This window comes from Stenotrophomonas sp. STEN054 (assembly GCF_056854535.1).
Genome location: NZ_JBXFWG010000014.1, coordinates 1 through 54842 on the forward strand (window position 1 = coordinate 1; position 54842 = coordinate 54842).

The window sequence follows — 54842 nt, forward strand, 5'->3', positions numbered from 1 at the left end:
CCCCCCGGCGGGGCCGCCGGCGCGCCCCCCCGCGGCCCCCCCGCCGCGCGCCGGGCCCCCCCGCTACCGCAACGTCATCCACGCATGGCGTGGATTTACTGGCGGCGTACCGACTGCACCACCGACAGGCGGCGCAGGCGTCGCATGACTTCGGCCAGGTGGTTGCGGTCGCGCACCTGGATGTTGAACGCCAGCACGGCGGCGTTGAAGTCGCGGTCCAGGTAATCCACGCGTTCGATGTTGGAGTGGCTCTGCGCGATGGCCGCAGCCAGCTGTGCCAGCACGCCGGTGCCGTTCTCCACTTCCACCACCAGCGAAGTGTTGTAATCGCCGGACACAGTGGTGTCCCAGCCGATCGGCACCCAGCGTTCGGGTGACTTGCGCAGCTCGGCCAGGTTCGGGCAATCCACGCGATGCACCACGATGCCCTTGCCGGCGGTGTGGTAACCCATGATCTCGTCGCCGGGAATCGGCTGGCAGCACCCGGCGAAGGTGACCACGCCCCGTTCGCTGCCGTTGATGAGGATTTTTTCCTGCGAATATTGGCGGGAATTCGCACCGCCACGCAGCTCGGCATAGGCCATCAGCGCCTGCGCGGCCTGCGTCGGCATCCAGTTGCCCAGCGCCACTTCGGCCAACAGGGCCTCCAGGCGCGGGAAACGGTGTTCGGCCAGGAACGCATCCAGGCGCCCCTTGGGCAGGCGTTCCAGCGAGGAATCCATCGCTTCCAGCGCGCGGTCCAGCATGCGGTGGCCCAGCTGCACGGCATCTTCGTGCTCCAGCTGCTTGAGCTGGTGGCGGATGGCGGTGCGCGCCTTGCTGGTGACCACGAATTCCAGCCACTGCGGCTTGGGCGTGGCCGAACGCGCGGTGATGATTTCCACCGACTGACCCGAAACCAGCTTGGTACGCAGCGGCACCAGCTTCTTGTCCACGCGCGAGGCCACGGCCATGTTGCCGACGTCGGTATGCACCGCGTAGGCGAAATCGAGCGCGGTCGAGTTGCGCGGCAGGGCCAGGATCTTGCCCTTCGGGGTGAACAGGTAGACCTCGTCCGGGAACAGGTCGACCTTCACGTTGTCGAGGAATTCCAGCGAGGAACCGGCGGCGCGCTGCGAATCGATCAGTTCGACGATCCAGGCATGGGCGCGACTCTGCGCGCTGTTGGGCGAATCGCCACCGAACTTGTAGGTCCAGTGAGCAGCCACGCCGCGCTCGGCGATCAGGTCCATTTCCTCGGTGCGGATCTGCACCTCGATGGGCGAACCGTAGGGCCCGAACAGCACGGTGTGCAGCGACTGGTAACCGTTGGCCTTGGGAATGGCGATGAAATCGCGGAAGCGGCCATCCAGCGGCTTGAAGGTGGCATGCACCGAACCCAGCGCGTGGTAGCAGCTGGGCACGCTGCGCACGACCAGGCGGAAGCCGAACACGTCCATCACCTGGTCGAAGGATTTGTTCTCGTCGTGCATCTTGTTGTAGATGCTCCACGGCGTCTTGATGCGGCTGACCAGGCGGTGTTCGATGCCTTCCTTGGCCAGCCGCTGCGACAGCTGCACTTCCACCTGCGCCATCGCCTCGCGGCGTACCACCGGCTGGCTGCGGATGTGTTTTTCCAGGATGGCGTGGCGCCACGGGTACAGCGCCTTGAAGCCCAGGTTCTGCAGCTCGCTCTTGACCAGACTCATGCCCAGGCGCTGGGCGATGGGCGCATAGATCTCCAGCGTTTCGCGGGCGATGCGGCTGCGCGCTTCACGACTCTGCGCGCCCAGGGTGCGCATGTTGTGCAGGCGGTCGGCCAGCTTGATCATGATCACGCGGAGGTCGCGCGACATCGCAAGCAGCATCTTGCGGAAGCTCTCGGCGGCCGCTTCCTGGCGGTCGCGGAACTTCAGCTTGTCCAGCTTGGTCACGCCGTCGACCAGCTCGGCCACGGCCTCGCCGAACTCCGAGGCCAGCTCTTCGCGGGTCAGCGGGGTGTCTTCGATGGTGTCGTGCAGGATCGCAGCGATCAGCGCCTCCACGTCCAGGCCGAGCTCGGCCAGCACCTGGGCCACGGCCACCGGATGGGTGATGTAGGGCTCGCCCGACTTGCGCGTCTGCCCAGCATGCGCCGACGCACCGACTTCCCAGGCACGGCGCAGCAGCGGCAGCTGTTCCGGCGGCAGGTAATGGGCGGCGCGTTCGAGCTGGAGGACGTAATCAGGTACGGCCGCGGCGGTGGGCGCGGCTACCTTGGCAGTGGGGCCTGGGTTCATGCCAGAAGCCTATGCCAGCGCGCCGATTACGGCAAACCCTGAATGCGAAACAGCCCGCACGGAGCGGGCTGTTCAGCGGTCAAGCAACGGCATTGATCGATGCGATCAATCGTCGTTCTTGGACATGTCTTCGTCGGCGACCACTTCAGCGGCGGCCCACTCCAGCGCTTCACGCTCGGCACGCTCGCGCTCGGACTTCTCGACTTCGTCGATCAGCGCGTTGTCGATCTTGCGGGCGGCGATTTCGCGCAGTGCCAGCACGGTCGGCTTGTCTTCGGTGTCGTTGTCCAGGGTGGCCTGCACGCCGTTGGCGAGCTGACGGGCACGCTTGGAGGCCATCATGACCAGCTCGAAACGGTTGTTAACGACTTCCAGGCAATCTTCTACGGTGATGCGGGCCATACGGGCTCCCGGCGACCGGTCGGCCGCTCAGTCGAATGAGGGAAAGGGGACGGAGTGTACTGGCAGGGGCTGGGCAAAATCAAGCCAACCCCTACTCGATTCTTTTGGAATCAGTCAGTTGCGCCGGCATCGGGGGTCAGCAGGGCCTGGATCAGGCCGGCGTGGCGGACCTTCTGGACCTCCCGGCGCAGCCGGCTGGCGGTGAAGATGGCGCACAGCTCGTCCACGGCGGTGTCGAACACCTCGTTGACGATGACGTAGTCGAACTCGTTGAAGTGCAGCATTTCATCGCGGGCGGCGCCCAGGCGTTGGGCGATGACCGCCTCGCTGTCCTGGCCGCGCTTGCGCATGCGGTCCTGCAGGGCCTGCTTGGACGGCGGCAGGATGAACACCGTCACCGTGCCCGGCACCAGCTGGCGCACCTGCTGGGCGCCCTGCCAGTCGATCTCCAGCAGCACGTCATGGCCGGCGGCCAGCTGCGGTTCCACCGACTGGCGGGCGGTGCCCTTCCAGTCGCCGTGCACCCAGGCATGCTCGAAGAAATCGCCGTCGGCGATCATTTCCTCGAACGTCTCGGCGCTGACGAAGTGGTAGTGCTCGCCGTTCACCTCACCCGGGCGCATGGCGCGCGAGGTGAAGGAAATGGACAGGGCGATCTGCGGGTCGCGCGCCAGGGTGGCGTTGACGATGCTGCTCTTGCCGGCACCCGAGGGGGCGGCAACGATGTACAGCGTGCCGCGCGCAACGGCGGCCGACGGGGTGGACGGGGTACTCATGCGCGGAACCCAAATTGTTGATTTCGCAAAATTTATCCTCGATGTTCCAGAACCGGCGCGGAGGATCGCGCCAGCACGGCGGGAGCTGCGCGGAACATCCTGGAACCAGGCCCGGCAGATGGCTCCCCGGGGTGCGGGCACGCAACTTTAACAGAGCGGCTTGCAATCGCTGATCTGGCCGCGGAGCCAGCGGACCAGAATGTACGCCATTGACGCACGTACGCCAGTGGCGTACTCACACAAAAAAACGTTGCCCAACGTCATCCAAAACGGGAAGTGAGCCATGGACAACCATCTTCTTGCCGAACTCATGGGCAGCGTTACCGAAGCCAACGGGATCCTGAAGGGTGGGCGCAGCCTGTCGCGCGAGCGCCATGTCAGCCCGATGGAAGTTCGGGGAAGCAATCTGGAGAATCGGGCCGGAGAAGGCGCCAAAGAAGTACGCAGGTTGTTGAAGGAGGCCTGCATCGCCGGGATGTGACAACTCCTCAAACAGAACTGCAATGCATCATAAGGGCTCAAGCCGTGCTGCCGTTCGAGCCGGGAAAGATAGACAGCGTGCCACCGGCGCCGCCCTGCCCCGTCCTGCCGGTTCCAATAGCAGCGCGCGGCGTCGACCGCCGCGCGTCGACCGGCATCCAGGCGGCCCCCCAGCCGGTCGCAGAAAGCCAAGGCCAGCGCCGCCTGGGCGCGTGCGTCATTTTCCAGCCCGGCGACATCCAGAACCTCATCCAGCAGGTCCACAGCGCGACGTATCGCCAGATGAGGGTCGTTCGCGTCATCGATGCGTGGCTACCTGCACTCAACCCAATGAAGAAGGGCGCCCGAAGGCGCCCCGCTGCACATCACTCGATGTTCTGCACCTGCTCGCGGATCTGGTCGATCAGCACCTTCAGCTCCACCGCGGCATTGGACGTGCGGCTGTCCACCGACTTCGAGCCCAGCGTATTGGCTTCACGGTTGAACTCCTGCAGCAGGAAGTCCAGGCGGCGGCCGACCGGCTCGCGCTGCTTCAGCACGCGGCGGATCTCGACGATGTGGCTGCCCAGGCGGTCCAGCTCCTCGTCCACGTCCAGCTTCTGCAGCCACATCACCAGCTCCTGCTCGGCACGGCCGGGGTCGACCGGGTGCGGCAGGTCGGCCAGGCGGGCGGCCAGCTTGGCGCGCTGTCCGTCGCGAATGGCCGGAATCAGCGTGCGCACGTCAGTAGCGATGCGCTCGATGCCGTCCACGCGCTCGGAGATCGCTGCGGCCAGCTTGTCACCCTCGCGTTCACGGGCAGCAACGAAGCCGTCCAGCGCCTGGTCCAGCAGCGACAGCGCCTCGGCCTGCAGGGCCGCCGCGTCGGTGGCCTCGCCCTGGGTCACGCCCGGCAGCTGCAGCAGCTCGGTGAAGCTGACCTGCAGGTTGGGGAAATCGGAGGTCAGGCGGTGCGCGAGCTGGCCAAGCTGGCCCAGCAGCGCTTCGTTCACCTGCAGGCTGGCCGCACCTTCCGGCGCACGCAGGCGCATGACCAGGTCCAGCTTGCCGCGGCTCAGGCGGGCGGCGATGCGCTCGCGCAGCTGCGGTTCAAGCGCACGCAGTTCCTCGGGCAGGCGGGTGCCCACTTCCAGGAACCGGTGGTTGACCGAGCGCAGCTCGCAGCCCAGCGTGCCCCACGGGGTGACGCGCTCGCCGCCGGCATAGGCGGTCATGCTTCGAATCATGGAATGTGTCCGGTGCGTGCAAAGGGGGAATGGTACCCTAGCGCCCTCACCTGAGCCCCCCTGCCCGCCCCGTCAAGGTCGCGGGCATGGCGGCGTACTCCCCTGCCCTTACGGAACCCGCACCATGTCCGATTCCCGCCCCAGTGGCCGCCAGCCCGACCAGCTCCGCCCGGTCGTCATCCAACGCGGCTTCACCCGCCATGCCGAGGGTTCGGTGCTGGTGTGCTTCGGTGAAACCCGCGTGCTGTGCACCGCCAGCGTGGAAAACCGCGTACCGGGCTTCCTGCGTGGCAAGGGCGAAGGCTGGGTGACCGCCGAATACGGCATGCTGCCGCGCGCCACCCACACCCGCAGCGACCGTGAAGCGGCGCGTGGCAAGCAGGGCGGCCGCACCCTGGAAATCCAGCGCCTGATCGGCCGCAGCCTGCGCGCCTGCGTCGACCGCAACGCCCTGGGCGAACGCACCATCACCCTGGACTGCGACGTGCTGCAGGCCGACGGCGGCACCCGCACCGCCGCCATCACCGGCGCCTACGTGGCCCTGGTCGATGCGGTGAACGTGCTGATGAAGCGTGGCGACATCAAGCGCAACCCGATCCTCGGCGCAGTGGCGGCCGTGTCGGTGGGCGTGTACCGCGGCACCCCGGTGCTGGACCTGGACTACGCCGAAGACAGCGACTGCGACACCGACATGAACGTGGTGATGAACGACGGTGGCGGCTTCATCGAGCTGCAGGGCACCGCCGAAGGCCACGCCTTCCGCCGCGATGAACTGGACGCGCTGCTGGGCCTGGCCGAAAAGGGCGTGGGCGAGCTGCTGGCCGCACAGCAGGCGGCGCTGTCGGCATGAACCGGCGGATCGCCCTGACCACCCTGGTAGTGGCCGACTACGACGAAGCCATTGCCTGGTACACCGGCAAGCTCGGCTTCGCCCTGTTGGACGACATCGACCAGGGCAGCAAGCGCTGGGTGGTGGTCGGGCCGACCGATGGCAGCGCTGCCGCCCTGCTGCTGGCCCGCGCCAGCAACGAGGAACAGCGCAGCCGCATCGGCAACCAGACCGGTGGCCGCGTCGGCTTCTTCCTCAACACCGATGACTTCCACCGCGACCACGCGGCGATGGTCGCCGCCGGCGTCGAGTTCCTGGAAGCGCCGCGCGAAGAAGCCTATGCCACCGTCGCGGTGTTCCGCGATCTGTACGGCAACACCTGGGACCTGTTGGAGCCCCGCTGATGAAGACGCTCGTGCTTGCCAGCCACAACGCCGGCAAACTGGTGGAAATGCAGGAGATCCTCGCCGACCTGCCGCTGCAGATCACTTCGGCTGCCGAGCTGGGTCTGGGTGACGTGGAGGAAACCGGCCTGACCTTCGTCGAGAACGCGCTGCTGAAGGCACGCGCGGCCTGCGAGGCCACCGGCCTGCCGGCACTGGCCGATGATTCGGGCCTGATCGTCGATGCGCTCGGCGGAGCGCCCGGTCTGTACAGCGCGCGCTACGCCGGCCATCCGACCAATGCCGCGGCCAACAACGCCAAGCTGCTGGAGGCGATGGCCGACATTCCCGATGGCCAGCGCACGGCCCGCTTCTATGCGGTCATCGTGCTGCTGCGCCACGCCACCGACCCGCAGCCGCTGATCTGCGAAGGCCGCTGGGAAGGCCAGATCATCCGCGAACTGCGCGGCACGAACGGCTTCGGCTACAACCCGTTGTTCCTTGATACCACCCACGGCCTGACCGCCGCGGAGATGGAGCCGGCGCTGAAGAACGCCATCAGCCACCGCGCCACCGCCCTGCAGCAGCTCAAGCAGCAGCTGGCCCGCTGGCTCTGACGCCCCTCTGATTACCCCAGGGAAGCCGGCCAGCGGCCGGCACTACCGATGACGCCCATGCCGCACGACCACGACCACTGCAACCACCTGCCCGGCGAAGCCTGTTCCGCCGACCACGCACACGACACCGCGCCGCGCCTGGTGCCGCCGCCGCTGTCGCTGTACGTGCACCTGCCGTGGTGCGTGCGCAAATGCCCATACTGCGATTTCAACTCGCACCAGACCAAGGGCGAGCTGCCGTTCGAGGCCTACGTCGACGCCCTGCTGCGCGACCTCGACCAGGACCTGCCACTGGTCTGGGGCCGGGTGGTGCACAGCGTGTTCTTCGGTGGCGGTACGCCCAGCCTGTTCCCGCCGGAAGCGATCGACCGCTTCCTGCAGCAGGCCAGCGCGCGCCTGCGCTTTGCGCCCAATGCCGAGATCACCCTGGAAACCAACCCGGGCACCGCCGAGCACGGTCGCTTCGACCGCTACCGCGCGGCCGGCGTGAACCGCCTCAGCTTCGGCATCCAGAGCTTCGACGATGCCGCACTGAAGCGCCTGGGCCGCATCCACGACAGTGGCGAAGCCGAGCGCGCGGTGAAGATGGCGCAGGACGCGGGCTACGACAATTTCAACATCGACCTGATGTACGCGCTGCCGGAACAGACCCTGGCCGGTGCCGAAGCCGACCTGGAACGCGCCTTCGCGCTGCAGCCGGCACACATCTCGCACTACCAGCTGACCCTGGAACCGAACACCGTGTTCTTTGCGCGGCCGCCGCAGGGCATCCCCGACGAGGACAACGCCTGGGACATGCAGGAGCACTGCCAGGCGCTGCTGGCGCAGGCCGGTTTCGGCCAGTACGAAGTGAGTGCCTATGCCCGCCCCGGCCGGCAGAGCGCACACAACCTGAACTACTGGCGCTTCGGCGATTACCTGGGCATCGGCGCCGGCGCGCACGGCAAGATCAGCTCCGGTGCCGAGGAACACGTGCTGCGGCGCTGGAAGCTCAAGCATCCGCAGGCCTACATGGACAGCGCCGGCAGCCCGGCCTCGTTCGGGGGCGACGAAGTGATCGCCGCCGACCGCCTGCCCTTCGAGTACATGCTGAACCTGCTGCGCCTGCACGAGGGCTTCGGCCTGCGCGATTTCGAATCGCGCACCGGCCTGCCGCGCAGCGTGCTGGACGCACCGCTGGCCGAAGCCGTGAAACGCGGCTGGCTGGAGGTGGCCGGCGACCACGTGCAGCCGACCGAACTGGGCCGCCGCTTCACCAACGACGTGGTGAGTCTGTTCCTGTAGCGCCGGGCCATGCCCGGCGGATGCGGCCGCTGGCCGGCCTTCGCTGCGTTTGAACGGGCGCCCACCGCAGAAATTGCTCAAGTAGCGCCCGCGGCTGCCGACACGGTAGATTCCCATGTCGATTCGCGGGAATCCCGGAACTGCACCCGATGTCTGCCGCTTTCCCCTTTGCCACCCCTGACAGCGCGCGCCTGGCCGCCGCAGACCTGCCCCCACGCGTGCGCGAGCTGCTGGGTGAACTGCTGGTGCTGTGCCGCCATGTGCTGACCGCGCCGCTGATCCTTACCGTGGAAGCGGCCGAACAGGCGTTGCTGCACGATGCCGACCACGCACGCAATCCGCAGATGCAGGCCGAGCTGCTGGCGCAGCGTGGCCAGCTGCATGCGTTTGCCGGCAGCTTCTGCGACCGCATGCTCGATGCGCTGGCCGACAGCCTGGTGCAGCTGCGCGCGCCGCAGGACACCGCGCCGCCGAGCGCGCCCGCCCGCCCGCCGGGCCTGCTGGGCCTGTCGCTGGTGGATGACCACGAAGTGGACCGCAACCTGGTGCTGACCGAGATGGTGCGCCGGGAAAACCAGCGTTCGGGCAATGCCCTGAACCTGCTCGGCCAGCGCCTGGCAGTGTTGGCCGCCGCCCCGGCATTCGACAACGACACCCTTCCGCTGGCGCCGCAGGCGCTGTGCACCCTGGTGCGGCGCCTGGCCGAACAGGATGGGCTGAGCGCGGAACTGCAGCTGGCGCTCTATCGCAGCTTCGAACGCCAGCTGCTGGAACGCCTCGGCGATGTCCTGGAGCGCTCCAACAACCTGCTGGCCCAGCACGGCGTGCTGCCGGGCCTGGTCTACACCCCGTACCTGGCGCGCTCATCCAGCACCCGCCGCATCATCACCCAGTCCGTCGGCGGTGGCCGCGCCACGCAGCCTGCACCGCGTTCGGCCGAGCCGTTGACCGGCTGGGGCAGCTCCGGCCGCGCGGGTTCGTGGTCGGCGCTGATGCAGAACGCCTTCGCCGACACCGTTCCACCGGGTGCGGCCAACCCGGAACTGACCACGCCCCCGGCCAACCTGCTGCACGACCTGCTGCAGCAGGCCCGGCATGCCGCACCGATGGCCATCGAACCGCCCTCGGTGCCCAGCGGCCTGGTGGATGCGGTGCTGGCGCGCCTGCAGGCCCAGGCCGGCGCCGCCACCAGCATCACCGACCTGCAGAGCGCGGTGACCGCGCAGCTGCGCAGTGAGCACGGCGCACAGGCCCAGCTGGCCAGCCACGATCGCGACCACCTCGACCTGCTGCGCCTGCTGCTGCAGCAGGTCCAGCAGCAACAGCGTCCCGACCCCGTGCCGGCCGCCCTGCTGGCCCGCCTGCAGGTGCCGCTGGCGCGCGCGGCGATGGCCGACCCCGCCTTCTTCGTACGCGACGAACATCCCGCGCGCGAACTGCTCAACACCATCGCCGAAGCCGGTGCCAACTGGCTGGGCGACGACGACGTGGACCCGCAGCTGATGCAGCGCCTGGCGCAGAGCGTGCAGGGACTGCTGGGCCAGGACGCGCGCACGCCCGAAGCATTCGCTGCGGCCAACGAGGAAATCCAGCAGCACCAGCGCGCCGCCGCGCATCGCGCCGAGCTGGCCGAACGCCGCCATGTGGAAGCAGCGCGCGGCAAGGAGCGGTTGGCCCTGGCCCGCCGCGAAGCCAGCGCGCAGATCGACCAGCACTGCCAGGCACAGGAGCCGCCCCGCTTCGTGCAGACCCTGCTGCGCGAGGCCTGGGCTGACGCCCTGACCCTGACCCGGCTGCGCCACGGCGATGACTCGGCGCAGTGGCAGGAACGCCTGCAGCAGACCGAACGCATTGCCGCAGTCACCGCCGCGCCCGCCGAGGCCGACAGCGTGCCCGACGCGCCGCTGGCCGCGGAAGTGGAAGCGGCCCTGCTGCAGGTCGGCTACCACCCCGAGGAAGCCTCGGCGGTGGCCCGCCGCCTGGCCACGCCCGGCGGCGAGGACGAGCACACCTCGCGCACCGAACTCAGTGCACGCCTGAAGGCGCGCGCGCGCCTGGGCGAGCATGCGACGGGCAGCACCAGCACCCACGACGCCGCACCGCGCAGCGCGGCCGAGCAGGCCTGCCATGAGCAGCTGACCAACCTGCCCTTCGGCAGCTGGTTCGACCTCGCCGGCGAAGATGGCAGCGTGCGCCGCCAGCGCCTGTCCTGGTACAGCCTGCTGACCGGGCACGTGCTGTTCGTCAATCCGCGCGGGCAGAAAAGCAGCGAGACCGACCTGGATACGCTGGCCCGGCAGATGGCCGCAGGCCGGGCGCAGTTGGTCACCGAAGAAAAAGGCCGCCTTGTCGACCGCGCCTGGCAGGCCAGCCTGTCCGCCCTGCGCACGTTGGCCGGTGGTCGCCGCCAGGAGCCTGACGCATGAGCCAGCTACCGCCGCAGGACACCCGCCGCGCGCCGCGCCGCCAGGTGTCCGACCTGGTCCCGGTCACCGACCAGATGCGCGCGAGCGTGGTCGGCCGGCTGGGCAATGTTTCCGAAACCGGCATGCTGATGCTGGCGAGCCAGCCGCTGCGCGACGACGCGCTGTACCAGCTGCGCTTCCCGCTGCCACTGGGCGACGGCCGCAGCGCGGCCATCGATGTGGGCGTGCACCTGCTGTGGAGCGAGCCGGCGCATGCCCCGGGGCAGAGCTGGGCCGGTTTCCGTTTCCTCACCCTGTCGCGCGAACATCGGCAGCTGTTGCGTGCATGGATCGGCGAGGACAGCGACGAGGCGCCGGTTTCGACAGGCTGAGTGCCGGTTCCTGCACAGCGGTTTTTTGCGGTATGCGGCAGAATCTAGGGCCGTTTCCCGTGTCGAGCCACCGCAATGATCCAGCAAGACCCTGGCGCCCTGTATTCCGACCACCTGGCCGTGCTGTGCCGACGCGCCGAACAGGCGCTGGCCGGCGGCGGCTTCGACCACCTGGTGGTGCCCAGCGGCACCCTGCACTACCAGATGTTCGACGATCGCGATTACCCGTACGCGGTGAACCCGCAGTTCAAGGCGTGGCTGCCGCTCACCCGCGTGCCCAACAGCTGGGTGGTATTCACCCCGGGCAAGCGCCCAGCGGTGATCTTCCACCAGCCGTTCGATTACTGGCACGTGGTGCCGGATGCCCCCAGCGGCTGGTGGGTGGAGCACTTCGACATCCACATCATCCGCAAGCCGGAAGAGGCGCTGGCGCTGCTGCCGGCTGATCCGTCGCGCTGCGCGATCCTCGGCGAGCCGCAGAGCGCGCTGGGTGCCTACGTGCCAAACAACCCGGCGCCGGTGGTGAACCATCTGGAATGGCACCGCGCCTACAAGACGCCGTATGAAATCGCACTGATGCGCCAGGCGCAGGTGCTGGGCGTGCGCGGCCATCGTGCTGCAGAGACGGCGTTCCACAATGGCGCCGATGAATTCAACATCCACATGGCCTACTGCCAGGCCGTGGGCCAGGATGCCAACGAGCTGCCGTACGGCAACATCGTTGCGCTGAACGAACACGCCGCGGTGCTGCATTACACCGAACTGGGCCGCACCGCACCGCAGCCGCTGCGCAGCTTCCTGATCGATGCTGGCGCCAGCGCGCATGGCTACGCCAGCGACATCACCCGTACCTACGCGGCCAAGGGCCATGACGAATTCGCGGCGATGATCGAGGCCGTGGATGCCGCCCAGCAGCAGATGTGCGCGGCGGTGCGTGCGGGCTTCGACTACAAGCAGCTGCACGTGGATGCGCATCTTTCGCTGATGGGCGTGCTGAAGGACTTCGGCGTCATCAAGGTCTCGCCGCAGACCGCGCTGGAAACCGGCGTCAGCGCCGCATTTTTCCCGCACGGCATCGGCCACCTGATCGGCCTGCAGGTGCACGACGTGGCCGGTTTCGCGGCCAGCGAGGAAGGCGGCCGCATCGAGCGCCCGGCCGGCCATCCCTACCTGCGCCTGACCCGCGTGCTGGAACCGGGCATGGTGGTGACCATCGAACCGGGCCTGTACTTCATCGACATGCTGCTGGACGAAGTGAAGGCTGCCGGCCATGGCGATGCGGTGAACTGGGACCGCGTGGACTTCTTCCGCCCGTATGGCGGCATCCGCATCGAAGACGAAGTGCTGTGCACCGAGGACGAAGCGGAGAACCTGACACGCCCGGAGTTTGCGGCAGCCAAGGGCTGAGCCCCTCCTGGCTGGGCGCTGGGTGCGGCAGGATTACTGAGGTCTGGCCGGGCGGATGGGCTGCGCAGGGGACGCTGCAAGTACGTCCATGTAAGCTCGGTCGCCGCATCCATGCGGCTCAAGCCCCTGCGCAACCCATCCGCCCGGCCACGGACAGTTTCCGTGCGCGCCAGCCACGGAAAAGAAAAAGAAAATCAAATGCGGGTCGCTCGCTGCGCTCGCTCTGTGTCGACCAAGGTCGACACCTACCCGTAGATCCACGCCATGCGTGGATGATTCATTCGATATCCAATAGATGTACCGACCAACGGTCGGCACCCACCACCAGCAGGTTCCCACAGCCGCGTGAACCTGTCGAAGGCGGGGCACTGTGGGTTTGCGGGGTGTGAGCCGCATGGATGCGGCGACCAAGCCCCCATGGATGGGTTTACGGCGTCCCCGCACACCCACAGTGCCTTGCCATCCCACGGAATGCCCGCTTTTGACGTTGAAGTTGACGCTGCCGTTGCAGTGAGCAGGTGCAGGGCTGCAAGCCCTGCTACCCCAAAACCCTCAACCCGCCATCACCGCTTCAATCTCATCCGCACTGCGCGCCAGCCCCTCGGTCAGCACGCGGTGGCCGTCATCGGTGATCAACACGTCATCCTCGGTACGGATGCCGATCCCGCGCCAGCGCGGCTCCACCGTCGTATCGTCCGCACCGATGTACAGGCCCGGCTCGATGGTGAAGGCCATGCCCGGCTCCAGCAGTCGCGAATCGCCGGCCAGGCGGTAATCGCCCACGTCGTGCACGTCCAGGCCGATCCAGTGACCGGTCTTGTGCCGGTAGAAGCGCTGGTACAGGCCCTCGGCCAGGTTCTTTTCCAGCGTGCCCTTCAGCAGGCCCAGCCGCAACAAGCCTTCGGTAAGGGTCTGCACTGCCGCCAGGTGACCGGTCTCGTAGGCCACGCCCGGCTTCGCCTGTGCAAGCGCTGCCGCCTGCGCCTCGCCTACCAGGTCATGCAGCGCGCGCTGCTCGGCACTGAAGCGGCCATTCACCGGGAACGTGCGGGTAATGTCGCTGGCGTAGCCACGATACTCGGCACCGGCATCGATCAGCACCAGCTCGCCATCGCGCGAACGCGCGTTGTTGTCCCGGTAATGCAGGATGCAGCCGTTGCGGCCGGCACCGACGATGCTGCTGTAGGCCGGCACCGCATCACTGGCACGGAACACGCGCTCCAGTTCGGCCTGCAGCTCGTACTCATGGATGCCCGCCTTCGCCGCCCGCATTGCGGCCAGGTGCGCACGCACGCTGATCTGCGCGGCGTGGTGCATCAGCGCCACTTCCGCACCGGATTTGAACAGGCGCTGCTCGTGCAGCAGGTGGCCCAGCTCGAGGAACTCATGCGGCGGCTGCGCGCCGTGGCGCACCTGCGAACGCACGCGGTTGACCCAGCCGATCAGCTTCAGGTCGAAGTCCGCGTCGCGGCCGAAGTGGTAATAGACGCGCGAACGCCCTTCCAGCAGGCCCGGCAGGATGTCGTCCAGGTCGTCGATCGGGTACGCATCGTCCATGCCGTACTGCGCCACCGCACCGTCCTGGCCGGCGCGACCGCCGTCCCAGGCTTCGCGCTCGGCGTCGCGCTCGCGGCAGAACAGGAGGGCCTCGCCATGGCGGCGTCCCGGAATCAGCACCAGCACCGCTTCCGGTTCCGGGAAGCCGCTCAGATACTGGAAGTCCGAGTCCTGCCGGTACGGGTAATGGGTATCCAGGCTGCGCACCTTCTCCGATGCGGCCGGCAGCACCAGGATCGCGTCGTCGCCGGCCATGTCCATCAGCTGGCGCCGGCGACGCTTGTACTCTCCGGCCGCGATGCCGGTGCGCTGCTTGATATCCATCAGTTCAGGCGCTGGCGGTGGCGCGCGGCCAGCACAACGTCACCGTGCAGCAGGAGCACCGCTACGCGGATGAACTCCTCGATCTCGGACAGGGCTTCGTCGTCGTCCTCGCCACCGGCCTCGAAATCCTCGCTGGAGGCACGAGCCAGGCTCGCCATGTCGGTCAGCGCTTCCTCGCCCTCTTCGGACAGGGTCGGGCGGCGGCCGCCGCTGCCCAGGCCGAAGCCACCGAGGAAGCTGCGGGTCCAGGCGAACATCGCGTCGGCCTGCGCGGCCACGTCGTCGTTGTCGGTCAGAAGCAGTTCGAAGGCGAAGTCGCGGTCTTCCAGCTGCTTGATCGTGGCTTCCAGCAGCTGCGCCAGCGCACTGCCCTCAGGTACCGGGGCCAGGTTGTCGTCGGCCAGCACGCGTGCCGGCCAGTCATTGCCGGGGGCGCCGCCTGCAGCCAGCCAGCCGCACAGGCCGCCATGCAGCTCGGCAGCGGTGGCGCCCAGGCCCAGTTCCTGGCTGGCGCGGGAAACGTCGTCGACGGAGGGAAGTTCGGTCATCGTGCGGCTCGTTCGTAAGGGAAACCCGGGGTGCGCACGCGCGCGCCCGTGAGCCCGGTAGTGTAGCAACCCGACCGGGTCCTCCCCGTGGCAGCCCGGCCCTGCTGCGGCAACGCTTGACCGCCCTTGCCCGGCTTGCCTATCGTGCGGCATGGAACCCGCCGACCCCCTTGCCCAGTTGCAGGCCTTTGCCGCCCGCGTGGACGCGTTGCTTGAACGTAACCAGCGCCTGGCCGAGGAGAACCGCAGCCTGCGCCACCAGCAGGAACAGCTGGTGACCGAGCGTTCGACGCTGCTGGCCAAGAACGAGCAGGCCCGCTCGCGGGTGGAAGCGATGATCAGCCGGCTCAAATCCCTGGAGCAGCACACATGAGCGCCGAACCGGTCAGTGTCCGCATCCTCGATCGTGAATACACGGTCGGCGTGGGTGGCGATGAACGCGACAGCCTGATGGCCGCCGCGCGCCTGCTCGACGCGCGCATGCGCGAGATCCGGGGCAGCAACCGGATGGCCGCGGTCGACCGCGTGGCCGTGCTGGCCGCGCTCAACCTGGCCCACGAACTTCAGCTGCTGCGCGACGAGAACGCCCGCCAGGCGGTGGCCCTGCAGCAGACGCTGGCTGATCTGAACCGGCGCCTGGACCGCGCGATCGACAGCAGTACGTGAGAAGGGTGTGCATCGCGTCTTTTCATAACTGAATTGGCACGTACTGTTGCCGACGAACGGCCTATCCAGATCCTGCGCGCTGGCTATAATGGCCACGCGTTCTCTGCGGTACTCGACGGCATGTGCAAACATTCGCCTTGTCCCTTAAGAACGACACCGGGAGCGCGACAGCGCCGGGAGTGCAGGTCCGCCTTGTAGCGGGAAGCCCGATGGTTCTCCAGCGTTCCCACTTGAGCCCCCGGGTTCAAGGTCGTTTCGCATGCATCGACATTGCGGAGAATGCAATATTCCAGCAAGGGCGGCGTCTTCGGGCGTCGCCCTTGTTCTTTCCGGCACAATGACGGCTGTTCCCCCCGCCGCACGCTGCCATGACCGACCCGCGCCAGGCCCTGCGCCACGACCTGCGGCAACGCCGCCGTGATCTTTCTGCGCCCGCGCGCATCGCCGCCGCCGAATCGCTGGCCGATGCCCTGCTCGCCCTGCCCTTCGCCCCACGCTCCGGCCCGGTGGCCGGCTACTGGGCGCTGGATGGCGAGATCGCCCTGCACCGCTGGCAGCTGCAGCTGCCCGAAGCCCTCACCTACTGCCTGCCGGTGCTGGCCGGCGAAGTGCTGCGCTTCGCGCCGTGGCGTCCCGGCCAGCCGCTGACCAGCAACCGCTACGGCATCCCCGAACCGGACGTAGCCCTGGAAGACACCCTGGAGCCGGCACGGATGGCGCTGGTGGTGACCCCGCTGGTCGGCTTCGACAGCCAGTGCCGGCGGCTGGGCATGGGGGGCGGCTGGTATGATCGCAGCTTCGCCTTCCGCCACGACCGGCCGGCGCCGCCCTGGCTGGTCGGTGCGGCGTTCGCGGTGCAGCAGGTCGGGTCCTTGCCGGTGGCGTCGTGGGACGTGCCGGTGGATGCGATCTGCACCGAAGACGGCACCCTGTTCCCCTCCGCTGCCCCCGTGAACGCATGACCGCCCGCAAGCGCTATTGGCTGATGAAGTCCGAACCGGACGCTTTTTCCATCGATGACCTGGCCAAGGTGAAGGTCGAGCCCTGGAACGGGGTGCGCAACTACCAGGCGCGCAACTTCATGCGCGATGGCATGCAGGTCGGCGACGGCATCCTGTTCTACCACTCCAATACCAAGGTGCCGGGCATCGTCGGCCTGGCCACGGTGGCCAGCGCGGCCTACCCGGACGACACCCAGTTCGACCCGGCATCCGATTACCACGACCCCAAGAGCACGCGCGAAAACCCGCGCTGGATGCTGGTGGACGTCGGTTTCGAGCGCAAGCTGAAGCAGGTGATCGCGCTGGACGAGATCAAGCTGCATGCCGACGAACTCGGCGAGGGCTTCCCGCTGGTTGCCAAGGGCAACCGCCTGTCGGTGTTCCCGGTGACGGCCGCGCAGTGGAAGCTGCTGCTGTCGCTCGAAAAGAAATCCTGATTCCCTGCCTGAGAGTCCTCCCATGACCGAAGCCAAGCGCCTTGCCGCCGAGAAAGCCATCGAATACGTCCAGGACGGCATGATCGTCGGCGTCGGCACCGGTTCCACCGTTGCCTACTTCATCGATGCCCTGGCCCGCATCCAGCACCGCATCAAGGGCGCGGTGTCCAGTTCCGAACAGAGCACCGCCCGCCTGAAGCAGCACGGCATCGAGGTGATCGAACTGAACCACGCCGGCAGCCTGTCGCTGTACGTGGACGGCGCCGATGAGTGCGATGCCAACAAGTGCCTGATCAAGGGCGGTGGCGCCGCGCTGACCCGCGAGAAGATCATCGCCGAGGCCAGCGAGCGCTTCGTCTGCATCGTCGACCCGAGCAAGCAGGTGCCGGTGCTGGGCAGGTTCCCGCTGCCGGTGGAAGTGATCCCGATGGCGCGCAGCCTGGTGGCCCGCCAGATCCGCGACATGACCGGCGGCCAGCCGACCTGGCGCGAGGGCGTGGTGACCGACAATGGCAACCAGATCCTGGACATCCACAACCTGGAGATCACCGATCCGGAAAAGCTGGAGCGCGAGCTCAACCAGCTGCCGGGCGTGGTCTGCGTGGGCCTGTTCGCGCGCCGTCGCGCCGATGTGGTGATCGTCGGCGGCGAACCGCCGGTCGTGCTCTGAATTTCCCGAAGGACGCTGACATGTCGCTGCGCTCGCTGCTGATCCTCCCCCTGCTGGCCCTGACCGGCTGCGCCACCGATGCCGCCCGCCACTGGGTAGAGCTGGACGGCGCCCGTTACCAGGTGGAGCTGGCCACCAATGATGAAACCCGCGCCCGCGGGCTGATGTTCCGCGACCAGATGCCGGCCGACAACGGCATGCTCTTCATCCACGAGCGCGAGGAAATGCAGGCGTACTGGATGAAGAACACCAAGATCGCGCTGGACATCCTGTACTTCGACAGCGAGCGCAGGCTGGTCAGCCAGCAGCGCGACGTGCCGCCGTGCTCGGCCGGCGACATGTGCCCGCCCTACCCCAGCGCTGGCCCGGCGCGTTACGTGCTGGAGCTCAACGCCGGCCAGGCGGAGAAGCTGAAGCTGAAGGACGGCACGCCGCTGACCTTCGGCCCGGGCATCGAGTAGATCCACGCCATGCGTGGATGAGCACGGATCCGGGGCCGGATCCCTTTCGCGCGCGAAAGGGCTCTGACCGCGTTTCTTCAAGGCGCGGTTCTTTTCACGCCACACCGCTTGAAACCACCTGCGATTGCCTCCAGTCTGTGGCCATGCAGGACCGGATCACACTCCCCGACTGGGATGCACTGGCCGACGTCGATGACGAGGCGCTGCCACTGTTGCCGACCGCGTTGCTGATCGCGCGCGATGAATACCCCGACCTGCAGCCCGGTGTGTACGACGCACTCGTGCAGAGCCATGTCGACCACCTGCGCGCGGAAGTGGACACCATCGAGCGCTGGCCGCTGAAGATGGCCGCGGTCAACCGCCACCTGTTCGACGAACTGGGCTACAGCGGCGACCACCAGGAGTACTACGACCCGCGCAACAGCTACCTCAACCAGGTGTTCGAGCGGCGGCTGGGCAACCCAATCTCGCTGGCCCTGGTGCAGATGGAAGTCGCCCGTCGCCTGGGCATTCCGCTGGACGGCGTGTCCTTCCCCGGCCACTTCCTGGTGCGCCTGCCGGTGGACGACGGCGTGCTGGTGATGGATCCGTTCAACGGCGGTCGCCCGCTGGACGTGGACGAGCTGCGCGAGCGCGCCAAGTCACACCTCGGCGGGCAGGCCCCGGACGACCAGGTGCTGGCCCAGATCCTCGACCCGGCGCCGACCCGCGCGATTCTCATCCGCATGCTGCGCAACCTGCACGGTGTGTATGCCGAAGCCAGCGAGTGGGACCGTGCCGCGCGCAGTGCCGACCGCCTGCTGAAGCTGGCCCCGGAACAGGACGATGCCCTGCGTGACCGAGGCCTGGCCTACCTGCAGCTGGACTACGTGGCCGGTGCCCGCCACGACCTGGGCCAGTACCTGCGCCGCAACCCCGAAGCCAGCGATGCGCAGTGGCTGCGCGAAAAGCTGATCGACCTCGGTGGGCCGATGCCGCGCTTGCATTGATTTAGCGGTGTGCGGACCAGCGGTCCGCACCTACCGGTAGCGCCGGGCAGTGCCCGGCGGCCCTCGCGCTCAATCGATCTCGACCATCTCGAAATCGTCCTTGGTCACCCCGCAGTCGGGGCAGGTCCAGGTCTCGGGAATGTCCTCCCAGCGCGTGCCCGGGGCGATGCCCTCTTCGGGCAAGCCGTCCGCTTCGCGGTAGACGAAGCCGCAGACCACGCACATCCAGGTACGCACGGTGGTGGGGGTGGCGTCGCTCATCGGATAATCAGGGCTGGATTCACGGGCCGCCATTGTCCCATCGCGGCCCACTCACCGGTAGCCATCAATGATTTCTGCTTCCCCGGCGCCCCGCGGCGTCTACCTGATCACCCCGGATGAACCCGATACCGCACGCCTGCTGGCGCGCACGGCGCCGCTGCTGGCCGCCGGTGCCACCTGGCTGCAGTACCGCAACAAGACCGCCAGCGACGCGCTGCGGCAGGAACAGGCCGCGGCCCTGCAGGCCCTGTGCGCGGCCCATGGCGTGCCGCTCATCATCAACGACGACCCGCAGCTGGCCAAGGCCGTGGGTGCGGCCGGCGTGCACCTGGGCGGCACCGACGGCGACATCGCCAGCGCGCGCGCCCTGCTCGGCCCGGACGCCATCATCGGCGCATCCTGCTACGACCAGCTGGCCAACGCCGAAAAGGCCGTGGCCGCCGGCGCCAGCTACGTGGCCTTCGGCGCCTTCTACCCCACCACCACCAAGGTCACCAGCAGCCGCGCCCACACCGACCTGCTGCGGCAAAGCGCCGCACTGGGCGTGCCGCGGGTGGCGATCGGCGGCCTGACGCCGGACAATGTCGGTCCCATCATCGATGCCGGCGCCGACCTGGTGGCCGTGGTCAGTGGCATCCATGCCGCGCAGGACCCGGTCGCGACCCAGCGCGCCTTCCTCGCCCAGTTCGCGTAACACCCAGGAAAGCCCCATGAACCACGACCAGTCCCACGCCCTGTTCTCCCGCGCCCAGCAGCTGCTGCCGGGTGGCGTCAATTCGCCGGTGCGCGCGTTCAAGTCCGTCGGCGGCGAGCCGTTCTTCGTCGAGCGCGCCGATGGCGCCTACCTGTACGACGTCGACGGCAACCGCTACATCGACTACGTCGGTTCCTGGGGCCCGATGATCGTCGGCCACAACCACCCGGCCGTGCGCCAGGCGGTGAAGAAGGCCATCGACAACGGCCTGTCCTTCGGTGCGCCCTGTGCGGCCGAAGTGACCATGGCCGAGACCATCACCCGCCTGGTGCCGTCCTGCGAGATGGTGCGCATGGTCAACTCGGGCACCGAGGCCACGCTGTCGGCCATACGCCTGGCCCGTGGCGCCACCGGCCGCAACCGCATCGTCAAGTTCGAGGGCTGCTACCACGGCCACGGCGATTCGTTCCTGGTCAAGGCCGGCAGCGGCATGCTGACCCTGGGCGTGCCGACCTCGCCGGGCGTGCCGGCCGGCCTGAGCGAACTGACCCTGACCCTGCCCTACAACGACTTCGACGCCGCCACCGCGCTGTTCGAAGCGCAGGGCAGCAACATCGCCGGCCTGATCATCGAACCGGTGGTGGGCAACGCCAACTGCATCCCGCCGCGCGACGGCTACCTGCAGCACCTGCGCGCGCTGTGCACGCAGTACGGCGCACTGCTGATCTTCGATGAAGTGATGACCGGCTTCCGCGTGGCCCTGGGCGGCGCGCAGGCACACTACGGCATCACCCCGGACCTGAGCACCTTCGGCAAGATCATCGGCGGCGGCATGCCGGTGGGTGCCTACGGTGGCCGCCGCGAGCTGATGCAGCAGATCGCCCCGGCCGGCCCGATCTACCAGGCCGGCACGCTGAGCGGCAACCCGGTGGCGATGGCTGCTGGTCTGGCGATGCTGGAACTGGTCTCGCAGCCGGGCTTCCACGACGAGCTCGCCGCGCGCACCGCGCGCCTGTGCGAAGGCCTGGAAGCGGCCGCCGCCGAAGCTGGCGTGGCCGTGACCACCACCCGCGTGGGTGCGATGTTCGGCCTGTTCTTCACCAGCGAAAAGGTGGAGACCTATGCGCAGGCCACCGCCTGCGACATTCCCGCGTTCAACCGCTTCTTCCACGCGATGCTGGACCAGGGCGTGTTCCTCGCACCGTCGGCCTACGAGGCCGGTTTCATGTCCAGCGCGCACGACGATGCCGTGATCGAAGCCACCCTGGCCGCCGCCCGCGTGGCGTTCATGGCTGCCAAGGGGTAAGCAGCCTCCGGTGGGTGCCAACCCTGGTTGGCACCGCCTTTCACCGTATCCACGCATGGCGTGGATCTACCACGCATTGCCGGGGCACAGTAGAGCCACGCCATGCGTGGCTGCGATCAACCGAAGACGAAGCTGCCCTTCATCATCGCGAAGTGGCCGGGGAACGAGCAGAAGAAGGTGTAATCGCCGCCCTTCTGCAGGCCCTTGGTCGAGAAACGCACGCGCGCGGTGTCGCCGCCGCCGATCACCTTGGTGTGCGCGAGCACGCGCTTGTCGGCCTTGGGCAGGTAGCTGTCGGCCAGGGTCATGCGCATGCCGGCCATCGCCACCGGCTGGTAGTCGGCCGTGCGGGTCAGCACCCAGTTGTGGCCCATCGCCGTGGCCGCCAGCTTGCCGGTGTGGCGCAGGGTCAGGTCCACTTCGCTGCAGTCGGCAGCCACCTTGATCTGGCGCGTGCTGAAGCTCATCTGGTCGGTGCTGTCGATGCTCACCGCACACACGCGTGCCATTGCCGACGGCGCCAGCATCAGCGCACCCAGTCCCACTGCCACCATCCAAGCCTTCATCGTTGCGTCTCCTGCGGGTTCACCGACCATTCTAGGCAGGGCCATGCGTTACCGGCTGCGACCGTCTGTCGCACGCGCACGGCAGGGTGTTCGCGCTTCCACGGCGATGGCATGCTCAGGCCATGCGGATCGACCTGTTGCTGCTCGATGTGGATGGCGTGCTGGTGCAGTACCAGCGCGCGCAGCGCGTGCTGCATCTGGCGCAGGCGCTGGATGTGAGCGCCGATGCCGTGCAGGCGGCGCTGTATGACAGTGGGCTGGAAGCGGCACACGACAGCGGCGCGCTGGATGGAACGACCTATCTGGCACGTCTTGGCGGACTGCTGGGCCGCAGCGTGGATACGCAGACCTGGACCGCCGCACGCCAGGCCGCCAGCCATCCGCAGGACGCGGTGCTGCAGCGCCTTGCGCAGCTGCAGGTGCCGCTGGCGGTGCTGACCAACAACGGCGCGCTGATGGTGCAGGCGCTGCCGCAGCTGCTGCCGGGCCTGTTTCCTGCGCTGCACGGGCGGGTGTTCTGCAGTGCCGATTTCGGCCTGCGCAAGCCGCAGCCGGCGGTGTTCCAGCGTGTGCTCGATGTGCTGCAGGTGGCACCTGCGCACACCCTGTTCGTCGATGACCTGTTCGCCAATGTGCGCGGTGCACGCGCCGCCGGCCTGCACGCGGAAACCGTGCGCGACGGGCGGGGCTTGGGGAAGGTGTTGAAGCGCTACGCGATCCTGTAGAGCCGAGCCCATGCTCGGCTTGCGTGCAGCAGCCGAGCATGGGCTCGGCTCTGCGGGGGTTCGGCAGCAGCGGGATCAGCGCGCGGCGACGAACGCGGCCACTGCCGCGCGCAGGCGCTTGAGGCCTTCGGCCACTTCTTCGTCGGTGATGTTCAACGACGGCACGAAGCGCAGCACGTCCGGGCCGGCCTGCAGGGTCAGCAGGCCCTGGTCGGCGGCGTGGTCGAGGATGGCACCGGCCTGGCCGGCGAAGGCCGGGCTCAGCACCGCGCCCAGCATCAGGCCGCGGCCACGCACGCCACTGAACACGCCGAATTCCTCGCTGATGCGGTCAAAGCCATCGCGCAGCGCCTTCGACTGGCGGCTGACGTTGGCGGCGATCTCCGGCGAGGCCAGCTTGCGCAGGGCCACGCGGGCGACGGCCGCGGCCAGCGGGTTGCCACCGAAGGTGGTGCCGTGGGCGCCGAACTGCATGGTTTCGGCCACCTTCGGGCCGGCCAGCATCGCGCCGATCGGGAAGCCGCCACCGAGGGCCTTGGCCAGGGTCACCATGTCCGGCACCACGTCATCCTGCCAGTGCGCGAACAGGGTACCGGTGCGGCCCATGCCGGCCTGGATCTCGTCCAGTACCAGCAGGGCATCGTGCTGGTCGCACAGCTCGCGCACGCGCTTGAGGAAACCGGACTTGGCCGGCATCACGCCGCCCTCGCCCTGCACCGGCTCCAGCATGACCGCAGCAACGTCGCCGGCGGCCATCGCGGTTTCCAGCTGCACCTCATCGTTGAAGTCGATGTAGCGGAAGCCACCGGGCAGCGGCTCGTAGCCTTCCTGGTATTTCGGCTGGGCGGTGGCGGTGACCGCGCCCATGGTGCGACCGTGGAAGCTGCCGCGGAAGGTGATGATGACGCGCTTGTCGGCCGGGCGCCCCTTGCTGGAGGCCCACTTGCGGACCATCTTGATCGCCACTTCGTTGGCTTCGGCGCCGGAATTGCACAGGAACACGCGCTCGGCGAAGCGGCTGGCCTTCACCAGTTCCTCGGCCAGGTGCAGCGGCGGCGCGCTGTAGAAGACGTTGCTGGTGTGCCACAGCTTGCCCGCCTGCTCGACCAGCGCAGCCACCAGGTCCGGATCGTTATGGCCCAGGCCGCACACGGCGATGCCGGCGGCCAGGTCGATGAACTCGCGGCCCTGGCTGTCCCACACGCGGGCGCCCTGGCCTCGCTCCAACACCACCTGGCGGGGCTTGTACACCGGCAGGTAGTAGTGCGACAGGGAGATCAACGGGTCGGTAGCGGCGGTCATGGCGGTGAGATGGTTTCGGGAATGCCCATTCTCGCCCCCCTAGCCCTGCGGCACAATGTGCGGATGCGCCCGTTCTCCGCCCCCCAGCTGAACCCCGCCACCGCGTCCGGCTGGCGCCGGACCTGGTTCGACATCATCTACCGCCACGACACCCGGCCGTCGCGCAATTTCGACCTGATCCTGGTGGTGGCGATCATCGCCAGCATCGGGGTGGTGATGATCGACAGCGTCCAGCACCTGCACGTAGCGTGGTCGGACGGGCTGTACGTCATCGAGTGGGGCTTCACCGCCCTGTTCACGATCGAGTACCTGCTGCGCCTGGCGGTGGTGAAGAGGCCGCTGCGCTACGCGGTCAGCATCTGGGGCATCATCGACCTGCTGTCGATCCTGCCTGCCTACCTGTCGCTGTTCATCCCCGGCGCGCAGAGCCTGCTGGTGGTGCGCGCGCTGCGCATCCTGCGGGTGTTCCGCATCCTCAAGCTGACCCGCTATATCGAGGAAAGCGGCATCCTGCTGCAGTCGCTGTGGCGCAGCCGGCGCAAGATCCTGCTGTTCCTGTTCACGGTCATTACCATCACGATCATCGCCGGCACCCTGATGTACATCATCGAGGGCCCCGCGCATGGGTTCAGCAACATCCCGGCCAGCATGTACTGGGCGGTGGTGACCATGGCCACGGTCGGCTTCGGCGACATCGTGCCGCAGACCGTGCTCGGCCGCTTCGTTACTTCGGTTCTGATCCTGATCGGCTACAGCATCATCGCCGTGCCCACCGGCATCTACACCGCCGAACTGGCCAACACCATGCGCGACGCCGATCTGGCCGCGCGCCGGGATGCACGTGGCTGCCCGCAGTGCGGGCTGGAAGGCCACGAGCCCGACGCGCGCCATTGCCGCCGGTGCGGCAGTGCCCTGCCGGATGCGTTCAACAACTGAACACGGCCGCCGGGCATGGCCCGGCGCTACCGGATGGCGATGCTGCCATCAATGCATGCGGTTGCTGGTGGTCACCAGGTCGTTGTACGCGTCCAGGATGTCCGACTGCGCGCCTTCCGGGGCCGAGGTGAGCCAGCTGCCCGAAGCCTTACGCTCGGCGGCCAGCCCTTCGGCGCTGATCGGCTTGCCCTGCTCGATGCGTTCGATGCCACGGCCGGCCTTGCGGATCAGCATGTCAGCCGAGCGCTGCACATGGCCCCACATCGGGTCGTCCTTGCCGATGCCGGCGGCCTGCATTTCCTTCACCAGCGCCTCGTAATCCGACAGCCGCGTGCGCAGCGCGGCGACGTCCGGCTTTTCGTCCTGGAAGGCCACCGCAAGCTGCTTGCCGTCCCCCACCAGGCGCAGGTGGTAATACGCCGGCGAACGGCCCTCGCTCGCTTCAATCTGCTTCAGCTGCGCCGCACGGCGGTCTTCCTCGTTCTTTTCCAGCGCCACGTCCAGTGCGTCGCTGGCCTTGAAGAAGGCCGCATAGGCCTGCATCAGCGGTGCGTGCTGGCTGCGCATGCCTTCGCCACCATCACGGCGGAACTCCTCGCGGCTGAAGTAGCCATCGGCCTGCTCGATCTTCGCGTACAGGGCCTGGAAGGCCTGCTGGTAGTCACGCACCGGCGCGTCCATCGGCATCGCCGGCGTCATCGCCAGCGCGTCGGTCAGCGGCTGGCCGCAATACTCCACGCGGTGCGACAACACCTTGCCGGGCGAACGCGGCTGCGCCTCCTTGCCGGTCGGGCCGGCCTCGACATCCTTGATCCAGCCGGTATAGGTCTCGAAGCCTTCGTGGATGGGCTGCTCGACGCCGTTGTAGCACTCGATATAGGCGTTGACCTTGGCCAGGCTGGGATCGGCCAGCGCCAGACCGGGCGACTTGTTGCAACCGGCCAGGCCGGCCACGGCGCCCAGCAGCAACACCGGCAGTACACGTACAGAAGCGTTCACTTCAGTTCCTCGCATGCAGAAAACGGGGGGACCTTACTGGCGGTTGCTCTGGAAGACCAGCGCGTTGTATTCCTGCATCAGCTTGCCCGGAGAGCCCTGCGGCGCCATCGACGGCGAATCGAGCATGCCGCGCTCGAACCTGCTGTAGGCCCTTTTTTCGCTGACACGCTGCAGTCGTTCCTTGCCCTGGCGGCGGAAGTTCTCCGCCTCGCGCTCGAAGCCTTCCCAATCGGATTTACCGGGCTCCTGATCTGCCACCCTGGCATGCGCTTCGTCCGAAATGCGGTTGAATGCGTCAAGACGCTCCTGCGCCTTGGCCGTATCGAACGCATCCTGCGTCATCAGTTCCACGATGGCCTTGGCTTCCAGCATCATCGCCAGGCGGTAGTACTCGCGGGTGCGGCCCTCGGCCTGCTCCAGCACCTTCAGCTGCTCACGCTGCGCGGCATCATTCTGGCGTTCGAGTTCAGCGCTGAACTGCTCGCTCGCGGCCACAAACTGCTTGAACGCGGCCATCAGCGGGCCGTGCAGCTGCTTGCCCTTGGCAAACTGGTCGTCTTCGTAATCCTGCCGATCATAGTAATCGTGGGCGTCCTTGCTGACCGGCGCCAGCGCCTTCAGCGCCTGCTGGTAGCGGCCGGCAGCATCATCGAGCTCGGCCAGTGCAGGCTTGGCCGCGATCGCTTCAGTCACCGGCGCACCGCACTGCTTCATGTCGTAATCGCTGATCTCGAAAGGCCCGTAGATGCTCGATTCGCGGCCGGTCGGCCCTGCGTCGACATCCTGGATCCATCGCGTATAGGACTGGATGCTGTCATGCGTTTTTGAATCAAGTGCGTTGAAACAGCTGATGTAGGCGTTGAGCTTGGCGGTGAGCTGCTGCTGTGCGTCCACGGCGGCCGTCGCAGCGCGCTGCTCGGCCGAGCCCGTCGTGGCCGGGTCGCCCGCAGGTGTGTTGCCGCAGGCAGACAGGGCAAGCGCGAGCGCAGCCGCCAGCGCGGTGGAAGAAAAAATACGGGGCATTCGGGCCATCCTTGAAAACGATTACAGCCGCGTATTCTAGCCGAGCCCGCCGTGATGGCCGGCTCAATCCCGTTGCGCTTCCTCCCTCAATCAGTCCAGGAACAGATCCGGCAGCAACGGTCGCGACGCGTCAACGGCATACCCGGACAGATCGATCACCCCGGCTTCCCCCAGCACCTCGTCATCAATCAGGAAGCGGCCGTGGAAACCGGCGGCCTCGCGCACCAGCACCGCATGCGCGGCATCGGCCATGATCTGCGGCGTGCGGCAGCCCGCCGCATCCACACCGGGAATCATGTTGATCGCATCGGTGGCGATGACGGTGCGCGGCCACAGTGCATTGACCGCCACGCCCTGCGGGCCGAACTCCGCAGCCAGGCCGAGGGTGACGAAGCTCATGCCCATCTTGGCCAGCGTGTAGCCGGTGTGCGGGCCCCACCATTTCGGTTCCAGGCTGGGCGGCGGGGCCAGGGTCAGGATGTGCGGATTGGGCGCCTGCAGCAGGTACGGCAGGCAGGCCTGCGCGCACAGGAAACTGCCGCGCGAATTGACCTGCTGCATCAGGTCGAACCGCTTCATCGGCGTATCCAGCGCGCCGCGCAGCCAGATCGCACTGGCATTGTTGATGAGGATGTCGATGCCGCCAAAGGTATCGACCGTGGCGGCCACGGCCGCCTTCACCTGGACCTCTTCGCGGATGTCGCACTTCAGGGCAAGGCCCTGGCCGCCGGCCGCGGTCACGGCTTCGGCGGCGCTGTGGATGGTGCCCGGCAGCTTCGGGTTGGGCACCGACGACTTTGCGGCGATGGCCACGTTGGCGCCGTCGCGCGCCGCGCGCAGTGCGATGGCCAGGCCGATGCCACGCGAGGCACCGGTGATGAAAAGGGTTTTGCCCTGCAGACTGCCCACGTTCCACACTCCAGCGCATGCCATGAGCCGCTAGTATGCCGCGCCGACGTGGAATTCACCGCGCGTTGACGATACTGGCGCCCCGGTCACCCGCACGAGGTATACGCCATGCGCCGTTCCCGCCTGCTGCTGCCTACCCTGGGCCTGGCCCTGCTCACCGCCTGCCAGGGCCGTTCGCCGGAACCCGGCACCGAAGCCACCACAAGCGATGCGCCCGCCGCCGCCAAGGCCGCCGACGGTTCACTGCGCTGGAGCGAGTCGGTGGTGTGGGATGGCGACCTCAACGCCTGCCGCCAGGGCGAGAACAGCGCAACGCGCGAATGCCTGGCCGAAACGATGAAGTCCGCCGGCGCCAGCGCCGATGCCGTGGCCGCTGCCGAGCAGCTGTCCACCGGCGGCGAGTTGGCCTACGTGACGGCCTGGCATGAACACGACGGTCTGGGCGTGGCCACGGTGGAGTATCCGTTCCGCGCCAACACCAACGAGGGCACGCGCCTGGTGGATGCCGGCGGCAAGCGCATCGATGTCGACGCGGTACAGCTGGACGACACCCTGCGCGCCGACCCGGGCGTACAGGCCGTGCTGGCCGCGCATCCGCAGGCCACGCCGTTCGCGCCCGCACAGGCGGCCGGTACTGCGCCGCTCGATGGCGGTGGCATCCGCCTGCTGTACCGCACGCCGCTGCGCGACTGCCATGCCTGCCCGGATGTCGGCCAGCTGCAGATCGGCTATGACTTCGATGGCAAGCGCAACTTCATCGGCCAGCAGGTGGTGCCGGCGGCGCCGTAGTGCGTTGCGCATCGTGATGCCGTCGCAGCCGGGCCATGCCAAGCGAGATCGAGCGAAGCATGCATATCGGTCTTTCCCTGGCCAAAAAGCCAAACGACGACCACAGCGGCAGTGCCTCGCACTTCGCAGCAAAGAGAATCAAAGGGATCGTCGGTAGAATGATTCAGTCGTCAGCCGACTCTCAATTACCGATCTAACATAGGTGGCCCGCGCCTTGCGGGACTGCGAGTACTCGGTATAAATCTTCATTGCCTCGGACCTCATCTCGGCACCACCGGTGGCCGTGAATACGAAGAACGAAGGCTCAAGGTAACCGAGATTCTCTTGCATAAACCGCTTGCACTCACCAAGCGGAAAATCTATGGCGTAATCCGCCCAATCGATGTAGCGCCTCCAGAAAGCAGAACCCCCCCATTTATCGCGCTTCCCATCAACGAAAATCTTTAACTCCGAAAGCATGTCGGCGCATGCATCTACAGTTTTGTCGTCTAAATCCAAAGAAGCGACGCGACCGGGATCAATCGCCTGCCAACAAAAAACCATAAAGTCCGCAACAAAGCCATCTTCGCAGTCCTCGAAGAAATTGCTCTTGTACCAGGCAATAGCTTTCGCTACATCAGCCAGCTCATCAAAATCAATCATCATCTCACCTTTCCGGCGGCATTAACGCCTTCGTTTACTATCTCACCGTTCCGCACATGAACCCAAACCTGCGCCCCTCCTCGCATCGTCTGAGTGTACGTACTGACGCCGGCCGAAGCTGCATCTCGCGTCATCAGTCGCGCGGCAACAGCATCCACCCTTAGATTCGCTGGGTTTGAGCTAACACGCTGGAAAAGGCCAATGAACCTCATCTGCGAGGAAAGCGTACTGGGATTCACATGACCCGCAGCATTTCTAAATACGTGTTCTGCCCGTACCGCAAAATTGAATCTAGCAAGCATTGGAATTGCAACAGGAGCAGAAGCCAGCATCCCGCCGCCACGCGAGTACATTGCTGGTATCGCGACATCATGAAAGAGGGCACCGACATCAAATATGTTTCCATTCTTTGTCAAATCCCCCGACAAGCCAAGACGCGATTTTATCTCCTGCCAGCTGGAATTTGAGTCCCCACCAGCTGCCACGCTCGGAGATGAACCCGAGGATGGCGCCTTGGGAATTGGCGATTCAGATGATGTCGGCCCAGTGGCCGTGGTATTCCCACCTGTACTCTTACAACTACCGTCACTATTCGTGATTCTGGACCCAGTACAGCGACCATCTGGATCAAAGAAAGTATAGGGATTCAGCGCGGAGTACATGTATCGATTAAACAGCGCCCCGCTGTCCGAGCCCACGTCGACCGGATCTTTCGATAGGAATGTCCCGACCAACGGATCATAGTACCGCTGCTGCATATACGTCAGACCCGTCGCCGAGTCCGACACATGGCCTGTGAAACCCGGCCGATCGCCGTTCGTATCACCAACGACCGCACCATAGGGCTCGTAGATGGTTCGTTCGCCTGCGCAGTAGATGCGGCACGATCAGCCGATGCACCGGCGCCACCGGCAGCATGTAGACCCGGCCAAACGCGTTGTGGGTATGCACCACGGTGACCACTTCGAGCACGTCGCCCTGCCACTGCAGCGCAAGCTGTACGCGCAGGTGGCGGTCATTGTCTTCCAGCACGATGGCATCCTCATCCAGCGACTGCAGGGTGAAGATGCCCAGACGCTGGCCCGGTCGCGGCGCGGCGGCCTGCTGCACGGCGCGCAACGAGCCCAGGTCCTTCATGCCGAGCAGGCGCATACCGCGGTTGCGCAGCGCCATCAGGCCATCGAACCAGCCGGGGATGGTCGCAGCCATGTCCCGGTAGGCCTGCAGGGCGCTGCGGCCGTTGCGACGGGTGCGGGCCTGGCAGGCGTGCACGAAACCGGCACCGGGCAGCTGCGCGCGCAGCACGCTGGCCGCACTCGGCGGCGCGGTCACCACCTGCGATGGACTCACGGCTTCGGCCCCTGCCCTTCGTTGTCTTCCCAATGCAGGATGCGGCGGGTAACGAAACGGTAGACCGGCTTACCGGTGGCGAACCACAGCTCGCGTACCCACGAGGTGCGCTTGAGCACGCGCTTCTCCACCGGGGTGAGCGACTCGCGGCAGTACATGCGCTTGTGCTTGAGCAGGTGGCGCAGGTCTTCGCGGGCCAGCAGGCGCATCCAGCGCGAGCGCGGGTTGCCGATCACCGCCAGCTGGAAGTCGATCAGCGCCGGGCGGCCGTCCTCGGTCACCAGCCAGTTGGCTTCCTTGGCCAGGTCGTTATGGGCCACGCCGCGCCGGTGCAGCTGCTGCAGCAGTCGCCGCGCGGCACGGAACCAGGCCAGGTCGCCACGCGGCGGGCGCTGGTACATGGCATCGCCGGCCATGAAGCTGCGGTCGAGGTGGCGGCCATCCCAGTCCAGCAGCTGCGGCACGTCGGCCATGCCGTGGATATGCCGCAGCGCGCGTGCTTCGCGGCGTGCCAGCCACCACGCCGGCACGCGCAGCCACAGCGGCGTTGCGCCCAGGTCGCGGCGTACGAAGGGGCCATGCGGCCCCTGCACGAGCAGGATGCGGCCGAAGCTGTCGGCCTTCAGGGCATGCGTTGGAGCGTCGGTCGAGTGCGGCATGCGCCCATTCTAGGCGATGGCGCTGGTTGCAAACGGTCACCAAGCCGCTGGGAACCAGTCACCTTCACGCCTCTATAATCGGGCAATGGACTCTTCATGGATCGACGCCACCCTCGCGTGGATTGCCGCCCATCCCGTACTCGCGGGCGCGGTTATTTTTCTGATCGCCTTCTGCGATGCGGTCATCATTCTCGGCGCCATCGTGCCGGCGCTGCCCCTGCTGTTCGCGGTGGGCGTGTTCATCGGCCTGGGGCAGATCTCCGGGCCGTATGCCGTGGCCGCGGCGGCGCTGGGTGCGTTTGCCGGTGATGGCATCAGTTACTGGATCGGCCGCCGCTGGGGCGACCGCCTGCGCGGGTTCTGGCCGTTCAGCCGCTACCCGCAGCTGCTGGACCGCGGCGAGAATCTATTCCGCCGCAATGCCTTCAAGAGCATCCTGATCGCGCGCTATGTCGGCGCCATCCGGCCGTTCGTGCCGGCCATCGCCGGCATGCTGAAGATGCCGGCCAGTCGCTACGTGCAGGCCAGCGGCATCGCCAGCCTGTCGTGGGCGGTGCTGTTCCTGGCCCCGGGCTGGATCCTCGGCGAGGCCTATGACGCCGTCGCCGCGGTCGCCGGGCGCCTGGTAGTGGTGGTCGGCCTGCTGGTGGTCATCCTCGGCCTGGTCTGGGCCATCGTGCTGTACGGCTACCGCTGGTCGGCCGCGCGCATGGACCACTGGCTGGCGCGCCTGCTGGACTGGTCCAACCGCCACCCCACGCTGGGCCGCTACACGGTGGGCGTGCTCGACCCGAAGCGCCGTGAATCGGTGCCGCTGGCGATGCTGGCGCTGATGCTGCTGTTGCTGGGCTGGGGCTGGTTCGCGCTGCTGACCGTGGTCGTCGCCCATGGCGAACCGCTGGCCATCGACCTGCTGGTGCACCAGGCCATGCTGGCCCTGCGCAACCCGCTGGCCGACTACCCGATGGCCGCACTGGCCTCGCTGGGTGCGTGGCAGGTGCTGATGCCGGCCACCGCCGCGGCCATGGGCTACCTGGTCTGGCGCCGGCGCTGGATGGCGGCCGCGCACTGGCTGGCCGCACTGGCCTTCGGCCTGGCCCTGACCAAGCTGCTGGGCGCCACCGTGGACGTGGTGCGTCCGGTCGATGCCAGCAGTGGCTTCGGCTTTCCTTCGGTGTCGGTGACCATGGCCACCATCACCTTCGGCTTCTTCGCGGTGCTGATCGCCCGCGAGATGCCCGGCCGCACCCGCGTCTGGCCATACCTGGTGTCGGGCATCGTGGTCAGCCTGATCGGCTTCTCGCGCCTGTACCTGGGCGCGCACTGGCTGAGCGACGTCATCGGCGGCATGTTGTTCGGCACGTTCTGGCTGCTGGTGCTGGGCATCGCCTACCGCCGCCGCTTCAACCGCTCGTTCTGGGTGAAGCCGGTGGCGTGGCTGTTCTACGGCGTCTTCGCGGTGGCGGCGATGTGGTACGCGCCGCGCAACATTCCAGTGAAGCTGGAACGCTTCGAACCGACCCTGCCGGCACCGGTGGCGATGGACATGCAGGCCTGGTGGCAGCACGACTGGGCCAAGCTGCCGGCGCGCCGCAACGAGTTCGACGATGACCAGCGCTGGCCGCTGGACGTGCAGGTGGCCGGCCCGCTGGCACCGCTGCAGGCGCAGCTGGAAGCGCGTGGCTGGACCGTGCAGGCGCAGGCCGGCTGGGAAGAAGCCCTGCTGATGCTGGACAAGAACACCGGCGCCGACGAGCTGCCGGTGCTGCCGGCCACGCTGGAAACGCGCGTGGAAGCCCTGCTGATGGTACGCCAGGGGGCAAAGCCGGAGGAGCGCTACGTGCTGCGCCTGTGGCCGGCACCGGGCCAGCTGCAGCCGGGCGACGTGCCGCTGTGGCTGGGCAGTGCGCAGACCCTGCGCTACGAGCGCCACTTCGAGTGGATCGGCATGTGGCACCCGGTGCGCGGCATCGACCCCGCGTTCAATGCGGTGAAGGACGCCGTGCAGGGCATGCCGCAGCGCGAGGATGTGCACGCCGAAACCGGGTTGCCGGTGCTGCGGTTGAAGACGCAGCCGTGATGGATGCGCCGGGCATGGCCCGGCGCTACCGGAACGTCTGGAGCCGAGCCTGTGCTCGGCTGATCTTCGCGCGATCCGGCAAGCCGAGCATGGGCTCGGCTCTACAGTAGCTCCACGCCATGCGTGGATGGCCGTTCCCGTAGATCCACGCCATGCGTGGATGGCCGTTCCCGTAGATCCACGCCACGCGTGGATGGCCGTTCCCGTAGATCCACGCCATGCGTGGATGGCCGTTCCCGTAGATCCACGCCATGCGTGGATGGCCGTTCCCGTAGATCCACGCCATGCGTGGATGGCCGCTTACGGCATCCACCCCAGCAACTGCTGCAAGCGCTGGTGGGGGTCGTCCATCTGCAGCAGCTGCAACCGCTGCTGTTCGCCCAGCGGCAGCAGTTCGGCCAGCCGCCAGCCGACCCAGCTGGCCTGGTCCAGCAACGCCGGGTTGGCCGGCGCATAGGCTTCGCCGGCCTGCTCGATGATGTGCTCCAGCACCGTGGCCAGCAGCGCATGCTGCGGCTTCAGCTCGTCATCGGAGTCTTCTTCGCACCAGCGCACATCGGCCACGACCAGGCCGTTGTCGCGCACGCGGGTACGCTCGACATGGAAGCGGCGGGTGCCGCGCAGGCGCAGCTGCAGCACGCCATCGGCGCCGACATCGAAATCCTCGATGCGGACCTGCACGCCGTAGGCCGCCGGCGTGGCCGGCTCCCCCACTTCCTGCCCTTCCAGGATCAGGCAGACACCGAAGCCCTCGCCGCTGCGGCCGGTGTCGCGCACCAGGTCCAGGTAGCGGCGCTCGAACACGCGCAGGCCAACCGCCGCGCCGGGCACCAGCGTGGTGTGCAGCGGAAACAGCGGCAGCGAAACGTCGGTACTCATCGGCCCTGCAGGGCGGCCAGGAAGCGGCGCGGCGCGCCGTCGAAGCCACCATTGGACATGAACACCACGTGGTCACCGCTGCGTACGCTGGACTGCAGCTGTGCCAGCAGCGCGTCGGTATCAGGCACGGCATGGGCCTGGCCACGCACGGCGGCGATCACCGAAGCGGCATCCCAGGCCAGTTCCGGGCGGTGCAGGAAAACGACTTCGTCGGCCAGCGCCAGCGACGGGGCCAGCGCCTGGGCGTGTGCCCCCAGCCGCATCGAGTTGCTGCGCGGTTCCATCGCCACCACGATGCGCGCGTCGCCGACCTTGGCGCGCAGGCCGTCCAGCGTGGTCGCGATCGCGGTGGGGTGGTGGGCGAAATCATCGTAGACGGTGATGCCGTCATGGCTGCCGATCACTTCCATGCGGCGCTTGACGCTGCGGAAGCGGGCCAGCGCCGGGATCACCTCGGCCGGGGCCACGCCCACCGCATGCACGGCGGCCAGTGCGGCCAGGCCGTTGAGTACGTTGTGGCGACCCAGCAGCGACCAGTGCACGTCACCCAGCGCCTGCCCGCGGTGATGCACGCGGAAGGCGCTGCCATCGGCGGCCAGCAGCTCGGCATGCCATTCCAGCGATGGGTCGAAACCGAAGCGCTCGACCGGGGTCCAGCAACCCATCTGCAGCACCTTGGCCAGGTGCGCGTCCTCGCCATTGACGATCAGGCGGCCGCGCGCGGGCACCGTGCGTACCAGGTGGTGGAACTGGCGCTCGATGGCCTCCACGTCCGGGAAGATGTCGGCGTGGTCGTATTCGAGGTTGTTGAGGATGGCCACCAGCGGCCGGTAGTGCACGAACTTGCTGCGCTTGTCGAAGAAGGCGGTGTCATACTCATCGGCCTCGACCACGAACTCGCGGCCCTGGCCCAGGCGGGCGGAGACGCCGAAATCCTCGGCCACGCCACCGATCAGGAAGCCCGGCGAACGCCCGGCGCTTTCCAGCAGCCAGGTCAGGATGGTGGTGGTGGTGGTCTTGCCATGGGTGCCGGCCACGGCCAGGGTGTCACGGCCCGGCAGCACCTGCTCGGACAGCCACTGGGCACCGGAGATGTAGCGCTGGCCGGCATCGAGCACGGCTTCCACGGCCGGGTTGCCGCGCGACAGGGCGTTGCCGATCACCACCTCGGCGGTGCCCGGCGGCACGCTGTCGGCACGGTAGCCCTGGTCCAGGACGATGCCCAGCTGCTCGAGCTGGGTGGACATCGGCGGATAGATGGCCTGGTCGCTGCCACTGACCGTATGGCCCAGTTCCCGCGCCAGGGCGGCCACGCCACCCATGAAGGTGCCGGCGATTGCAAGGATATGTACGCTGCTCATGACCGGGGATTGTCACCGATCACGGCTGTATAGGGCCATTGTCGGCCGCGGGGTCAGACAACTCCTACACCGCTTATGAGAAAAGTCCATTCGTCTGTCAGGGAATTCCTGATGGCGCAGGTATGTGAACCCGTACACAATTCAGGAAGCCAGCCGTAGTACCCGAACCGGTCCTACTCCCCAAGAGGCCATCCCCAAGGGAGCTCATGCTGCGGAGCCCTGAGCAAGCTCATCGCTGGCACCTATGAAACGAAACAGGCCTGGTCCGCAAGGATCAGGCCTGTTTCGTTGTCGCTGCACGGAGGCGGGCGCAGGGCCGGCCGACCGCCATCAGCCCTTGATCGCGGCCAGGATGCGGGCTTCGATCTCGTCCAGGTCACCGACACCATCGACGCGGGCCAGGGTGCCACGGCCGGCGTAGAAGTCGACCACCGGGGCGGTCTGGTCGTTGTAGACCTGCAGGCGCTGGCGCACCGCTTCCGGGTTGTCGTCGGCACGGCCCTGCTCCTGGGCGCGGCCGGCGATGCGCTCGACCAGCAGCTCGGTGGCCACGTCCAGCTGCACCACGGCGTCCAGCGGCTGGCCGATCTTGGCCAACAGGCCGTCCATCGCATTGGCCTGGGCCACATTGCGCGGGTAGCCGTCCAGGATGAAGCCCTTGGCGACATCGGCCTGGGTCAGGCGCGACTCCAGCATGCCCAGCAGGATGTCATCGGACACCAGGTTGCCGGCATCCATCACCGCCTTGGCCTGCTTGCCCAGCTCCGAGCCCGCGGCGATTTCCGCACGCAGCATGTCACCGGTCGAAATATGGGCGATGCCCAGCTTTTCCTTCAGGCGCGTCGCCTGCGTCCCCTTGCCCGAACCGGGCGGTCCCAACAGAACCAATCGCATTGACCTGACTCCAACGTGTTGAAAACAAAGAAAGTTCGCGCCCCGGACGGACCGGTATCGCTGCACCGCAATAGCGCCACTTTAGCGCATCCGGGTAATGTCTCTGCAATGTCCCCCTCAGCGAGCAGGTAGAAGCATGCGCAACGGCACCCTCCTCTACGCCCAGTCCGGCGGCGTCACGGCGGTCATCAACGCCACCGCGGCGGCGGTCATCGAGCAGGCCCGGGCCAAGGGCATCAAGGTCCTGGCCGCCCGCAACGGCATCCTCGGCGCCCTGCGCGAGGAGCTGATCGACACCAGCAAGGAGAGTGCCGCCGCCATCCGCGCCCTCGCCCACACCCCGGGCGGCGCTTTCGGGTCGTGCCGGGTCAAGCTGAAATCGCTGGAGGCCGACCGGGCCCGTTACGACCGCCTGCTGGAGGTGCTGCGCGCCCACGACGTGCGCTGGTTCCTCTACAACGGCGGCAACGACTCGGCCGATACTGCGCTGAAGGTCTCGCTGCTGGCCAAGGCGTCCGGCTACGACCTGACCTGCATCGGCGTGCCCAAGACCATCGACAACGACCTGGCCGTGACCGACACCTGCCCGGGCTTCGGCTCGGCGGCCAAGTACACCGCGGTTTCGTTGCGCGAGGCCGCGCTGGACGTGGCGGCGATGGCCGAGACCTCCACCCGCGTCTTCATCTACGAGGCGATGGGCCGCCACGCCGGCTGGCTGGCAGCTGCCGCGGGCCTGGCCGGCAACGGCGAAGACGAAGCTCCGCACATCATCCTGCTGCCCGAGCGTGCCTATGACGAGGCGACCTTCCTGGCCAAGGTCAAGGCCGTGGTCGAGCGCGTCGGCTACTGCGTGGTCGTGGCCTCCGAGGGCATCGCCACCGCCGATGGCCGCTTCGTCGCCGATGCCGGTGGTGGCAAGGATTCCTTCGGCCATTCGCAGCTGGGCGGCGTCGCCGCGCACCTGGCCGGCCGGGTCAAGGACCAGCTGGGCCTGAAGGTGCACTGGGCCCTGCCCGACTACCTGCAGCGCTCGGCCCGCCACTTGGCCAGCAAGACCGACTGGGAACAGGCGCAGGCGGTGGGCAAGGCCGCCGTGCAGCTGGCGCTGAAGGGCCAGAACGGGGTGATGCCGGTGATCGTGCGCAGCAGCGATGCGCCCTACCGCTGGAAGATCGAAGCCGCGCCGCTGGCGAAGATCGCCAACCATGAGAAGAAGATGCCGGCCGGCTTCATCCGCCGCGACGGCTTCGGCATCACCGCCAAGGCACGCGCCTACCTGCAACCGCTGATCAAGGGCGAAGCCCCCCTTCCCTATGGCACTGACGGCCTGCCCAAGTACGTCACCCTGAAGAACGTGGCGGTGAAGCAGAAGCTGCCTGCGTTCGAGGGCTGACCGTCAGTAGATCCACGCCATGCGTGGATGCGACATCGGTGCCGACCAACGGTCGGCACCCACCTCACCTGTATCAATTACAGGCGTTGCCTTCCACCTGCAACTGCGCGGCGAACATCGTCACCTGCGGGATCTTGCCGGCGGCTGCCTGCTTCTTCGCTTCTTCCAGATAGATGCGCGACTGGCCCTGGCCATCCAGCGCCTGGGTGTTGTTGACCGGCAGGCGCCATACCCGCACCACCGCCTGCTGCGCCGGGCACGCGGCATTGGGCACGCGGATCACGTCGTTGAGCTTCCAGCCCTTGTCGGCACTCGGCTGCGCCTTGGCGTAATCGACGAAGCGGGCGCGCGGCTGGCACTGCTCACTGGTGCGCACGGCGGAGAAGCGGTACGGCTCGGCGGCCTGACCGGTGAAGACGCCTTCCAGGCGTGCGCAGGCTTCGGGAATCTGCCGTAGCGTATGCACCGCGCCTACGGCCTGGGGTGCGCCGACCGCCCGTTGCAGTTCGGGAGTTTGCGCGGCCAGGGCCGGCACCGCCGGGACCAGGACGGCAAACATCAGCAGGGACAGGCGCATGGGGGAATCTCCGTCAGGACTGTGCGCAGGCTTGCAGAAGGCGGCTTAACGGGGTGCAAAGGGTCTGTTGCTCTCAAAGCATGCCCATGGCCCGGCGGCGGGTTACGCACGCATGGCGATGCGTTCATCTGGAGGGCGCCCACGGGTCATGCGGCGCGGCGCGGCCCGGCGCTACCATCCTGGCGCGGAGGGACGCATACTGCGGGCACCAGGGAATGCTGAACACCGCCATACGTCGGACGACCGTTTCGGTCGGTACGGGTTGGTTCCAGGCTGCAACCCGTCGTCCCCCTCGTGGTGCCGTTCATCGCCACTGGATGCTCACCATCCATTCTGCGGAGGGGTCTGATGCTGGAACGTCATGGGCTGTCACTGGCGCTGGGCTGCGCCATTCTCGCGATCCTCTACGGGATCATCTCGGCGCGCTGGATCCTGCGTCAACCCACCGGCAATGAACGCATGATCGCGATCGCCACCGCGATCCAGGAAGGCGCGCGCGCCTACCTCAACCGCCAGTACCTGACCATCGGCGTGGCCGGCGTGGTGCTGTTCGTGCTGGTCGGCGTGTTCCTCAGCTGGTACACGGCCATTGGTTTTGCGGTCGGCGCGGTGCTGTCCGGCGCGGCCGGCTACATCGGCATGAACGTCTCGGTACGCGCCAACGTGCGCACCGCCGAGGCCGCGCGCAACGGCATCAGCGCGGCGATGGACGTAGCGTTCCGCGGCGGCGCCATCACCGGCATGCTGGTGGTCGGCCTCGGCCTGCTGGGCGTGGCCGGCTACTACGCACTGCTGCTGCGCATGGGGCTGCCGATGGAACAGGCGCTGCACGCGCTGGTCGGCCTGGCCTTCGGTTCCTCGCTGATCTCGATCTTCGCCCGCCTCGGCGGCGGCATCTTCACCAAGGGGGCCGACGTCGGCGCCGACCTGGTGGGCAAGGTGGAAGCCGGCATTCCCGAGGACGACCCGCGCAATCCGGCGGTGATCGCCGACAACGTCGGTGACAACGTCGGCGACTGCGCCGGCATGGCCGCCGACCTGTTCGAGACCTATGCGGTCACCGTCATCGCCACCATGCTGCTGGGCAGCCTGATGCTGAGCGAAGCCGGTGCCAACGCGGTGCTGTACCCGCTGGTGCTGGGCGGCGTGTCGATCATCGCGTCGATCATCGGCGCGTTGTTCGTGAAGGTGAAGCCCGGTGGCTCGATCATGGGCGCGCTGTACAAGGGCGTGATCGTCTCCGGCGTGCTGGCGGCCATCGCGTTCTATCCCATCACCACCGGGCTGATGAGCGACAACGTGCATGGTCCGCTGGCGCTGTACGGCTGCGCGCTGATCGGCCTGGTGCTGACCGGCCTGATCGTGTGGATCACCGAGTACTACACCGGCACCCAGTACAAGCCGGTGCAGCATGTGGCGCAGGCCTCCACCACTGGGCACGGCACCAACATCATCGCCGGCCTGGGCATCTCGATGAAGTCCACCGCCCTGCCGGTGGTGGCGGTGTGTGCGGCGATCTGGGGTGCGTATGCGCTGGCCGGCCTGTACGGCATCGCCATCGCCGCCACCGCGATGCTGTCGATGGCCGGCATGATCGTGGCGCTGGATGCCTACGGTCCGATCACCGACAACGCCGGTGGCATCGCCGAGATGGCTGAGCTGCCTTCGGACATCCGCGACATCACCGATCCGCTCGATGCGGTGGGCAACACCACCAAGGCGGTGACCAAGGGCTATGCGATCGGCTCGGCGGCACTGGCCGCGCTGGTGCTGTTCGCCGATTACACGCACAACCTGCAGGCGGCCAACCCCGGCCAGGAGTTCCGCTTCGACCTCAGCGACCACACGGTGATCATTGGCCTGCTGATCGGTGGCCTGATTCCCTACCTGTTCGGCGCGATGGCGATGGAAGCGGTCGGCCGCGCCGCCGGTGCGGTGGTGGAGGAAGTGCGGCGCCAGTTCCGCGAGATCCCCGGCATCATGCAGGGCACCGGCAAGCCTCAGTACGACAAGGCGGTGGACATGCTGACCCGCTCGGCCATCCGCGAAATGATCGTGCCTTCCCTGCTGCCGGTGGCCGTGCCGGTGGTGGTGGGCCTGCTGCTGGGGCCACGCGCCCTGGGTGGCCTGCTGATCGGCACCATCGTCACCGGCCTGTTCGTGGCCATTTCGATGACCACCGGCGGCGGCGCCTGGGACAACGCCAAGAAGTACATCGAGGATGGCCACTTCGGCGGCAAGGGCAGCGAGGCGCACAAGGCCGCGGTCACCGGCGACACGGTGGGCGACCCGTACAAGGACACCGCCGGCCCGGCGATCAACCCACTGATCAAGATCATCAACATCGTGGCGCTGCTGCTGGTGCCGCTGCTGTAGCTCCACGCCATGCAACGACTGGGCTCGGAGCCCCTGCCGCAGTAGATCCACGCCATGCGTGGATGGCATCCGGATCGGGGCAGAGCCCTTTCCTGCGGAAAGGGATCCGACCCCGTTGTCGATACGCCCTGTAGAGTCGAGCAAGCTTGACTCTACAGGGCCGTTCAGCGAGCGAATTCCTTCTCGACGTGGGCGTGGACGCTACGGAAAGCGATGTTGGCGGCGTCGATCATCTGCTCGATCTGCGCAGGTGTCAGCGCCACTGCATCCAGCGCCGTGGTGAAGCAGCGCCAGTGCGCCGCCACCCCGCCAGGGTGCCCGGCCAGGTGGCGGGCTCCGAACTGGTGGTCCAGCCCCAGCGCGGCGGCCATCCGATAAAGCACGGCGGCCCCGAGACTGGACCCTTCCACCACGTACATCCAGCCCAATGCTTCCGGCAGCGATGCACCGGGCAGCCGGGCATCGGGATCCTGCGCAGGCAGATCCACGCCCAGATCCTGCAGGTCGCGGCAGACCTGCTGCAGCCGGCGGCGCTCTGGCAGATCGGGCAGCAGAGCCATCAGCGTCGGCATGCCATAGAGTGCATCAACACTGCAATGCAGGCGGTACTGCACTTTCAGGAAACTACCGAAGCGGGCGCGGTCAGCAAAAATGCCTTCGGCCATGATGCGCTTGTCCAGCGCGTCGTGGCTGGCCCGCGTTGCGGCTTTCAGAAGGGCGCTGCGGTTGCGACCGCTCGCGTCTGGGGTGTTCATCACGGGACGACGGAAGACATAGATAATGCAGCTTACCTTTCCTTTGCCAGGCTGTCGTAATGATCACCACCGAACCGAGCATGACCAATCTGTTCCTGCAGCTGGGCCTTGAAGAGACCCCCGAGGCGATCGCCAGCTTCATCAGCAGCCATCAGCTCGACACCGGGGTAGAGGTGGCCGACGCCCCGTTCTGGAGCGATGCGCAGCGTCAGTTCCTTGCCGAATCGCTGCAGGCGGACGCTGCCTGGACGACGGTGGTGGATGAGCTGAACGAAGCGCTGCACCAGGACGCTGTTCAGGCCACCGCCGCGACCTGAAATCCCTTGGTTACAGGCACTCGGTCAGACCGTCGTAGACACTGACCGACGTACCGGGCAACGGCACATCGATGGACTCCCGCGGGGGCGCGGCTTCCAGCGCCTGCAGCAGGCTCTCCAGCGGCGTGCCCACAGCCAGCGGCAACGCGCAGGCATAGCTGCGCAGGTCCATATCGATACTACCGTCGCCCAGTACCGCGCTGTTGCTGCCGGCAAAGGTCCAGACGCAGCCGGCCACCGTGCCACTGGCCCGCTCCACCGCGCAGCGCAGGCGCATGGCCTGCAGGTTGTAGTACTCGCCTTCGCAGAAGGTGTCCCCGCAGACGTCATCGAAGCCGGCCACCAGCGCGCGTTCAACGGCGAGGAAGCGCTGCCAGCCACTGCCGGCGTCCGGGTAGAGGCGGGCATCGACATAGCGGTCCGCGGCAGTCGCGGCCGGGCCGGCAAGGCACAACAGCAGGCCGGTCATCATCGACAGGGCGCGCATCATCCCTTCCTCCTCTGGCCACCGGGCCGCTGCAGGCACTCCGAAAGGTCGTCGAACAGTCCGTACTCAAGCCCGGGCAAGGGCGCCATCAGCCCGTCCGGGGCGTCCAGCGATGCATGGAAGGCCTCTACGGGAACGCCCGGCCGCAGTTCCACCGGGCATCGCCAACCCGCGTTGTCGACCTCGACGTCGCCCGAGCCGGGGTTCACCCGCAGCTCGCTGGCAGCAATCACCCACGCGCAGCGCTGCACGGTGCCGGCAACCGCTTCCACGGCGCAGCGGAACTGCATGAGCCGGTAGTTGCTGTAATCCCCTTCGCAGAAGGTATCGGCGCACAGCGCGTTGAACTGACCGGAAAGGGCGGCTTCCAGGTCGTAGAAGCGGTCCCAGTTGGCTTCGCTGGTGGGGAAATCGATGAGATCCACATGGCTGCCGGCGAGCGCCGCTGGGGCGGCGGACAGCAGCGCGGCAAGGCCACAGCAACGCATCCAGGTCATTACGGCACCTCCTCGGGAATGAGGCTCCAGCCTGCGCCGCCACACGGCTTGGTCCCATCGGGGAACCCCGCCCCGGCCCCTCGGCCGGGGCCCACTACGAAGGTCGGCCCCGCCCTACCCTGCACAGCGCCCGGCAAAGGCATAAAATGGTGAGCTATCCGTCCACATCCCCCACCTGGAGCACACCATGGGCCTGGAACTCGTCTCGCCCGGCAAGAACCCGCCGGAAGAAATCAACGTCATCATCGAGATCCCGAAGGACTCGGAGCCGGTGAAGTACGAAGTGGACAAGGAGACGGGCGCGATCTTCGTCGACCGCATCCTGTCGACCCCGATGCGCTACCCGTGCAACTACGGCTACGTGCCGAGCACCCTGTGTGGCGATGGCGACCCGGCCGACGTGCTGGTGGTGCTGCCGCTGCCGCTGGTCCCGGGTTCGGTCGTGCGCTGCCGTCCGGTCGGCGTGCTGAAGATGAGCGATGAGGCGGGCAGCGACGAGAAGATCCTGGCCGTGCCGGTCTCGAAGATCTTCAGCGGCTACGCCCACGTCGAGGACATCGCCCAGGTGTCCAGCCACTGGCTGGAGCGCATCGGCCACTTCTTCGAGCACTACAAGGATCTGGAGAAGGGCAAGTGGGTCAAGCTGGACGGTTGGGGTGGCGCGGCCGAGGCCAAGCAGATCCTGATCGAGGCGCACCAGCGCCACCTCGACAGCAAGGCCTGAGTCTGAACAGGATCGCTCCGGTGCCACGCGCCGGAGCGATGCTGGTCACGTTTCAACACTGCGGCCCATCACTGTTGGCGCCGTATTAGGTAAATTGCGTCACTTCACACGTCATCGACGCGCGCCGTCGAGACAGCCAGGGGAATGTGTCGTGCGTATTCTGCTAGTTGGGGATTCAGCCAGCCTGCCGGCTGAGCTGAGCGAGTTCATTGCCGATCTTGGGGAAGAGTGGCAACCGCTGACCGCCTTCGATGGCCACACCGCGATGTCCGCGGTGGCCGCGCAGGGCGTGGATGCGGTGATCGTCTGCCCGCAGCTGCCCGACCTCAATGCAACCACGTTGCTGGGGCAGATCCGCACGCTGCGGCCTGAAACCATCCGTATCGCACTGGTCGATGCCCAGCAAGGCAACCGTCCACCGCCGGCGCGCCTGATCGGCGTGGCCCACCGCTTCCTGCCGCTGCCGCTGGCGCCGGAAGTGCTGCTGGAAGCGCTGACCAGCCTGGAAGAGCTGCGCGAGGTGCTCGACAGCCCTCGCCTGCGCGATGCCATCGGCCGTATCGAGAAGCTGCCCTCACCGCCGCACCTGTACCTGAGCCTGACCCAGGCGCTGGAGCATGACGACGACACCGACAGTGCCGACGTGGCCAAGCTGGTGGCCGCTGATCCGGCGATCGCGGCCAAGGTGCTGCAGCTGTCCAATTCGGCGTTCTTCAGCCAGGGCCGCACCATTGCCGACCTGCGTACCGCGGTGACCCGCCTGGGCCTGGCCACGCTGCGCGACCTTGTGCTGGCCAGCGAAGTGTTTTCCGCGCCGACGCTGTCGGCTGCCGAACGCAATTCGCTGCAGCAGCGTGCGCTGATGGCCTCGCGCCTGGCCGCGCGCCTGCTGCCCGAATCCAGCGCCGAGCTGGGTGCGACCGCCGCCCTGCTCGCCGATATCGGCCTGCTGCTGCCGGGCGTGCGCAACGAGCGCAGTGAACCGGCGCTGGCCGATGACCCGCGCCCCGGCCATGCCGAGGCCGGTGCCTATCTGCTGGGCCTGTGGGGCCTGCCGATGCCGATCATCGAAGCAGTGGCCTTCCACCTGCAGCCGCAGCGCGCCAACACGCGCAGCTTCTGGGTGACCGGCGCGGTGCACGTGGCGCTGGCGCTGGTCAACGGCGACCCGGTGGACGAGGACTACCTGCAGCGTGCCGGCGTGCTGAACAAGCTGCCGCAGTGGCGCGAGCATGCCAACAGCCTGATGGGACTGGTACCCACCGAAGCCTGATCCTGCCCTCGCGGCAGACCGATGGCGCGCCCGGTTGGGCGCGCCATCCGCGCATCAGCGCTGCGGACAGGCGTCACGGCGCCATTGCGCCTCACAGAACCATTCCTTGCCGCCAGCCGCCAGGCACTCCTGGCGGACCAGGGTGCAGTACATGCCACCGCCACAGATGATGATGGTGTTCTGCGCCGAAACGGCGCCGACCAGGGTGGCGTACATCAGGACCGCGGCCGAGATCTTGCGGATGAGCGTCGACTTCATGGCCATCTCCAGGCGTCCGTCATTGGACAGGCCTGACTGTGCTGATCGCGACAGCACGAGACCATGACTCACTGCTCCCTCCGGGCCCGTTGGGATTTCCCCTACCGCAGATTCAGAAGAGCCTCATCCGCAAACGAAAAGAGGGCGGACCTTGCGGTCCGCCCTCCTGTGCTGCGTGTTGCGACGCTTCGATGGATCAGAAGCGCTGGGTGTACTTCATGTACAGGAAGCGACCCACGTCGAAGCCGCCGTAGTAGGCAAACGCCGAGTTCGGGGCCGAGTACATCAGCGGACCCTTGTGATCGAACACGTTGTTGGCGCCCAGGGCGATGGTGGCGTCCCACGGTGCCTTGTAGCTCACCTGCAGGTCGTGGAAGGTGTTGGAGCCGGTCTTGCGCAGCGGATCAGCCTCGCCGTTGGCGTAGTGGTTCGGCGCATTGCACCAGAACTCGCCGGTGTCGATGCAGCCTTCCTTCATGCCGGAGTAGTAGCGAGCGGTGTAGTTCACGCCGAAATCGCCGTACTGCCAGTTGACCCCGAGGTTCGAACGCACGCGGAACAGGCCGGGTTCACCGACGCGACCGATCATGATGTTGTCGCCGTCGCTGTTCTGACCCTGCTCGTCGTACTTGGCCGTGTAGCTGGTGGTCCAGTCGATGTTGAACTGACCGATGGCCAGTTCCGGCAGACGGTACTTCACGCCCAGGTCGTAACCTTCGGTTTCCATCTTGCCGAGGTTGGCGGTGCCGTAGGTGATGGCGCTGACGTGGCCGTCGTCGGCACGGACAACGTCCGCACAACGGGCCGAGTTGCCCAGCACGTAGCAGTCGCGCAGGATGCGGTCGACGCTGTCAGCGATGATCATGTCGCTGATTTCGTACTTGTACCAATCCAGCGACAGGTCCAGGCCCTGTACGAACTGCGGGCTCCACACCAGGCCGAAGGTGGTGCTCTTCGAGGTTTCCGGCTTCAGGTTCGGGTTGGCACCCGAAATGAACTGGTCACCCGACTGGCACGGCAGGGTCGAGCATTCCTTGTTGCCCTGGCCCAGCTGGGTGTAGCCCACCGGCACGCCCGCGTTGGAGCAGGCAGCATTGCCGTTGACCGAGCCCGGAGCGGTCACGCCGCACGGATCGATGTACGACTCGAAGCTGGAGCTCAGGCCACCGTACAGATCGTTGATGGTCGGCGCACGGAAGCCCTCGGCGTAGGTGCCGCGGACAAGCAGGCCATCCATCGGACGCCAGGTCAGGCCGAACTTGCTGTTGGTGGTGCCACCGAAGTTGCTGTAGTCCGAATAACGGCTGGCAACGTTCAGGGTCAGTTCCTTGGCGAAGGCCACGTCGGCCAGCAGCGGCACGTTCAGTTCGAGGTAGACCTCGTTCAGATCGTACTCACCACGGGTCGGCTTCTGGCCCAGGCCGGTGGACTGGCCCGACTGCGCGAAGGCGTCCGGCACGTAGCTGCCTTCTTCCTTGCGGTGCTCGACACCCAGGGCGAAGCCCAGGTCACCGGCCGGCAGGGTCACGATGGAGCCGGCCAGGTTGGCGGTGAAGCTGGTGGTCTTGGTGATGCCGCGGGTGGTGTAGGTCGGGAACAGGAAGTCCTGCAGCTCCTGGTTCGCCAGCGAACCCTGGCCGTCAACACCGTACGGCAGCAGCGGGTTCCACGGGCGGCAGTCACCCAGCGCGATCGGGTCGGCAGCGGTACCGCACTGTGCCACGCCGTCACCGTTGATGAAGGACGGGCCCAGCGCCTGCTTGGCGCCGATCAGGCTCATGTCACCGCGGTTGGTCTTGATCGACTCGTTGCGGTTCCACAGCGCTCCGACGTCCCAGTCGAAGGTCTTGCCTGCGAAGTCGAAGTAGCCGCTGACGGTCGGCGCGAAGCGCAGGGTCTTCAGCTGGCTGTCGGTGGTGCGCGGCACTTCCCACAGGCGACGGCGGAAGCTGACGTCCTGGTTGACCGGGTTGAAGGCGCTGCTGCCGCTCAGCGGGGTGCCGAACGAGCTCGACTGGTACGGGTAGCCGGCGATCTGCTGGAAGGTCTGACGCTCGTTGTAGAGCAGGTCGGTGTTCAGGCTGATCGAATCGGTGAAGTCGTAGGTGCCGTTGATGTAGACGGACTTGCGCTTGACACCGGTCAGCAGGGTCATCTGCTCGTTGGAGTTGGCGTACTCGTCTTCGGTCAGCTCGTGGTAGTCAGCTGCGTTCGTCGGGTTGCCACCCTGGTTCAGGGTCTGCCACACGGCAGTCTTGGAGGTGCGCGAGCAGTCGTACTGCAGCGGGTTGCACCAGCTACCGTTCTGGCTGATCGGGCTCCAGTCAGCCGAGGTCGAGTTCGGACCCAGCGCGCCATCGCGGCTGTACCAACGGTCCTTGGCCCACACCGGATCCTGCTTGTTGTACTCGGCCGACAGGGTCAGGCTGCCACGCTCGCCGCGGGCACCGAGGGTCATCGAGTAGGTTTCGGTGTCGCCGTCGCCGTTGCCGTACTGGCCAACGTAGACCTGGGCTTCGCCACCGTCGAAGTTCTTGCGGGTGATCACGTTCACGACGCCGGCGATGGCATCCGAACCGTAGATCGAGGACGCGCCGTCCTTCAGGATCTCGATGCGCTCAACGGCCGACATCGGGATCTGGCTCAGGTCCTGCAGACCCGAGGTGGTCGCGCCCAGGCGCTTGCCGTTCATCAGCACCAGGGTGCGCTCGGCGCCCAGGTTGCGGATGTCGACGTAGTAGCCGCCGACGTTTTCGCCCGAAGCCAGGGACTCCGAACGCGAGATTGCCGGCGAACCCGCCGAGGTCAGGTTGTTCAGCACGTCAGCGACGCTCGAGAAGCCCTGCTTTTCCAGGCTTTCACGGGTCATCGTCAGGATCGGCTGCTGGGTCTCCATGGCGGCGCCGCGGATGCGCGAACCGGTGACCGAAATACGATCGAGGTCGGTGGTGCCAGAGGCCGCTTCCTGAGCGGAAGCAAACGCCGGCGTCAGCGCCAGCGCAATGCCGGCCGGCAGGAGGCCGAGGCGCACTGCGGGATTACGGAAGTTCATCAATCTCTCCAAGGTACGTGTTAGCAGCGTGTTAAAACACCCCAGCACGTTACGATTGCGTTGCAGCGCTGTATTTGCGCGACACACCCGGAGACTTTGCCGATTGTGGCGGAAGCTTCGCGCCGTTTTCACGAAAACGCGAAGCGGAGGTGCCATAGCGCGCACGGAAGGCCCGGGCGAAGCTGCAGCAGTTGTCGAAGCCACTGGCCGCCGCCACTTCGCCAACCATCATGTCGGTGTCGCGCAGCAGATCCGCCGCACGTTCAAGGCGAAGGCGCGCCGACAGCGACTGCGGGCTTTCCTCGTACAGGCTCTGGAAGGTCTTGGAGAGATACCAGCTGGAGAAGTTGGTCAGCTCGGCCAGTTCGCCGATGCGCACCACGCGGTGGCTGTTGCCTTCCAGGTACAGGCGGGCGCGCTGCATGCGGCCGAACACCTGGCGCTTGCGGCTGCGCGAGCGGCCCGGGCAGCGCTGCACGTTGTCGGCCAGGCTGCGCTGCAGGCCGGCCAGGTGCAGCAGCAGCGGGCGCAGCGACGGCGCCGGCAGGCCATTGGCCAGCGCCTCACGCCACAGGCGCAGACCGACGCGGGCGTCGCTGCGGCTCATCCGGCCACGGCCGGCGTAGAGACCACAGTCGGCCATCTCGGCCAGCACCCGCAGCGCCTCGGGGTTCAGGCTCAGGCCCACGCACAGGCCATTGCGGCCGGCCTGCACCAGCGGGCGCGATTCCTTCTCGAACGCGATCCACTCGCCCTGGCGCAGCCGGAACCGGCCTTCCTTCGCTTCCACCCAGGAGGTGCCACGCACCTGCATCCACACGGTGAAGTTGACGCCGGCGGTCTGCAGGCTGCCCAGGCGGGCAACGCCCAGGCAGGTCGGGGCGACATCGTCGACAGCCTTGTCGAGGCACACGGTTTGGCCGCGATCGGCCAGGGAGAGTTGACGCATGAGGGCACCACGGATTTGCCAAGTACAGGCCACCGTTTTGCCCAATCAGGCGCTTCCGCGTCAGGAAAGTCTGACGAGATCGCCACGAATTCGCGACGAGATCGTCACGAAGAAATTACGAAGGCCCATTGTCGTTGAAAATCAGCAACTTGCTGAACGCCGGAAACAGCGGCGGCGCCGCCTTGGGGAGGCGCATGACGCCGATGTCGGCCCCGTCGGTGACGGCCAGGGCCAGGTACAGGTCGTTCCCATCAGCGCTGGCGCTCAGGCCGTTGCCGGCACTGAGCCGCTGTGCATCGAGGCAGCGCTCCGGCTGCTCCTGATTGCCGCGCAGGCGCACCAGGGTGGTGGCGCAGGCATTGCTGGTGCCGAGGTAATCCACGGCGCCCTGCCCAGCCACGGTCCAGGTCCGGTAGCGCCAGCGGCTGGGCCGGTCCTGGCTGATCTGCTGGACACTGGCCTGGTCCAGGGCCGGATCGATGGACCACAGCCCACTGGCCGCCAGCCGGGTGAACACCACCCGCCCGCCGCTGCGGTCGAAACGCGCCTGGGAAACGCCTTCCACGCTGGCCAGGCGGCGCCACGGCTGGCTGCTGCGGTCGAACAGGCTCAAGCGGGTGTGCTGGTCCGCGTCGCGCTCAAGCACCAGCAGCTGGTCCGGGTCCGCCCCGTACAGCACCTGCAGTGGTTGCTCGACCGGCACCGGCAGCAGCTGCAGCCGCTCGTCACGGGGCGCGATCTCATAGACCACCGCCTTGCCGTGGTCATCGCGGCCTACCACCAGCACCTGGCGGCTGTCTTCTGACCAGTCCGGGGCCTGCCGGGCTTCCGGGCGCAGGCCCTCGATCGGCCGCAACGAATCGGGCCGCTGCAGGTCGGCCCACCACAGCGCGAAGCTGCCGGAGCGGTCGGAGCTGAAGACCAGCTGGTGGCCATCGGGGGCCAGCATCGGCTGGGCGTCACGACCGCTGGAAGCGAACAAGCGCTCGCTGCCACCGGTCGACGGCATCCTGAAGACACCGAACTGGGCACGCCGATGGACGAAGGCGAGCATGTCGCCGCGGCGCGACACCGCCGGCCACTGCGCATCATCCAGGCCTGCGTCACGCAGGGTGCGCCGTGCCACGTCCAGATAGTACAGACGGGCTTCGCTGTCGACGCGGCGACCGAACACGATGGTGCGGCCATCGCTGAGCCAGGCCCAGCCACGCAGCTCGGCCGATTCATTGGTCAGCTGTTCGGGCGTGCCGCCCGTGGCCGGCACGCGCCACAGATCGCCCAGCTGAGGATTACGCACGAACACCAGCCAGCGGCCATCGGGCGAATAGCGCGGCGCATAGTCGAAATCGTCCTCGTCCACCGCGTAGTCGATCGCCCGCCACTGCCCGGTGGGCAGATCCAGCACGCGGATGCCGCGATGGGCGTAGCGGCCGACCATGCTGCCGAACACCAGGCCACGGCCGTCCGGCGTCCAGTCGAAGCTCAGCAGTTCGGTGCCATCGCAGCGCGTGGCCTGGCGCAACGCGCCGCCGGTGGCACTGGCCACCAGCACCTGGCAGCTGCCGTTGGCAGCAAAGCGTGCAAAGGCGATTTCGCGGCCATCCGGTGACCAGGTCGGGAAACGATCATTGGCGCCTTCCGGCGGCGACAGCAGCTGGCGTGCAGGCGCGTTGCCCGAAGTCTGCACCTTGATCGCGTTGCCGCCCTTGCCGTCCTCGTTCGCGCCTTCATAGGCAACCTGCGAACCGTCCGGCGACAACGTGGGATAGGTCTCGAATCCGGCGGTCGCGGTGATCAGGCGATACGGGCGTTCGGGGCTGCCGATCACGCGCGTGCCATCTTCCACTGCCGCATCCACCGGCGAGCTCACCGGCGACGGACGCCGTACCAGCAACACCGTCAGCACCAGCAACGCCAGCAGCATCGCCACGCCCAGTGCCAGCAGCAGGCGACGACGCCAGTAGCGCCAGCGACGGCGCGCCGCCGCATTCGCTGCCGGCTGCAGCACTGCCACGGGTTCATCGACGGCGAGCGCTTCGGGCGAAGCCGCGTCTTCCGCACCTTCAGGCACGGCATCGGCCAGCACCTGCACCGGCACCAGCAATCGATAGCCGGTCTTGGCGATGGTTTCGATGTAGGTCTGGCCGTTGTCCTGGCCGGTGCTGAACGCCTTGCGCAGCTGCGTCACGGCCTGGGTCAGCACATCATTGGTCGGCAGCGTATCCGGCCACACTTCCGCGAACAGTTCTTCGCGGGTGACCACGCGACCCGGTTGCCGCAGCAGCACGCGCAGCACGCCAAGCGCTTTCGGCGTGAGCCGGCGCGGGCGACGCGCACCCACAACGTCAACCTCGCGCGAGGACAACGTCACTGTGCAATCGCCGATCCGTATGCGGTCGGCTTCAGGCGGCTGGGTTTCGCTGGTCATGTGTTGCTAAAAGTCTGAAACGGGCCACGGAGGCAACTGCCAATCGACACGATTCCGTCCGAGGCACAGCGAGAAGCCAGATTCCGCAAAAAGCATCGGCGCATACCGCAAAAAAAACGAAGCGCGCGAATATTAGCCTATGCAGGTTACCTCGCCTATGCGTGGTGGACATCAGGCTCTCTCTCGCCGACGCATTCACATAAGCAGCAACATCATTCGCGCCCCTTTGGGCGCGAAATTTTTATCTGGGGTTCATTTTCAGAGCCGTCGGATCATGGTCAATCCGACCAGTCGCGAAACCACCAGAGCGACGTACATAACGCCGGAAAACTGCTCCAGCATGACCAATGCGCGTGCCTGTGGATGCAGCGGAACGACGTCGCTGAGCCCCACCCCTGACAGCAAGCTGAAGCTCAGATAAAGCAGCTCCATCCAAGTGCGCTGCGGACCCTCTCCACTGCCCTGGAAACTGCCCGGATACCACTGCTGGCAGACCGCAAATGCGAACGCGAAGCCCCACGCGAGCAACGTGAACGTAGCACCAACAGCAAACAGCTCATCGCGGGTGACCTTATGGTCCTGCAGCATGTAGGCGATCAACGCGCCTGCCGTATAGAAATAGAGCAGGCTTTCCAGCAGCTGCGCCGTGGTTCCGAGCGCGGGTCGGTCCAGCAGTGCCGCGGCAATGGAAAACACCACCGACGGAATCGCCAGCAGCAGCGCCAGCCACGTTCCCAGCGGGCTGCGCTGCACCACCCACAGCGCAAGCCCCAGCACCGCAATGCCGAACCCACCCAAGGCGGCGCGCCCGCCTGCGGTGTCATCCAGTGCCGGGTACAACATCACCGCGATCAGCTGCGCACCCAGCAACCAGGCCGACGGATGACGGCGGGCGATGGCCAGCCAGCGGGTGGTGATGGCAACGGGCATGGCGTTCTTCCCCTGGGTGATGGCGCGAGGATAGCCGGTGCAGGGTGGATGCGTGGTGGCAGCGCCGGGCCATGCCGGGCGGTTTCCACAGGCCGCTGCGCTCGCCGGGCATGGCCCGGCGCTTGCGTTGCCAACCGGCGGACGGGCGCTACCGCTGCCACCCCGCTTCGGCATGGTCACGCACATCCTGGGTGATCTTCATCGAGCAGAAGTTCGGGCCGCACATCGAACAGAAGTGCGCCTGCTTGTGCGCAACCTTCGGCAGCGTCTCGTCATGGAACGCCTTCGCTTTTTCCGGGTCCAGGCCGAGGTTGAACTGGTCTTCCCAGCGGAACTCGAAGCGCGCCTTGCTCAGTGCGTTGTCGCGCACCTGCGCACCCGGGTGGCCCTTGGCCAGGTCTGCCGCATGCGCGGCGATGCGGTAGGCCATGATGCCGTCGCGCACATCCTGCCGGTTGGGCAGGCCCAGGTGTTCCTTCGGCGTGACGTAGCAGAGCATCGCCGTGCCGAACCAGCCGATCATCGCCGCGCCGATGGCACTGGTGATGTGGTCGTACCCTGGTGCAATGTCGGTGGTCAGCGGCCCCAGCGTGTAGAACGGCGCTTCACCACATTCGTGCAGCTGCTTGTCCATGTTTTCCTTGATCAGCTGCATCGGCACGTGCCCGGGGCCTTCGATCATGGTCTGCACGTCGTGCTTCCAGGCGATCTTCGTCAGTTCGCCCAGCGTCTCCAGTTCACCGAACTGCGCCGCGTCGTTGGCATCGGCGATGCAGCCCGGGCGCAGGCCATCGCCCAGCGAGAAGGTCACGTCATAAGCCTTCATGATTTCGCAGATGTCCTCGAAATGCGTGTAGAGGAAATTCTCCTTGCGGTGCGCCAGGCACCACTTGGCCATGATCGAGCCGCCGCGGCTGACGATGCCGGTAACACGCTTGGCGGTGAGTGGCACGTAGCGCAGCAGCACGCCGGCATGGATCGTGAAGTAGTCCACGCCCTGCTCGGCCTGTTCGATCAGCGTGTCGCGGAAGATTTCCCAGCTCAGCGCTTCGGCACGGCCGTCGACCTTCTCCAGCGCCTGGTAGATCGGCACGGTGCCGATCGCCACCGGCGAGTTGCGGATGATCCACTCGCGTGTTTCGTGGATGTGCTTGCCGGTGGACAGGTCCATGACCGTGTCGCCGCCCCAGCGGATGGCCCACACCAGCTTCTCCACCTCTTCGGCAATCCCCGAGGACACCGCGCTGTTGCCGATGTTGGCGTTGATCTTGGTGAGGAAGTTGCGGCCGATGATCATCGGCTCGGTTTCCGGGTGGTTGATGTTGTTGGGCAGCACCGCGCGCCCGCGGGCGATTTCATCGCGCACGAATTCGGGGGTGATGATGTCCTGGATGGCGGCGCCGAACGACTGCCCTGGATGCTGCTGCAGCAGCGCCGCATCGCGGATCGCCTCGAGCCGCTGGTTCTCACGGATGGCGACGAACTCCATTTCCGGCGTGATGATGCCGCGCCGTGCGTAATGCATCTGGGTGACGTTGGCACCGGCACGCGCACGCCGTGGCAGGCTGCGCGCGGGAAAGCGCACGGGGGCGAGCTTCGCATCGTGTTCGCGGTCGCGACCGAACGCCGAGCTCAGGCCATCGAGCTGTTCGGTGTCGCCCCGCTCCTCGACCCAACCGCGGCGCAGAGCCGGCAGACCTGCTGAGAGATCGATCCGCGCCTCCGGGTCGGTGTAGGGGCCGGAGGTGTCGTATACCGTGACCGGCGCGTTGTCGCCGCCGCCGAACAGTGCGGGCGTGCGGGACAGCACGATTTCGCGCATCGGAACGCGTACGTCGGGGCGCGAGCCCGGCACATGGATCTTGCGCGAACCGGCAATCGGCTGGATCACCGACGTGGAGAGTTGCTGGGCCTGCTGCTGCAGGGCGGAGAGCTGTGCGTTCATCGGGCATCGTCCAGGAAGGGTCAGGGACGAAGCGGCGGCGCACTGCGCACCGCGCCCGGACGGTCCTTGGGCGGACTCCGGGCACGGCTGCACTGCAAAGCTTCCCTACGCCGGTATGAGCCGGATCAGGTTCCAAGGGACTATCTCAACCGCGACCACCAGGCCGCGGTACCCCCGCTTCTTGCCGCGCATTAGAGCACGAAGGTGCGGGGAAAGGGGCCAGAGCCCCGTTGCGGAGCAACGGGACCCAACCCTCGTTAACGGCACGATGACATTCCGTTCAGTAACGTGATCCGGCGCCGCATGCACGGCCCTCGCTGCAAGCTCTGGCTCGCTCCCCTCACTCGCTTGATCGGAGAAGCTCCTTCATGGTGTTTCGCATTTCCATCGCACT

General features: G+C 67.0%; 56 protein-coding genes, 1 other RNA gene and 1 riboswitch (1 of these 58 running past the window's edge). Of the genes, 28 read left to right on the top strand and 29 right to left on the bottom strand.

Annotated elements, in window-relative coordinates; all coding sequences use genetic code 11:
• Positions 1-95: 95 nt before the first annotated feature.
• The 3 genes from AC1VXD_RS07495 to gmk all read right to left on the bottom strand — a co-directional run bounded on the left by AC1VXD_RS07495 (position 96) and on the right by gmk (position 3436).
• On the bottom strand, positions 96-2258 hold the full coding sequence (locus AC1VXD_RS07495; RefSeq protein ID WP_482991533.1) for a RelA/SpoT family protein: 2163 nt from the start codon (positions 2256-2258) through the stop codon (positions 96-98).
• Positions 2259-2363: 105 nt separating this feature from the next.
• On the bottom strand, positions 2364-2660 hold the full coding sequence (rpoZ, locus tag AC1VXD_RS07500) for a DNA-directed RNA polymerase subunit omega (protein ID WP_482991534.1): 297 nt from the start codon (positions 2658-2660) through the stop codon (positions 2364-2366).
• 110 nt (positions 2661-2770) lie between these two features.
• The gene (gene gmk / locus AC1VXD_RS07505) at positions 2771-3436 is read right to left on the bottom strand and encodes a guanylate kinase (protein WP_482991535.1); all 666 of its coding nucleotides are present in this window, start codon (positions 3434-3436) and stop codon (positions 2771-2773) included.
• 283 nt (positions 3437-3719) lie between these two features.
• Here gmk and AC1VXD_RS07510 point away from each other — a divergent pair, with 283 nt between their 5' ends.
• A complete protein-coding gene (locus AC1VXD_RS07510) occupies positions 3720-3917 on the top strand; it encodes a hypothetical protein (RefSeq protein WP_482991536.1) in 198 nt (65 codons plus the stop codon).
• A gap of 364 nt (positions 3918-4281) precedes the next feature.
• On the opposite strand, the gene AC1VXD_RS07515 is transcribed toward AC1VXD_RS07510, so the two are convergent.
• Positions 4282-5142: a YicC/YloC family endoribonuclease gene (locus AC1VXD_RS07515; RefSeq protein WP_482991537.1), complete on the bottom strand. Its 861-nt coding sequence runs from the start codon at positions 5140-5142 to the stop codon at positions 4282-4284.
• Positions 5143-5266: 124 nt separating this feature from the next.
• Between AC1VXD_RS07515 and rph the strand changes: the two genes are divergently transcribed.
• The 7 genes from rph (at position 5267) to pepQ (ending at position 12459) form a co-directional block, all read left to right on the top strand.
• Entirely contained in the window at positions 5267-5992 is a 726-nt protein-coding gene (gene rph, locus AC1VXD_RS07520) for a ribonuclease PH (protein WP_005410889.1), read from the top strand.
• Positions 5989-6375 (top strand): VOC family protein, encoded by a 387-nt coding sequence (locus tag AC1VXD_RS07525; RefSeq protein ID WP_108769872.1) that lies wholly within the window; start codon positions 5989-5991, stop codon positions 6373-6375. The genes rph and AC1VXD_RS07525 overlap by 4 nt, the downstream gene beginning before the upstream one ends.
• Positions 6375-6971 carry an RdgB/HAM1 family non-canonical purine NTP pyrophosphatase gene (rdgB, locus tag AC1VXD_RS07530; RefSeq protein ID WP_482991538.1) on the top strand — a complete coding sequence of 199 codons (597 nt, stop codon included), beginning with the start codon at positions 6375-6377 and terminating at the stop codon, positions 6969-6971. Before AC1VXD_RS07525 ends, rdgB begins: the two co-directional genes overlap by 1 nt.
• Before the next feature lie 57 nt (positions 6972-7028).
• Entirely contained in the window at positions 7029-8255 is a 1227-nt protein-coding gene (hemW, locus tag AC1VXD_RS07535) for a radical SAM family heme chaperone HemW (RefSeq protein WP_482991539.1), read from the top strand.
• A 149-nt stretch (positions 8256-8404) separates the two neighbouring features.
• On the top strand, positions 8405-10681 hold the full coding sequence (locus AC1VXD_RS07540; RefSeq protein ID WP_482991540.1) for a DUF1631 family protein: 2277 nt from the start codon (positions 8405-8407) through the stop codon (positions 10679-10681).
• Positions 10678-11052, top strand: coding sequence for a PilZ domain-containing protein (locus AC1VXD_RS07545; protein ID WP_482991541.1), 375 nt, complete (start codon positions 10678-10680; stop codon positions 11050-11052). Before AC1VXD_RS07540 ends, AC1VXD_RS07545 begins: the two co-directional genes overlap by 4 nt.
• Before the next feature lie 75 nt (positions 11053-11127).
• Complete coding sequence (gene pepQ, locus AC1VXD_RS07550) at positions 11128-12459, top strand: Xaa-Pro dipeptidase (RefSeq protein WP_482991542.1); 1332 nt, start codon at positions 11128-11130, stop codon at positions 12457-12459.
• 552 nt (positions 12460-13011) lie between these two features.
• Here pepQ and AC1VXD_RS07555 read toward each other — a convergent pair.
• Both AC1VXD_RS07555 and AC1VXD_RS07560 read right to left on the bottom strand, forming a co-directional pair.
• Complete coding sequence (locus AC1VXD_RS07555) at positions 13012-14334, bottom strand: aminopeptidase P N-terminal domain-containing protein (RefSeq protein WP_482991602.1); 1323 nt, start codon at positions 14332-14334, stop codon at positions 13012-13014.
• A gap of 5 nt (positions 14335-14339) precedes the next feature.
• Positions 14340-14888, bottom strand: a complete 549-nt coding sequence (locus AC1VXD_RS07560) for a UPF0149 family protein (RefSeq protein WP_482991543.1) — start codon at positions 14886-14888, stop codon at positions 14340-14342.
• 151 nt (positions 14889-15039) lie between these two features.
• Between AC1VXD_RS07560 and AC1VXD_RS07565 the strand changes: the two genes are divergently transcribed.
• The 8 genes from AC1VXD_RS07565 (at position 15040) to AC1VXD_RS07600 (ending at position 19112) form a co-directional block, all read left to right on the top strand.
• Positions 15040-15261 carry a TIGR02449 family protein gene (locus tag AC1VXD_RS07565; protein WP_482991544.1) on the top strand — a complete coding sequence of 74 codons (222 nt, stop codon included), beginning with the start codon at positions 15040-15042 and terminating at the stop codon, positions 15259-15261.
• On the top strand, positions 15258-15554 hold the full coding sequence (locus tag AC1VXD_RS07570; RefSeq protein ID WP_108769880.1) for a cell division protein ZapA: 297 nt from the start codon (positions 15258-15260) through the stop codon (positions 15552-15554). Before AC1VXD_RS07565 ends, AC1VXD_RS07570 begins: the two co-directional genes overlap by 4 nt.
• Before the next feature lie 97 nt (positions 15555-15651).
• Positions 15652-15837: non-coding RNA, 6S RNA (gene ssrS, locus AC1VXD_RS07575), on the top strand.
• A gap of 85 nt (positions 15838-15922) precedes the next feature.
• Positions 15923-16516, top strand: a complete 594-nt coding sequence (locus AC1VXD_RS07580) for a 5-formyltetrahydrofolate cyclo-ligase (RefSeq protein ID WP_482991545.1) — start codon at positions 15923-15925, stop codon at positions 16514-16516.
• The gene (locus AC1VXD_RS07585) at positions 16513-16992 is read left to right on the top strand and encodes an EVE domain-containing protein (protein WP_079223085.1); all 480 of its coding nucleotides are present in this window, start codon (positions 16513-16515) and stop codon (positions 16990-16992) included. Before AC1VXD_RS07580 ends, AC1VXD_RS07585 begins: the two co-directional genes overlap by 4 nt.
• A 22-nt stretch (positions 16993-17014) precedes the next feature.
• Positions 17015-17662: a ribose-5-phosphate isomerase RpiA gene (gene rpiA / locus AC1VXD_RS07590; protein ID WP_482991546.1), complete on the top strand. Its 648-nt coding sequence runs from the start codon at positions 17015-17017 to the stop codon at positions 17660-17662.
• A 20-nt stretch (positions 17663-17682) separates the two neighbouring features.
• Positions 17683-18123 carry a DUF192 domain-containing protein gene (locus tag AC1VXD_RS07595; protein ID WP_482991547.1) on the top strand — a complete coding sequence of 147 codons (441 nt, stop codon included), beginning with the start codon at positions 17683-17685 and terminating at the stop codon, positions 18121-18123.
• Positions 18124-18266: 143 nt separating this feature from the next.
• A complete protein-coding gene (locus AC1VXD_RS07600) occupies positions 18267-19112 on the top strand; it encodes a SirB1 family protein (RefSeq protein ID WP_108760432.1) in 846 nt (281 codons plus the stop codon).
• Positions 19113-19181: 69 nt separating this feature from the next.
• Here the strand turns inward: AC1VXD_RS07600 and AC1VXD_RS07605 are convergent, their stop codons facing one another.
• Positions 19182-19406, bottom strand: a complete 225-nt coding sequence (locus AC1VXD_RS07605; RefSeq protein ID WP_482991548.1) for a rubredoxin — start codon at positions 19404-19406, stop codon at positions 19182-19184.
• A gap of 34 nt (positions 19407-19440) precedes the next feature.
• On the opposite strand from AC1VXD_RS07605, the gene thiE reads away from it, so the two are divergent.
• Positions 19441-20067 (top strand): thiamine phosphate synthase, encoded by a 627-nt coding sequence (thiE, locus tag AC1VXD_RS07610; RefSeq protein ID WP_482991549.1) that lies wholly within the window; start codon positions 19441-19443, stop codon positions 20065-20067.
• 16 nt (positions 20068-20083) lie between these two features.
• Entirely contained in the window at positions 20084-21373 is a 1290-nt protein-coding gene (gene hemL, locus AC1VXD_RS07615; RefSeq protein WP_482991550.1) for a glutamate-1-semialdehyde 2,1-aminomutase, read from the top strand.
• Positions 21374-21489: 116 nt separating this feature from the next.
• Here hemL and azu read toward each other — a convergent pair whose 3' ends face one another.
• Positions 21490-21939, bottom strand: a complete 450-nt coding sequence (gene azu / locus AC1VXD_RS07620) for an azurin (protein WP_482991551.1) — start codon at positions 21937-21939, stop codon at positions 21490-21492.
• Positions 21940-22061: 122 nt separating this feature from the next.
• On the opposite strand from azu, the gene AC1VXD_RS07625 reads away from it, so the two are divergent.
• Positions 22062-22664 carry an HAD-IA family hydrolase gene (locus tag AC1VXD_RS07625; protein WP_482991552.1) on the top strand — a complete coding sequence of 201 codons (603 nt, stop codon included), beginning with the start codon at positions 22062-22064 and terminating at the stop codon, positions 22662-22664.
• A gap of 75 nt (positions 22665-22739) precedes the next feature.
• Here the strand turns inward: AC1VXD_RS07625 and AC1VXD_RS07630 are convergent, their stop codons facing one another.
• Complete coding sequence (locus tag AC1VXD_RS07630; protein WP_482991553.1) at positions 22740-23966, bottom strand: acetylornithine transaminase; 1227 nt, start codon at positions 23964-23966, stop codon at positions 22740-22742.
• 63 nt (positions 23967-24029) lie between these two features.
• Here AC1VXD_RS07630 and AC1VXD_RS07635 point away from each other — a divergent pair, with 63 nt between their 5' ends.
• On the top strand, positions 24030-24902 hold the full coding sequence (locus AC1VXD_RS07635) for an ion transporter (RefSeq protein WP_482991554.1): 873 nt from the start codon (positions 24030-24032) through the stop codon (positions 24900-24902).
• A gap of 48 nt (positions 24903-24950) precedes the next feature.
• On the opposite strand, the gene AC1VXD_RS07640 is transcribed toward AC1VXD_RS07635, so the two are convergent.
• The 3 genes from AC1VXD_RS07640 to AC1VXD_RS07650 form a co-directional block, all read right to left on the bottom strand.
• Positions 24951-25901, bottom strand: coding sequence for a YiiG family protein (locus AC1VXD_RS07640; RefSeq protein WP_482991555.1), 951 nt, complete (start codon positions 25899-25901; stop codon positions 24951-24953).
• A gap of 33 nt (positions 25902-25934) precedes the next feature.
• Positions 25935-26924 (bottom strand): YiiG family protein, encoded by a 990-nt coding sequence (locus AC1VXD_RS07645; RefSeq protein ID WP_482991556.1) that lies wholly within the window; start codon positions 26922-26924, stop codon positions 25935-25937.
• Positions 26925-27014: 90 nt separating this feature from the next.
• Positions 27015-27857, bottom strand: a complete 843-nt coding sequence (locus AC1VXD_RS07650) for an SDR family oxidoreductase (protein ID WP_482991557.1) — start codon at positions 27855-27857, stop codon at positions 27015-27017.
• 84 nt (positions 27858-27941) lie between these two features.
• On the opposite strand from AC1VXD_RS07650, the gene AC1VXD_RS07655 reads away from it, so the two are divergent.
• Entirely contained in the window at positions 27942-28622 is a 681-nt protein-coding gene (locus AC1VXD_RS07655) for a hypothetical protein (protein WP_482991558.1), read from the top strand.
• Positions 28623-28760: 138 nt separating this feature from the next.
• On the opposite strand, the gene AC1VXD_RS07660 is transcribed toward AC1VXD_RS07655, so the two are convergent.
• From AC1VXD_RS07660 to AC1VXD_RS07675, 4 genes are read right to left on the bottom strand one after another with little or no spacing between them, the layout of a single operon-like run.
• Positions 28761-29267, bottom strand: a complete 507-nt coding sequence (locus AC1VXD_RS07660) for a hypothetical protein (RefSeq protein WP_482991559.1) — start codon at positions 29265-29267, stop codon at positions 28761-28763.
• Positions 29264-30142 carry an RHS repeat-associated core domain-containing protein gene (locus AC1VXD_RS07665; protein ID WP_482991603.1) on the bottom strand — a complete coding sequence of 293 codons (879 nt, stop codon included), beginning with the start codon at positions 30140-30142 and terminating at the stop codon, positions 29264-29266. Before AC1VXD_RS07665 ends, AC1VXD_RS07660 begins: the two co-directional genes overlap by 4 nt.
• Entirely contained in the window at positions 30087-30614 is a 528-nt protein-coding gene (locus AC1VXD_RS07670) for a DUF2867 domain-containing protein (protein ID WP_482991560.1), read from the bottom strand. Before AC1VXD_RS07670 ends, AC1VXD_RS07665 begins: the two co-directional genes overlap by 56 nt.
• Positions 30611-31273: a serine/threonine-protein kinase gene (locus AC1VXD_RS07675; protein ID WP_482991561.1), complete on the bottom strand. Its 663-nt coding sequence runs from the start codon at positions 31271-31273 to the stop codon at positions 30611-30613. Before AC1VXD_RS07675 ends, AC1VXD_RS07670 begins: the two co-directional genes overlap by 4 nt.
• An 85-nt stretch (positions 31274-31358) precedes the next feature.
• Here AC1VXD_RS07675 and AC1VXD_RS07680 point away from each other — a divergent pair, with 85 nt between their 5' ends.
• Complete coding sequence (locus tag AC1VXD_RS07680; RefSeq protein ID WP_482991562.1) at positions 31359-33353, top strand: bifunctional DedA family/phosphatase PAP2 family protein; 1995 nt, start codon at positions 31359-31361, stop codon at positions 33351-33353.
• A 300-nt stretch (positions 33354-33653) separates the two neighbouring features.
• On the opposite strand, the gene AC1VXD_RS07685 is transcribed toward AC1VXD_RS07680, so the two are convergent.
• The 3 genes from AC1VXD_RS07685 to AC1VXD_RS07695 all read right to left on the bottom strand — a co-directional run bounded on the left by AC1VXD_RS07685 (position 33654) and on the right by AC1VXD_RS07695 (position 36487).
• Positions 33654-34232 (bottom strand): LON peptidase substrate-binding domain-containing protein, encoded by a 579-nt coding sequence (locus AC1VXD_RS07685; RefSeq protein WP_482991563.1) that lies wholly within the window; start codon positions 34230-34232, stop codon positions 33654-33656.
• Positions 34229-35593: a UDP-N-acetylmuramate:L-alanyl-gamma-D-glutamyl-meso-diaminopimelate ligase gene (gene mpl / locus AC1VXD_RS07690; RefSeq protein WP_482991564.1), complete on the bottom strand. Its 1365-nt coding sequence runs from the start codon at positions 35591-35593 to the stop codon at positions 34229-34231. The genes AC1VXD_RS07685 and mpl overlap by 4 nt, the downstream gene beginning before the upstream one ends.
• A 330-nt stretch (positions 35594-35923) precedes the next feature.
• Complete coding sequence (locus AC1VXD_RS07695) at positions 35924-36487, bottom strand: adenylate kinase (RefSeq protein ID WP_079223114.1); 564 nt, start codon at positions 36485-36487, stop codon at positions 35924-35926.
• Between the two features lie 136 nt (positions 36488-36623).
• Between AC1VXD_RS07695 and AC1VXD_RS07700 the strand changes: the two genes are divergently transcribed.
• The gene (locus AC1VXD_RS07700) at positions 36624-37880 is read left to right on the top strand and encodes a 6-phosphofructokinase (RefSeq protein ID WP_482991565.1); all 1257 of its coding nucleotides are present in this window, start codon (positions 36624-36626) and stop codon (positions 37878-37880) included.
• 73 nt (positions 37881-37953) lie between these two features.
• Here the strand turns inward: AC1VXD_RS07700 and AC1VXD_RS07705 are convergent, their stop codons facing one another.
• Positions 37954-38457 carry a hypothetical protein gene (locus AC1VXD_RS07705; RefSeq protein WP_482991566.1) on the bottom strand — a complete coding sequence of 168 codons (504 nt, stop codon included), beginning with the start codon at positions 38455-38457 and terminating at the stop codon, positions 37954-37956.
• Between the two features lie 348 nt (positions 38458-38805).
• Here AC1VXD_RS07705 and AC1VXD_RS07710 point away from each other — a divergent pair, with 348 nt between their 5' ends.
• Positions 38806-40833 (top strand): sodium-translocating pyrophosphatase, encoded by a 2028-nt coding sequence (locus tag AC1VXD_RS07710; protein ID WP_164074029.1) that lies wholly within the window; start codon positions 38806-38808, stop codon positions 40831-40833.
• A gap of 164 nt (positions 40834-40997) precedes the next feature.
• Here AC1VXD_RS07710 and AC1VXD_RS07715 read toward each other — a convergent pair whose 3' ends face one another.
• A complete protein-coding gene (locus AC1VXD_RS07715) occupies positions 40998-41588 on the bottom strand; it encodes a biliverdin-producing heme oxygenase (RefSeq protein ID WP_482991567.1) in 591 nt (196 codons plus the stop codon).
• Between the two features lie 59 nt (positions 41589-41647).
• Here AC1VXD_RS07715 and AC1VXD_RS07720 point away from each other — a divergent pair, with 59 nt between their 5' ends.
• Positions 41648-41905, top strand: a complete 258-nt coding sequence (locus AC1VXD_RS07720) for a DUF2789 domain-containing protein (RefSeq protein WP_482991568.1) — start codon at positions 41648-41650, stop codon at positions 41903-41905.
• A 10-nt stretch (positions 41906-41915) separates the two neighbouring features.
• Here the strand turns inward: AC1VXD_RS07720 and AC1VXD_RS07725 are convergent, their stop codons facing one another.
• Together AC1VXD_RS07725 and AC1VXD_RS07730 are read right to left on the bottom strand one after the other, a co-directional pair.
• Positions 41916-42395, bottom strand: a complete 480-nt coding sequence (locus tag AC1VXD_RS07725; RefSeq protein ID WP_482991569.1) for a hypothetical protein — start codon at positions 42393-42395, stop codon at positions 41916-41918.
• Positions 42392-42889, bottom strand: coding sequence for a hypothetical protein (locus tag AC1VXD_RS07730; protein ID WP_482991570.1), 498 nt, complete (start codon positions 42887-42889; stop codon positions 42392-42394). The genes AC1VXD_RS07725 and AC1VXD_RS07730 overlap by 4 nt, the downstream gene beginning before the upstream one ends.
• Positions 42890-43076: 187 nt before the next feature.
• Here AC1VXD_RS07730 and ppa point away from each other — a divergent pair, with 187 nt between their 5' ends.
• Together ppa and AC1VXD_RS07740 are read left to right on the top strand one after the other, a co-directional pair.
• Entirely contained in the window at positions 43077-43613 is a 537-nt protein-coding gene (gene ppa / locus AC1VXD_RS07735) for an inorganic diphosphatase (RefSeq protein WP_005410935.1), read from the top strand.
• A 151-nt stretch (positions 43614-43764) separates the two neighbouring features.
• Positions 43765-44886, top strand: coding sequence for an HDOD domain-containing protein (locus tag AC1VXD_RS07740; RefSeq protein WP_482991571.1), 1122 nt, complete (start codon positions 43765-43767; stop codon positions 44884-44886).
• Positions 44887-44940: 54 nt separating this feature from the next.
• On the opposite strand, the gene AC1VXD_RS07745 is transcribed toward AC1VXD_RS07740, so the two are convergent.
• From AC1VXD_RS07745 to thiC, 6 genes are all read right to left on the bottom strand, one after another.
• Positions 44941-45144, bottom strand: a complete 204-nt coding sequence (locus AC1VXD_RS07745) for a hypothetical protein (RefSeq protein ID WP_482991572.1) — start codon at positions 45142-45144, stop codon at positions 44941-44943.
• A gap of 196 nt (positions 45145-45340) precedes the next feature.
• On the bottom strand, positions 45341-48196 hold the full coding sequence (locus AC1VXD_RS07750) for a TonB-dependent receptor (protein WP_482991573.1): 2856 nt from the start codon (positions 48194-48196) through the stop codon (positions 45341-45343).
• Between the two features lie 49 nt (positions 48197-48245).
• Positions 48246-49145: a helix-turn-helix domain-containing protein gene (locus tag AC1VXD_RS07755; RefSeq protein WP_482991574.1), complete on the bottom strand. Its 900-nt coding sequence runs from the start codon at positions 49143-49145 to the stop codon at positions 48246-48248.
• Between the two features lie 115 nt (positions 49146-49260).
• A complete protein-coding gene (locus tag AC1VXD_RS07760) occupies positions 49261-51573 on the bottom strand; it encodes a winged helix-turn-helix domain-containing protein (protein WP_482991575.1) in 2313 nt (770 codons plus the stop codon).
• Between the two features lie 258 nt (positions 51574-51831).
• A complete protein-coding gene (locus AC1VXD_RS07765) occupies positions 51832-52503 on the bottom strand; it encodes an ion channel (protein WP_482991576.1) in 672 nt (223 codons plus the stop codon).
• A gap of 148 nt (positions 52504-52651) precedes the next feature.
• A complete protein-coding gene (thiC, locus tag AC1VXD_RS07770; protein WP_482991577.1) occupies positions 52652-54448 on the bottom strand; it encodes a phosphomethylpyrimidine synthase ThiC in 1797 nt (598 codons plus the stop codon).
• 84 nt (positions 54449-54532) lie between these two features.
• A riboswitch (TPP riboswitch) is annotated at positions 54533-54634 on the bottom strand.
• A 182-nt stretch (positions 54635-54816) separates the two neighbouring features.
• Here thiC and AC1VXD_RS07775 point away from each other — a divergent pair.
• Positions 54817-54842, top strand: partial view of a BCCT family transporter gene (locus tag AC1VXD_RS07775; protein WP_482991578.1) — the start only. 1552 nt of this gene lie beyond the right edge of the window; 26 of the gene's 1578 nt are visible here — the first part of the coding sequence; it begins with the start codon at positions 54817-54819; its stop codon lies off the right edge, out of view.

Coding starts and splice junctions, on each gene's coding strand:
- AC1VXD_RS07695 (WP_079223114.1), bottom strand. CDS start 36,487: ATGCGATTGGTTCTGTTGGGACCGCCCGGTTCGGGCAAGGGGACGCAG.
- AC1VXD_RS07755 (WP_482991574.1), bottom strand. CDS start 49,145: ATGCGTCAACTCTCCCTGGCCGATCGCGGCCAAACCGTGTGCCTCGAC.
- AC1VXD_RS07660 (WP_482991559.1), bottom strand. CDS start 29,267: ATGATGATTGATTTTGATGAGCTGGCTGATGTAGCGAAAGCTATTGCC.
- rph (WP_005410889.1), top strand. CDS start 5,267: ATGTCCGATTCCCGCCCCAGTGGCCGCCAGCCCGACCAGCTCCGCCCG.
- AC1VXD_RS07570 (WP_108769880.1), top strand. CDS start 15,258: ATGAGCGCCGAACCGGTCAGTGTCCGCATCCTCGATCGTGAATACACG.
- AC1VXD_RS07630 (WP_482991553.1), bottom strand. CDS start 23,966: ATGACCGCCGCTACCGACCCGTTGATCTCCCTGTCGCACTACTACCTG.
- AC1VXD_RS07720 (WP_482991568.1), top strand. CDS start 41,648: ATGATCACCACCGAACCGAGCATGACCAATCTGTTCCTGCAGCTGGGC.
- AC1VXD_RS07540 (WP_482991540.1), top strand. CDS start 8,405: ATGTCTGCCGCTTTCCCCTTTGCCACCCCTGACAGCGCGCGCCTGGCC.
- AC1VXD_RS07650 (WP_482991557.1), bottom strand. CDS start 27,857: ATGGCATGCGCTGGAGTGTGGAACGTGGGCAGTCTGCAGGGCAAAACC.
- thiE (WP_482991549.1), top strand. CDS start 19,441: ATGATTTCTGCTTCCCCGGCGCCCCGCGGCGTCTACCTGATCACCCCG.
- AC1VXD_RS07645 (WP_482991556.1), bottom strand. CDS start 26,924: ATGCCCCGTATTTTTTCTTCCACCGCGCTGGCGGCTGCGCTCGCGCTT.
- AC1VXD_RS07510 (WP_482991536.1), top strand. CDS start 3,720: ATGGACAACCATCTTCTTGCCGAACTCATGGGCAGCGTTACCGAAGCC.
- AC1VXD_RS07600 (WP_108760432.1), top strand. CDS start 18,267: ATGCAGGACCGGATCACACTCCCCGACTGGGATGCACTGGCCGACGTC.
- AC1VXD_RS07685 (WP_482991563.1), bottom strand. CDS start 34,232: ATGAGTACCGACGTTTCGCTGCCGCTGTTTCCGCTGCACACCACGCTG.
- AC1VXD_RS07525 (WP_108769872.1), top strand. CDS start 5,989: ATGAACCGGCGGATCGCCCTGACCACCCTGGTAGTGGCCGACTACGAC.
- gmk (WP_482991535.1), bottom strand. CDS start 3,436: ATGAGTACCCCGTCCACCCCGTCGGCCGCCGTTGCGCGCGGCACGCTG.
- AC1VXD_RS07585 (WP_079223085.1), top strand. CDS start 16,513: ATGACCGCCCGCAAGCGCTATTGGCTGATGAAGTCCGAACCGGACGCT.
- AC1VXD_RS07625 (WP_482991552.1), top strand. CDS start 22,062: ATGCGGATCGACCTGTTGCTGCTCGATGTGGATGGCGTGCTGGTGCAG.
- AC1VXD_RS07565 (WP_482991544.1), top strand. CDS start 15,040: ATGGAACCCGCCGACCCCCTTGCCCAGTTGCAGGCCTTTGCCGCCCGC.
- hemW (WP_482991539.1), top strand. CDS start 7,029: ATGCCGCACGACCACGACCACTGCAACCACCTGCCCGGCGAAGCCTGT.
- AC1VXD_RS07745 (WP_482991572.1), bottom strand. CDS start 45,144: ATGAAGTCGACGCTCATCCGCAAGATCTCGGCCGCGGTCCTGATGTAC.
- AC1VXD_RS07725 (WP_482991569.1), bottom strand. CDS start 42,395: ATGATGCGCGCCCTGTCGATGATGACCGGCCTGCTGTTGTGCCTTGCC.
- AC1VXD_RS07595 (WP_482991547.1), top strand. CDS start 17,683: ATGTCGCTGCGCTCGCTGCTGATCCTCCCCCTGCTGGCCCTGACCGGC.
- AC1VXD_RS07635 (WP_482991554.1), top strand. CDS start 24,030: ATGCGCCCGTTCTCCGCCCCCCAGCTGAACCCCGCCACCGCGTCCGGC.
- rpiA (WP_482991546.1), top strand. CDS start 17,015: ATGACCGAAGCCAAGCGCCTTGCCGCCGAGAAAGCCATCGAATACGTC.
- AC1VXD_RS07700 (WP_482991565.1), top strand. CDS start 36,624: ATGCGCAACGGCACCCTCCTCTACGCCCAGTCCGGCGGCGTCACGGCG.
- AC1VXD_RS07675 (WP_482991561.1), bottom strand. CDS start 31,273: ATGCCGCACTCGACCGACGCTCCAACGCATGCCCTGAAGGCCGACAGC.
- azu (WP_482991551.1), bottom strand. CDS start 21,939: ATGAAGGCTTGGATGGTGGCAGTGGGACTGGGTGCGCTGATGCTGGCG.
- rpoZ (WP_482991534.1), bottom strand. CDS start 2,660: ATGGCCCGCATCACCGTAGAAGATTGCCTGGAAGTCGTTAACAACCGT.
- AC1VXD_RS07545 (WP_482991541.1), top strand. CDS start 10,678: ATGAGCCAGCTACCGCCGCAGGACACCCGCCGCGCGCCGCGCCGCCAG.
- hemL (WP_482991550.1), top strand. CDS start 20,084: ATGAACCACGACCAGTCCCACGCCCTGTTCTCCCGCGCCCAGCAGCTG.
- AC1VXD_RS07580 (WP_482991545.1), top strand. CDS start 15,923: ATGACCGACCCGCGCCAGGCCCTGCGCCACGACCTGCGGCAACGCCGC.
- mpl (WP_482991564.1), bottom strand. CDS start 35,593: ATGAGCAGCGTACATATCCTTGCAATCGCCGGCACCTTCATGGGTGGC.
- AC1VXD_RS07655 (WP_482991558.1), top strand. CDS start 27,942: ATGCGCCGTTCCCGCCTGCTGCTGCCTACCCTGGGCCTGGCCCTGCTC.
- AC1VXD_RS07765 (WP_482991576.1), bottom strand. CDS start 52,503: ATGCCCGTTGCCATCACCACCCGCTGGCTGGCCATCGCCCGCCGTCAT.
- AC1VXD_RS07680 (WP_482991562.1), top strand. CDS start 31,359: ATGGACTCTTCATGGATCGACGCCACCCTCGCGTGGATTGCCGCCCAT.
- AC1VXD_RS07515 (WP_482991537.1), bottom strand. CDS start 5,142: ATGATTCGAAGCATGACCGCCTATGCCGGCGGCGAGCGCGTCACCCCG.
- pepQ (WP_482991542.1), top strand. CDS start 11,128: ATGATCCAGCAAGACCCTGGCGCCCTGTATTCCGACCACCTGGCCGTG.
- rdgB (WP_482991538.1), top strand. CDS start 6,375: ATGAAGACGCTCGTGCTTGCCAGCCACAACGCCGGCAAACTGGTGGAA.
- AC1VXD_RS07495 (WP_482991533.1), bottom strand. CDS start 2,258: ATGAACCCAGGCCCCACTGCCAAGGTAGCCGCGCCCACCGCCGCGGCC.
- ppa (WP_005410935.1), top strand. CDS start 43,077: ATGGGCCTGGAACTCGTCTCGCCCGGCAAGAACCCGCCGGAAGAAATC.
- AC1VXD_RS07715 (WP_482991567.1), bottom strand. CDS start 41,588: ATGAACACCCCAGACGCGAGCGGTCGCAACCGCAGCGCCCTTCTGAAA.
- AC1VXD_RS07730 (WP_482991570.1), bottom strand. CDS start 42,889: ATGACCTGGATGCGTTGCTGTGGCCTTGCCGCGCTGCTGTCCGCCGCC.
- AC1VXD_RS07750 (WP_482991573.1), bottom strand. CDS start 48,196: ATGAACTTCCGTAATCCCGCAGTGCGCCTCGGCCTCCTGCCGGCCGGC.
- AC1VXD_RS07560 (WP_482991543.1), bottom strand. CDS start 14,888: ATGACCGAACTTCCCTCCGTCGACGACGTTTCCCGCGCCAGCCAGGAA.
- AC1VXD_RS07760 (WP_482991575.1), bottom strand. CDS start 51,573: ATGACCAGCGAAACCCAGCCGCCTGAAGCCGACCGCATACGGATCGGC.
- AC1VXD_RS07705 (WP_482991566.1), bottom strand. CDS start 38,457: ATGCGCCTGTCCCTGCTGATGTTTGCCGTCCTGGTCCCGGCGGTGCCG.
- thiC (WP_482991577.1), bottom strand. CDS start 54,448: ATGAACGCACAGCTCTCCGCCCTGCAGCAGCAGGCCCAGCAACTCTCC.
- AC1VXD_RS07605 (WP_482991548.1), bottom strand. CDS start 19,406: ATGGCGGCCCGTGAATCCAGCCCTGATTATCCGATGAGCGACGCCACC.
- AC1VXD_RS07710 (WP_164074029.1), top strand. CDS start 38,806: ATGCTGGAACGTCATGGGCTGTCACTGGCGCTGGGCTGCGCCATTCTC.